This window comes from Bradyrhizobium sp. SZCCHNR1093 (assembly GCF_032381175.1).
Classification (GTDB): Bacteria; Pseudomonadota; Alphaproteobacteria; order Rhizobiales; family Xanthobacteraceae; genus Bradyrhizobium.
On record NZ_JAUHJJ010000005.1, the window covers coordinates 226,907 to 283,095 of the forward strand.

56 protein-coding genes (2 of these 56 running past the window's edge) are annotated in these 56,189 nt (G+C 66.2%); 33 read left to right on the forward strand and 23 right to left on the reverse strand.

Annotated features, from left to right (window positions below):
• The 6 genes from QX070_RS18920 to QX070_RS18945 all read right to left on the reverse strand — a co-directional run.
• Positions 1-143: the 5' portion of a nitric oxide reductase activation protein NorD gene (locus QX070_RS18920; protein WP_315738507.1), read on the reverse strand. It extends 1,741 nt beyond the left edge of the window; the window shows 143 of its 1,884 coding nt (coding positions 1-143); the start codon lies at positions 141-143; the stop codon falls past the left edge of the window.
• A gap of 3 nt (positions 144-146) precedes the next feature.
• Positions 147-956 (reverse strand): CbbQ/NirQ/NorQ/GpvN family protein, encoded by an 810-nt coding sequence (locus QX070_RS18925; RefSeq protein WP_315738508.1) that lies wholly within the window; start codon positions 954-956, stop codon positions 147-149.
• 59 nt (positions 957-1,015) lie between these two features.
• Positions 1,016-2,362, reverse strand: coding sequence for a cbb3-type cytochrome c oxidase subunit I (locus QX070_RS18930; protein WP_315738509.1), 1,347 nt, complete (start codon positions 2,360-2,362; stop codon positions 1,016-1,018).
• 37 nt (positions 2,363-2,399) lie between these two features.
• Complete coding sequence (locus QX070_RS18935) at positions 2,400-2,852, reverse strand: cytochrome c (protein WP_315738510.1); 453 nt, start codon at positions 2,850-2,852, stop codon at positions 2,400-2,402.
• 102 nt (positions 2,853-2,954) lie between these two features.
• Positions 2,955-3,218 (reverse strand): cytochrome C oxidase subunit IV family protein, encoded by a 264-nt coding sequence (locus QX070_RS18940; RefSeq protein ID WP_315738511.1) that lies wholly within the window; start codon positions 3,216-3,218, stop codon positions 2,955-2,957.
• 3 nt (positions 3,219-3,221) lie between these two features.
• Positions 3,222-3,800: a cytochrome c oxidase subunit 3 family protein gene (locus QX070_RS18945; protein WP_315738512.1), complete on the reverse strand. Its 579-nt coding sequence runs from the start codon at positions 3,798-3,800 to the stop codon at positions 3,222-3,224.
• Between the two features lie 119 nt (positions 3,801-3,919).
• On the opposite strand from QX070_RS18945, the gene QX070_RS18950 reads away from it, so the two are divergent.
• Positions 3,920-4,075 (forward strand): hypothetical protein, encoded by a 156-nt coding sequence (locus QX070_RS18950; RefSeq protein WP_315738513.1) that lies wholly within the window; start codon positions 3,920-3,922, stop codon positions 4,073-4,075.
• A 53-nt stretch (positions 4,076-4,128) separates the two neighbouring features.
• The gene (locus tag QX070_RS18955; RefSeq protein ID WP_315738514.1) at positions 4,129-4,317 is read left to right on the forward strand and encodes a hypothetical protein; all 189 of its coding nucleotides are present in this window, start codon (positions 4,129-4,131) and stop codon (positions 4,315-4,317) included.
• A gap of 6 nt (positions 4,318-4,323) precedes the next feature.
• Here the strand turns inward: QX070_RS18955 and QX070_RS18960 are convergent, their stop codons facing one another.
• A complete protein-coding gene (locus QX070_RS18960) occupies positions 4,324-4,569 on the reverse strand; it encodes a hypothetical protein (RefSeq protein WP_315738515.1) in 246 nt (81 codons plus the stop codon).
• Between the two features lie 301 nt (positions 4,570-4,870).
• On the opposite strand from QX070_RS18960, the gene QX070_RS18965 reads away from it, so the two are divergent.
• The 8 genes from QX070_RS18965 (at position 4,871) to QX070_RS19000 (ending at position 12,788) form a co-directional block, all read left to right on the forward strand.
• Complete coding sequence (locus QX070_RS18965) at positions 4,871-6,289, forward strand: M20 family metallopeptidase (protein ID WP_315738516.1); 1,419 nt, start codon at positions 4,871-4,873, stop codon at positions 6,287-6,289.
• Between the two features lie 26 nt (positions 6,290-6,315).
• A complete protein-coding gene (locus QX070_RS18970) occupies positions 6,316-7,881 on the forward strand; it encodes an amidase family protein (protein ID WP_315738517.1) in 1,566 nt (521 codons plus the stop codon).
• Positions 7,882-8,139: 258 nt separating this feature from the next.
• Positions 8,140-8,907, forward strand: a complete 768-nt coding sequence (gene modA, locus QX070_RS18975; RefSeq protein WP_315738518.1) for a molybdate ABC transporter substrate-binding protein — start codon at positions 8,140-8,142, stop codon at positions 8,905-8,907.
• A 12-nt stretch (positions 8,908-8,919) separates the two neighbouring features.
• Complete coding sequence (modB, locus tag QX070_RS18980) at positions 8,920-9,609, forward strand: molybdate ABC transporter permease subunit (protein ID WP_315738519.1); 690 nt, start codon at positions 8,920-8,922, stop codon at positions 9,607-9,609.
• Positions 9,606-10,703: a molybdenum ABC transporter ATP-binding protein gene (gene modC / locus QX070_RS18985; RefSeq protein ID WP_315738520.1), complete on the forward strand. Its 1,098-nt coding sequence runs from the start codon at positions 9,606-9,608 to the stop codon at positions 10,701-10,703. Before modB ends, modC begins: the two co-directional genes overlap by 4 nt.
• Positions 10,704-10,906: 203 nt before the next feature.
• Complete coding sequence (locus QX070_RS18990; RefSeq protein WP_315738521.1) at positions 10,907-11,767, forward strand: xanthine dehydrogenase; 861 nt, start codon at positions 10,907-10,909, stop codon at positions 11,765-11,767.
• Between the two features lie 11 nt (positions 11,768-11,778).
• A complete protein-coding gene (locus QX070_RS18995; protein ID WP_315738522.1) occupies positions 11,779-12,369 on the forward strand; it encodes a DUF2478 domain-containing protein in 591 nt (196 codons plus the stop codon).
• Positions 12,366-12,788, forward strand: coding sequence for a LysR family transcriptional regulator (locus tag QX070_RS19000; protein ID WP_315738523.1), 423 nt, complete (start codon positions 12,366-12,368; stop codon positions 12,786-12,788). Before QX070_RS18995 ends, QX070_RS19000 begins: the two co-directional genes overlap by 4 nt.
• Here the strand turns inward: QX070_RS19000 and QX070_RS19005 are convergent.
• Together QX070_RS19005 and serA are read right to left on the reverse strand one after the other, a co-directional pair.
• A complete protein-coding gene (locus tag QX070_RS19005) occupies positions 12,697-13,176 on the reverse strand; it encodes a TOBE domain-containing protein (RefSeq protein ID WP_315738524.1) in 480 nt (159 codons plus the stop codon). The genes QX070_RS19000 and QX070_RS19005 overlap by 92 nt on opposite strands.
• 21 nt (positions 13,177-13,197) lie before the next feature.
• The gene (serA, locus tag QX070_RS19010; protein ID WP_315738525.1) at positions 13,198-14,445 is read right to left on the reverse strand and encodes a phosphoglycerate dehydrogenase; all 1,248 of its coding nucleotides are present in this window, start codon (positions 14,443-14,445) and stop codon (positions 13,198-13,200) included.
• A gap of 289 nt (positions 14,446-14,734) precedes the next feature.
• Between serA and QX070_RS19015 the strand changes: the two genes are divergently transcribed.
• On the forward strand, positions 14,735-17,389 hold the full coding sequence (locus QX070_RS19015; protein ID WP_315738526.1) for a flavin-containing monooxygenase: 2,655 nt from the start codon (positions 14,735-14,737) through the stop codon (positions 17,387-17,389).
• On the opposite strand, the gene QX070_RS19020 is transcribed toward QX070_RS19015, so the two are convergent.
• The 6 genes from QX070_RS19020 to QX070_RS19045 form a co-directional block, all read right to left on the reverse strand.
• Positions 17,370-17,870, reverse strand: a complete 501-nt coding sequence (locus QX070_RS19020) for a DUF3147 family protein (RefSeq protein WP_315738527.1) — start codon at positions 17,868-17,870, stop codon at positions 17,370-17,372. The two genes, QX070_RS19015 and QX070_RS19020, sit on opposite strands and share 20 nt — an antisense overlap.
• Complete coding sequence (locus tag QX070_RS19025; RefSeq protein WP_315738528.1) at positions 17,870-18,217, reverse strand: DUF3147 family protein; 348 nt, start codon at positions 18,215-18,217, stop codon at positions 17,870-17,872. Before QX070_RS19025 ends, QX070_RS19020 begins: the two co-directional genes overlap by 1 nt.
• Positions 18,214-18,477: a phosphatase PAP2 family protein gene (locus tag QX070_RS19030; RefSeq protein ID WP_315738729.1), complete on the reverse strand. Its 264-nt coding sequence runs from the start codon at positions 18,475-18,477 to the stop codon at positions 18,214-18,216. The genes QX070_RS19025 and QX070_RS19030 overlap by 4 nt, the downstream gene beginning before the upstream one ends.
• Positions 18,366-18,848: a hypothetical protein gene (locus QX070_RS19035; protein ID WP_315738746.1), complete on the reverse strand. Its 483-nt coding sequence runs from the start codon at positions 18,846-18,848 to the stop codon at positions 18,366-18,368. Before QX070_RS19035 ends, QX070_RS19030 begins: the two co-directional genes overlap by 112 nt.
• 95 nt (positions 18,849-18,943) lie before the next feature.
• Positions 18,944-19,585, reverse strand: coding sequence for a 2-dehydro-3-deoxy-6-phosphogalactonate aldolase (locus QX070_RS19040; protein ID WP_315738529.1), 642 nt, complete (start codon positions 19,583-19,585; stop codon positions 18,944-18,946).
• Between the two features lies 1 nt (position 19,586).
• On the reverse strand, positions 19,587-20,519 hold the full coding sequence (locus QX070_RS19045; RefSeq protein ID WP_315738530.1) for a 2-dehydro-3-deoxygalactonokinase: 933 nt from the start codon (positions 20,517-20,519) through the stop codon (positions 19,587-19,589).
• Positions 20,520-20,641: 122 nt separating this feature from the next.
• Here QX070_RS19045 and QX070_RS19050 point away from each other — a divergent pair, with 122 nt between their 5' ends.
• From QX070_RS19050 to QX070_RS19060, 3 genes are all read left to right on the forward strand, one after another.
• Positions 20,642-21,415, forward strand: coding sequence for a DeoR/GlpR family DNA-binding transcription regulator (locus tag QX070_RS19050; protein ID WP_315738531.1), 774 nt, complete (start codon positions 20,642-20,644; stop codon positions 21,413-21,415).
• A gap of 31 nt (positions 21,416-21,446) precedes the next feature.
• A complete protein-coding gene (locus QX070_RS19055) occupies positions 21,447-22,583 on the forward strand; it encodes an MFS transporter (protein WP_315738532.1) in 1,137 nt (378 codons plus the stop codon).
• A gap of 271 nt (positions 22,584-22,854) precedes the next feature.
• Entirely contained in the window at positions 22,855-23,373 is a 519-nt protein-coding gene (locus QX070_RS19060) for a nucleoside deaminase (RefSeq protein WP_409998870.1), read from the forward strand.
• A 52-nt stretch (positions 23,374-23,425) separates the two neighbouring features.
• On the opposite strand, the gene QX070_RS19065 is transcribed toward QX070_RS19060, so the two are convergent.
• Positions 23,426-24,547, reverse strand: coding sequence for a hypothetical protein (locus QX070_RS19065; protein WP_315738533.1), 1,122 nt, complete (start codon positions 24,545-24,547; stop codon positions 23,426-23,428).
• 568 nt (positions 24,548-25,115) lie between these two features.
• Here QX070_RS19065 and QX070_RS19070 point away from each other — a divergent pair.
• From QX070_RS19070 to QX070_RS19110, 9 genes are all read left to right on the forward strand, one after another.
• A complete protein-coding gene (locus QX070_RS19070; protein ID WP_315738534.1) occupies positions 25,116-26,681 on the forward strand; it encodes an ABC transporter ATP-binding protein in 1,566 nt (521 codons plus the stop codon).
• On the forward strand, positions 26,665-27,756 hold the full coding sequence (locus QX070_RS19075; protein ID WP_315738535.1) for an ABC transporter permease: 1,092 nt from the start codon (positions 26,665-26,667) through the stop codon (positions 27,754-27,756). The genes QX070_RS19070 and QX070_RS19075 overlap by 17 nt, the downstream gene beginning before the upstream one ends.
• A complete protein-coding gene (locus tag QX070_RS19080; protein ID WP_315738536.1) occupies positions 27,743-28,660 on the forward strand; it encodes an ABC transporter permease in 918 nt (305 codons plus the stop codon). Before QX070_RS19075 ends, QX070_RS19080 begins: the two co-directional genes overlap by 14 nt.
• Before the next feature lie 81 nt (positions 28,661-28,741).
• Positions 28,742-29,821 carry a BMP family ABC transporter substrate-binding protein gene (locus tag QX070_RS19085; protein ID WP_315738537.1) on the forward strand — a complete coding sequence of 360 codons (1,080 nt, stop codon included), beginning with the start codon at positions 28,742-28,744 and terminating at the stop codon, positions 29,819-29,821.
• Between the two features lie 203 nt (positions 29,822-30,024).
• Positions 30,025-31,626, forward strand: coding sequence for an ABC transporter substrate-binding protein (locus QX070_RS19090; RefSeq protein WP_315738538.1), 1,602 nt, complete (start codon positions 30,025-30,027; stop codon positions 31,624-31,626).
• 92 nt (positions 31,627-31,718) lie between these two features.
• Positions 31,719-32,729 (forward strand): ABC transporter permease subunit, encoded by a 1,011-nt coding sequence (locus QX070_RS19095; RefSeq protein ID WP_315738539.1) that lies wholly within the window; start codon positions 31,719-31,721, stop codon positions 32,727-32,729.
• Positions 32,726-33,637, forward strand: a complete 912-nt coding sequence (locus tag QX070_RS19100; protein WP_315738540.1) for an ABC transporter permease subunit — start codon at positions 32,726-32,728, stop codon at positions 33,635-33,637. The genes QX070_RS19095 and QX070_RS19100 overlap by 4 nt, the downstream gene beginning before the upstream one ends.
• A gap of 27 nt (positions 33,638-33,664) precedes the next feature.
• Positions 33,665-34,699 (forward strand): ABC transporter ATP-binding protein, encoded by a 1,035-nt coding sequence (locus QX070_RS19105; protein ID WP_315738541.1) that lies wholly within the window; start codon positions 33,665-33,667, stop codon positions 34,697-34,699.
• Positions 34,696-35,673, forward strand: a complete 978-nt coding sequence (locus QX070_RS19110; protein WP_315738542.1) for a peptide ABC transporter ATP-binding protein — start codon at positions 34,696-34,698, stop codon at positions 35,671-35,673. The genes QX070_RS19105 and QX070_RS19110 overlap by 4 nt, the downstream gene beginning before the upstream one ends.
• Positions 35,674-35,682: 9 nt before the next feature.
• On the opposite strand, the gene QX070_RS19115 is transcribed toward QX070_RS19110, so the two are convergent.
• On the reverse strand, positions 35,683-37,029 hold the full coding sequence (locus QX070_RS19115; RefSeq protein ID WP_315738543.1) for an 8-oxoguanine deaminase: 1,347 nt from the start codon (positions 37,027-37,029) through the stop codon (positions 35,683-35,685).
• Positions 37,030-37,169: 140 nt separating this feature from the next.
• On the opposite strand from QX070_RS19115, the gene QX070_RS19120 reads away from it, so the two are divergent.
• Positions 37,170-37,997: an FAD binding domain-containing protein gene (locus QX070_RS19120; RefSeq protein WP_315738544.1), complete on the forward strand. Its 828-nt coding sequence runs from the start codon at positions 37,170-37,172 to the stop codon at positions 37,995-37,997.
• Positions 37,994-40,708: a molybdopterin-dependent oxidoreductase gene (locus QX070_RS19125; protein WP_315738545.1), complete on the forward strand. Its 2,715-nt coding sequence runs from the start codon at positions 37,994-37,996 to the stop codon at positions 40,706-40,708. The genes QX070_RS19120 and QX070_RS19125 overlap by 4 nt, the downstream gene beginning before the upstream one ends.
• 116 nt (positions 40,709-40,824) lie before the next feature.
• On the opposite strand, the gene QX070_RS19130 is transcribed toward QX070_RS19125, so the two are convergent.
• On the reverse strand, positions 40,825-41,136 hold the full coding sequence (locus QX070_RS19130; protein ID WP_315738546.1) for a hypothetical protein: 312 nt from the start codon (positions 41,134-41,136) through the stop codon (positions 40,825-40,827).
• Positions 41,137-41,335: 199 nt separating this feature from the next.
• Here QX070_RS19130 and QX070_RS19135 point away from each other — a divergent pair, with 199 nt between their 5' ends.
• From QX070_RS19135 to QX070_RS19145, 3 genes are all read left to right on the forward strand, one after another.
• Complete coding sequence (locus QX070_RS19135; RefSeq protein WP_315738547.1) at positions 41,336-42,520, forward strand: urate hydroxylase PuuD; 1,185 nt, start codon at positions 41,336-41,338, stop codon at positions 42,518-42,520.
• A gap of 520 nt (positions 42,521-43,040) precedes the next feature.
• Positions 43,041-43,340: a hypothetical protein gene (locus QX070_RS19140; protein WP_315738548.1), complete on the forward strand. Its 300-nt coding sequence runs from the start codon at positions 43,041-43,043 to the stop codon at positions 43,338-43,340.
• Positions 43,303-43,626 (forward strand): hypothetical protein, encoded by a 324-nt coding sequence (locus QX070_RS19145; protein ID WP_315738549.1) that lies wholly within the window; start codon positions 43,303-43,305, stop codon positions 43,624-43,626. Before QX070_RS19140 ends, QX070_RS19145 begins: the two co-directional genes overlap by 38 nt.
• 24 nt (positions 43,627-43,650) lie before the next feature.
• Here the strand turns inward: QX070_RS19145 and QX070_RS19150 are convergent, their stop codons facing one another.
• Positions 43,651-44,289 (reverse strand): TetR/AcrR family transcriptional regulator, encoded by a 639-nt coding sequence (locus QX070_RS19150; protein ID WP_315738550.1) that lies wholly within the window; start codon positions 44,287-44,289, stop codon positions 43,651-43,653.
• 317 nt (positions 44,290-44,606) lie between these two features.
• Between QX070_RS19150 and QX070_RS19155 the strand changes: the two genes are divergently transcribed.
• From QX070_RS19155 to QX070_RS19170, 4 genes are all read left to right on the forward strand, one after another.
• Positions 44,607-45,728, forward strand: coding sequence for an efflux RND transporter periplasmic adaptor subunit (locus QX070_RS19155; protein WP_315738551.1), 1,122 nt, complete (start codon positions 44,607-44,609; stop codon positions 45,726-45,728).
• On the forward strand, positions 45,725-46,801 hold the full coding sequence (locus tag QX070_RS19160) for an efflux RND transporter periplasmic adaptor subunit (RefSeq protein WP_315738552.1): 1,077 nt from the start codon (positions 45,725-45,727) through the stop codon (positions 46,799-46,801). Before QX070_RS19155 ends, QX070_RS19160 begins: the two co-directional genes overlap by 4 nt.
• Positions 46,798-49,875, forward strand: a complete 3,078-nt coding sequence (locus QX070_RS19165; RefSeq protein ID WP_315738553.1) for an efflux RND transporter permease subunit — start codon at positions 46,798-46,800, stop codon at positions 49,873-49,875. The genes QX070_RS19160 and QX070_RS19165 overlap by 4 nt, the downstream gene beginning before the upstream one ends.
• A gap of 110 nt (positions 49,876-49,985) precedes the next feature.
• Positions 49,986-51,260: a DUF2130 domain-containing protein gene (locus QX070_RS19170; protein ID WP_315738554.1), complete on the forward strand. Its 1,275-nt coding sequence runs from the start codon at positions 49,986-49,988 to the stop codon at positions 51,258-51,260.
• Between the two features lie 106 nt (positions 51,261-51,366).
• Here QX070_RS19170 and QX070_RS19175 read toward each other — a convergent pair whose 3' ends face one another.
• The 4 genes from QX070_RS19175 to asd all read right to left on the reverse strand — a co-directional run bounded on the left by QX070_RS19175 (position 51,367) and on the right by asd (position 55,318).
• Positions 51,367-52,260: a DUF3313 domain-containing protein gene (locus QX070_RS19175; protein WP_315738555.1), complete on the reverse strand. Its 894-nt coding sequence runs from the start codon at positions 52,258-52,260 to the stop codon at positions 51,367-51,369.
• Between the two features lie 174 nt (positions 52,261-52,434).
• Positions 52,435-53,316 (reverse strand): DMT family transporter, encoded by an 882-nt coding sequence (locus tag QX070_RS19180; protein ID WP_315738556.1) that lies wholly within the window; start codon positions 53,314-53,316, stop codon positions 52,435-52,437.
• Between the two features lie 27 nt (positions 53,317-53,343).
• Entirely contained in the window at positions 53,344-54,327 is a 984-nt protein-coding gene (locus tag QX070_RS19185; protein ID WP_315738557.1) for an NUDIX hydrolase, read from the reverse strand.
• A gap of 115 nt (positions 54,328-54,442) precedes the next feature.
• Positions 54,443-55,318, reverse strand: a complete 876-nt coding sequence (gene asd / locus QX070_RS19190) for an archaetidylserine decarboxylase (protein WP_315738558.1) — start codon at positions 55,316-55,318, stop codon at positions 54,443-54,445.
• A gap of 35 nt (positions 55,319-55,353) precedes the next feature.
• Here asd and QX070_RS19195 point away from each other — a divergent pair, with 35 nt between their 5' ends.
• On the forward strand, positions 55,354-56,189 hold the 5' portion of the coding sequence (locus QX070_RS19195) for an aminotransferase class III-fold pyridoxal phosphate-dependent enzyme (RefSeq protein WP_409998869.1). It continues 829 nt past the right edge of the window; the window shows 836 of its 1,665 coding nt (coding positions 1-836); it begins with the start codon at positions 55,354-55,356; its stop codon lies off the right edge, out of view.

Consider the following 56,189-nt stretch of genomic DNA (forward strand, 5'->3'; position numbering starts at 1 on the left):
GCGCGGAACATCACGGCGATGCGGCCGCTGATCTCGTTCAGCGCGACGGCCTGATCCGGATGGACCGGATAGCTCGAGGTCGTGCCGACCATGCGGTGCCAGGCGCGACCGACGGTCTCCTCCAGTTCGAGAAAGTCGAGCATGGCTCACCCGATCACGGCACGCGCGACCTCGCGCAAAGCGGCCTTGACGTCGGCGTCATCGGTGAGCGGCTCGATCATCGCGGCGAGCACGGCGTCGGCGACGGGCGTGCCAGCCGCAACCAGGGTTGCGCAATAGACCAGGAGCCGCGTGGAGACGCCCTCCTCCAGGTCATGGCCCTGCAGCGCGCGCAGCCGATGCGCGAGCGCCACCAGCGGCCGTACGCGCTCCGGCGGCAGCCCGCTCTCGGCGGCAACCACCGCGATCTCCTCCTCGGCGGGCAGGAAGCCGAATTCGATGGCGATGAAGCGCTGCCGCGTCGATGGCTTGAGCGCCTTGTGCAGCGACTGATAGCCAGGATTGTAGGACACCACGAGCATGAAACCGTCGGGCGCGGTCAGCTCCTCGCCGGTCCGCTCCAAGGGCAGGATCCGGCGGTCGTCGGTGAGGGGATGCAGCACCACGGTCACATCCTTGCGGGCCTCGACCACCTCGTCGAGATAGCAGATGCCGCCCTCGCGCACCGCGCGGGTCAGCGGGCCGTCGGTCCAGACGGTGTCACCGCCCTTGAGCAGATAGCGTCCGGTGAGATCGGCGGCGGTGAGGTCGTCGTGACAGGCCACCGTGTGCAGCGGCAGTTCCAGCCGCGCCGCCATGTGCGCGACGAAGCGGGTCTTGCCGCAGCCGGTCGGGCCCTTCAGGAGCACCGGCAGGCGATGCCGGAACGCATGCTCGAACAGCGCGCATTCATTGCCGGTCGGCGTGTACGAGGGAAACGACGGGGCGGTATCGATCGCGTGCAGCGCGGGCTTCATGATCACTCTCCGAATCGGGGGATGCGGGCGGCGGCATCGAGGCCGCCGCCTGCGGGATTTCACTCCGCCGGCTGCAGCGCGCCGGGGATCACGGGCTCCTTGGCGCGGCCGGGCACCAGCACGGCCCAGACGAACATCAGCGCCGCGATCGCCACGAACACACCGGAGCCGAGCCGCACCCAGTAGAACATCGCGAGCTGGTCCTGGACGTCCATGTAGCTCTGACCAAGCACCCGCTGCAGATGCACCTGGACGACGCCGGCGAAGGTCAGCGCGAAGGTCATCGTCATCATCGCCGTGCACATGATCCAGAAGCTCGCCATCGAGAGCCACTGATTGTAGGGCGCACGCTGGCGCAGTTGCGGCACGGCATAGGCCATTACGGCGAGGTTGAGCATCACATAGGCGCCGAAGAAGGCGAGGTGGCCGTGCGCAGCGGTGACCTGGGTGCCGTGGGTGTAATAGTTCACCGATGACAGCGTGTGCAGGAAGCCCCAGACGCCGGCGCCGAGAAAGGCCATCACCGAGCAGCCGACGGACCACAACAGCGCAGCGCGGTTCGGATGCTTGCGGCCGGCCTTCAAGGTCATCTGCACCGTGAAGATCACCATGGTGAAGAACGGCGCGACCTCGAGGGTGGAGAACAAGGAGCCGATCCACTGCCAGTAGCCGGGGGCGCCGATCCAGTAGAAATGATGGCCGGTGCCGAGGATGCCGGAGAACAGCGCGAGCCCGATGATCACGTAGAGCCACTTCTCGACCACCTCGCGGTCGATGCCGTTGAGCTTGATCATCAGGAAGGCCAGGATAGAGGCCATGATCAGCTCCCAGACCCCCTCGACCCAGAGATGGACGATGTACCACCAATACATCTTGTCGACGGCGAGATTGGCCGGATTGTAGAAGGCGAACAGGAAGAAGATCGCCACGCCCCACAGGCCGAACAGCAGGATGTTGGTTACCGTGGTCTTGCGGCCCTTAAGGGCTGTCATGGTGACGTTGAACAGGAACATCAGGCAAACGACGACGATGCCGACCTTGATGATGAAGGGCTGCTCGAGAAACTCGCGGCCCTCATGGTAGTGGAAGAGATAGCCGACGACGGCAGCCCCCGCCGCGCCGAAGAACATCCAGAACTGGATCTTGGCGAGCAGCGGGCTGTAGAGCTCGGTCTCGGTCTCCTCAGGCAGCAGAAAGTAGGTCGCCCCCATGAAGCCGATCAGCGACCACACGATCAGCGCGTTGGTGTGGATCATGCGGACGATGTTGAAGGGCAGCAGGACCGACAGCGTGTTCGGCAGCACGTAGATGGTGCCGGCGAGCAGGCCGAAAATGACCTGGGCGAGGAAGAGCGTCAGCGCGCCGTAGAAATACAGCATCGCGACCTTCTGGGTCTCATATCTCATCGCGGATCTCTCTCATGACGGGGGGCGGGATGCCGGCTCAGCCGGCCTTGTTCGGCGGCCAGTCCTGACGCTTGATCGTGTCGGCCCATTGCAGGAAGTCGGCGAGGTCGTTGAGCTCCTGGTCGGACAAATTGAACTGCGGCATCTGCCGGCGGCCGGGAGCGCCCGAGGGCTGCGACTGCATCCAGGATTTCAGCATCTCGCGCGCGGCGGCCGGGTCCTGTCTGCCGCCCCAGCGGTCCCAGACATTGCCGACCTCGGGCGCGAAATAGGCGCCCTCGCCGAGCAGGGTATGGCAATTGATGCAGGAGTTCTTCTCCCAGACGTGCTTGCCGCGTGCGACGCCGTCGGACAGCGTCGACGCATTGGTCGAGGTCGTGACCATGTAGTAGTGGCTGTGCGCTGTGAGCCCGAGGAAGATCGCAAAGAAGAAGGCCGAACCGCCGTAAAAGACGTTCCGCGCGGCCGACTTGGTCAGGCGTTCCGCCATGACACGTCCTTTCCGTTTGGTGAAGTTCGATGGTGTGAAAGCAATCTACCGGCAATGCCGAGGGGCTCTTTGTCGGAGCGCAACGAGCGCGGCGATGGCCGATCAGATGAGCGCGCGGATCGCGACCGCGAGCCCGGCAAGCGCAACGAGAGCCGCCAGCCACGTGGTGAGCAGGCCGCGCCACAGCGCGGGCGCATCGCGCAAGCCGAGAAAATCGAGCACGATCACCCTGCCCTTTGCCAATGCGAGCAGCAGTGCGGCCGCATCGACGAGCCATCGGCTCGGCAGCAGCAGCGACGCCGCAAGCGTCGCAATGGCAAGGACCAGCAGTTGAAGCCAGGCCCGATCGAGACGGTCACGGAACATGGCTCAACCGACCAGATAGAGGACCGGAAACATGACGATCCAAACCAGGTCGACCATGTGCCAGAAGGCGGTCCCGGTCTCGACGCCATTGGCGGTGGCGCCGCGGCCGACGACGGCCAGGATGACGATGCCGAGCAGAACATGCAGGAGGTGAAAGCCCGTCAGTAGGAAGTAGAGCGTGAAGAACGGTGATGTCTCCATGCCCGCGCCGGCGGCGATCTCGCCGCCATATTCCGTCAGCTTGACGGCGATGAAAACGGCACCCAGCAACATGGCGAGCCCGAGCCAGCGCCGGGCGCTCCCGGTCGAGGCGTGCCGCGCCGAAGCAGCAGCTCGCGCGGCGGCCCAGCCGCTGGTGACCAGCACGGCCGTGTTCACAGCGGCCAGGCGGCTATCGAGCATCGCCTGCCCGACCGCGAACATGACGGGGTTGAGGGCCCGCGCCACCACGAAACCGCCCAGCAGGAGGCCGAAGGCGACGAGCTCGCTGAGGATCAGCACCCACATCATGGCGTCGCCGGGCAGACCATCCAGCACGCCCCAACGTTCCTCCGGCTCCGGCTCACAAGCGAGCGCCGACATCCCTGCCTCCGAGTTGAACGTCGAGAGGCTAGTCGGACCGTCGGTTGGACTCTTTGTCGGCGCGCAAACAGCGGACCCGCGAGGCACGCTAAGAGCCGGCATCGTCAGGAGCAGATCCCATGACCGAAGCGCAGCTCGGCCTCCTCACCGCGACGCCGATCATCATCGTTTTTGCCGGCGCGCTGTGGCGCATGGGCGTGCTGTCGACCACGGGGACGGTGTCCGCGGTCGCGCTCTCCGTCGCGATCGCCTTGGTCCTGTTCACCACGCAATAACCTCGCCTGGAACCTTTGCCGTCCTCGCACGTCAGATCGTGCGGAGGTGCCGCATGGACGACAAGCGATTCGCAGAGCTGCTCGGAAACGCCGCCATCGGCGTCTGGGGCGACATGCCGCGCGACATCCAGGAGGCGCTGTTCGAGACGGCGATGCGCGGTCACGACGATCTGAGGCACGAGCTCGCCAAGCTGCTTCACGACCGGCATCCGCGTACGCAACATCCGCCGCGTCCAGCTTGAGCGGTCTCAGTCGGGATGATCATCAGCCCGGAACTGTGACGGCTCGTCGTAACCCTTGCGGCTGCTGTAGAACAACAGCACCATCAGCCCAATTCCCACGATGAGCGAAAACACCACGCCGAGCGTGAGCGCGATCCATCCTTCTCGCGGCATCGGATCGCCCGGCAGGGTCAGCCCCTGATAGGCGAAGACGATGGCGGCTGCGAGAATCAGCAGCAATGCGACGGTGATCGCGATCGGTCCTGCACGCATTGGCGATCGTGCTCCTGGCGGCGAGAACCAAGCCCGCCCGCGATCGTTCCTCGGCAATCCCGGTAATGGCGCACGGCGATAGTTCCGAAATGTGAGAACGGGTCGTCGCTTCGCCTGACCTTGCGCTGCCGCAATCACCGCGCTGCATCCAATCGCGGCATCATCTGCTCAAAGGATGACGCGCTCGCCCTCGGCCTGGTGCATGCCGCATGGCTGCTCCCGCCCGGGATCGCTAGGCGCCCGGGAACTTAGCTGATACCTCTATCGGCTTCCCATCGGCAGCAAAGGACAAGGACCGGAGATGGACAACCGCAGCGAGATCTGGCGCGGCGTCGACGCGATCAAGACCCGTTTCATCGAGCTCAGCGACCGGGTGTGGAGCATGCCCGAGGTCTGCTACACTGAGGCCCGCTCGTCCGCCGAACACCTCGCCGAGTTGAAGCACCAGGGTTTTCGCATCACCGAGAAGGTCGCGGGCATCCCGACCGCGCTGATGGGGGAATGGGGCGAAGGCGGCCCGATCATCGCCTTCATGGGCGAATACGACGCCCTGCCCGGCCTCAGCCAGGAGGCCGGCGTTGCGGAGCACCGTCCGGTCGAGACCGGCGGCCATGGCCACGGCTGCGGCCATAATCTCCTGGGCTCGGCGGCGCTGCTCGCGGCCACCGCCGTGAAGGACTGGCTCGCCGCCAACAAGGTTCCCGGTCGCGTGCGCTACTATGGCTGCCCGGCCGAGGAAGGCGGCGCCGCAAAAGCCTTCATGGTGCGCTCGGGCGTGTTCGAGGATGCCGACATCGCGATCACCTGGCATCCGTCGAGCTTCTGGGAAGTGGTGATGACGCCCTCTCTCGCCAACACGCGCGCGGACTTCATCTTCACCGGACGCACCTCGCATGCGGCCGCCTCGCCCCATCTCGGCCGCAGCGCGCTCGACGCGGTCGAGCTGATGAATGTCGGCGTCAACTACATGCGCGAGCACATGCCGAGCGACGCCCGCGTGCACTACGCGCTGCTGGACACCGGCGGCATCGCGCCCAACGTCGTGCAGGCGCATGCACGGGTGCGCTACTCGATCCGTGCCCGAGACCTGCCCGGCATGAACGAGCTGGTCGAGCGTGTGCACAAGATCGCACAAGGTGCGGCGCTGATGACCGAGACCAAGGTGGAGATGAAGATCATCTCCGCGGTCTCCAACATCCTGCCCAACACGCCGCTCGAAGAGGCGCTGTATGGGATCATGGAGGAGCTCGGCCCGCCGCATTTCGACGCGACCGACAAGGATTTCGCCGGACAGATCCAGGCGACCCTGACCGACAAGGACATTGCCTCGGTCTATTACAGCATCGGCTTGGACCCGACCGACAAGCCGCTGGCCGACTTCCTGGTGCCGCTCAATGCCAAGCGCAATCCGCAGATCGGCTCGACCGACGTCGGCGACGTCAGCTGGGTGGTGCCGACGGTGCAGGTGCATGCACCGACGGTAGCGATCGGCACGCCGTTCCACACCTGGCAGGTCGTCGCGCAAGGCAAGACGCCAGCCGCGCACAAGGCCATGGTGCAGGCTGCCAAGGCCATGGCCGGCCTGGGCATCAAGGCGCTCAACGAACCCGCCTTGATTGCAGCTGCCAAGGCCGACCTGAAAAAGCGGACGATGCGCACACCTTATGTCAGCCCGCTGCCTGCCGAAGTGGAGCCTCCGCTGATGATGTCGATCGCCTGAAACATCAACCTTGGGGGGGGAACACAATGGCGAAAACGGCAACAAAGAAGAAGCCGGCGGCGAAGACCGCCAAACCTGCTCCGAAGCGCGCGGCCGTGACCGCCACGGCCAACAAGAAGCCCGTGAAGGCCAAGCCGCAACACAGGCCACAAGCGAAGGCAGCCGCGCCAAGACCGCGGCTGCCGAAAGGACCGGTCTGGCAGTGGTCGGCGGTCGACACGGCAGCTGCGATCCGCGCCGGCGCGGTCTCCTCGGTCGAAGTGACCGAGGCGCATCTCGCGCGCATGCATGAGGTCAATCCGAAGCTCAATGCCGTCGTCGTCGATCTCTCCGAAGACGCCCTGAAGGCTGCGCGTGCGGCCGACAAGGCGCGCGACAAGAGCGGCCTGCTGCATGGCGTGCCGGTCACGATCAAGGAGAACGTCGACTACGAGGGGCGGCCGAATCCCAACGGCGTTCCATCGCAGATGGGGATCATCGCGCCGTCGGACGCCCCGGTCGTGCGCAACCTGAAGCAGGCCGGCGCGATCGTGCTCGGCCTCACCAACACGCCGGAATTCTCGTTCCGCGGCTTCACCGACAACCCGCTGCACGGGCTGACCTTGAACCCGTGGGATCCAGAGATCACCTGCGGCGGCTCGTCGGGCGGCGCCGGAGCCGCGGTCGCGGCGGGCATCGGCACCATCGCGCATGGCAACGACATCGGTGGGTCGCTGCGCTGGCCGGCGCATTGCAATGGCGTCGTGACCATCAAGCCGACGCAGGGCCGCATCCCCGCCTACAACGAGAGCGCTGCTGCCGAGCGGCCGATGCTCGCACATCTCATGTCGTCGCAGGGCCCGCTGGCGCGGAGCGTCGCCGACGTCCGGCTGGCGCTGGAGGTGATGAGCCGGCGCGATCCGCGCGATCCGTGGTGGGTGCCAGCGCCACTGGAAGGCGTGAAGCCCAAGCGGCCGGTCAAGGTCGCGCTCGCCAAGATCCCTGACGACATGGACGTCGATCCGTCCGTGCACGCGGCGCTGCGGCAGGCAGCGGATCATCTGGAGCGGTCGGGCTACCGGGTCAGCGAGGTCGAGGTCCCCGACATCTCCGGCGTCTGGCAAACCTGGTGCGACATCATCACCAACGAGGTGGTGGTGATGCAGGAAGCCAAGATGCTGGCCGTGACGTCGGAGGATTTCCACAAGGCCTGGGGCGGGATGCGCGCCAAGGCCGAGATGCTCGACCTTGCGGGCTGGATGAATGCGACCGCGCAGCGCTCGACGCATATCCGTGCCTGGCAGCTGTTCTTCGAGGACTACCCGATCGTGCTGGCGCCGACCACGGTCAAGCCGACGCCCGGTCCGCGCGACGACACCATCAGCCCCGAGCGTGTGCGCGAGATCTTCTTCAACGAGATCCGCTTCATCTCGGCGATCAACGTGCTCGGCCTGCCCGGCGCCGTCGTGCCGGTCACGGTCCACGACGGCAAGCCCATCGGCGTGCAGCTGATCGCCGGCCGCTATCGCGAGGACCTCGCGCTCGATGCCGCCGCAGCAATCGAGAAGCGTGCAGGAATGCCGGTGCGGCAGCTCTGGGAACGGATGGTTTAGTCCCGCTGCGGCCCGAGGATCGTGGTCCTCGGGCCGTCATGTTTCCGACACTGCCCGGCATCGATTGTCGAAAGTCGAACACTGACGCGCATCGCGTTCGCTCGAGATCGCCTCGGGTTGACGGGAACTGGCCGACCTGTCTATTTTGATGTATACGAATGGATATAGCTCGGCGTCGACACCGGCCCATGCGTCGGAACGGGACTTGCAATTCACCGAAACGAACCCGCCTCGGTGGATATGAACAAGGACAATGCGATGAGATCGACACGCTCCCTCACCGCCGCTCTGTGCGCGGCGGCCATTCTTCTGACCTGCGCGACTGCGTTCGCCGGCAGCGCCAACGTCGCCGTGGCCGCCAACTTCACCGAGCCCGCCAAGGAGATCGCGGCGCTGTTCAAGGCCAAGACCGGGCACGAACTGGTGATGAGCTTCGGCGCGTCCGGACAGTTCTACACCCAGATCAAGGAGAACGCGCCGTTCGCGATCCTGCTCTCCGCCGACGACGAACGGCCGAAGAAGCTGGTCGACGAGGGCCTCGGCGTCGCCGGGAGCCGTTTCACCTACGCCATCGGCAAGCTCGTGCTGTGGAGCAAGGACCCCAACGCGGTGAAAGGCGAGGAAACGCTGAAGGCGAACGCGTTCAACAAGCTGTCGATCGCCAATCCCACCGCGGCGCCCTATGGCGCCGCCGCGGTCGAGACGCTGAAGGCGCTGAAGCTCTATGAGACGATCCAGCCCAAGATCGTCCAGGGCAACACGATCTCGCAGGCGTACCAATTCGTCGACACCGGCAATGCCGAGCTCGGCTTCGTCGCGCTGTCGCAGCTGATGCCGAACGCCGGCGGCTCGCGCTGGCTGGTGCCGCAGAATCTCTACGGCGAGATCCGCCAGGATGCCGTGCTGCTGAAGGCGTCCGCCGGCAACGAGGCCGCCACCGCATTCATGGCCTTCCTCAAGACCCCGGCAGCCCGTGCGGTCATCGAAAAGTTCGGCTATGCTCTGGATCCGAAGTCGGGCACCTGAGCATTAGGATTCATGAACCTCCACGTCTCCGCCGATATCTGGCAACCGATCCGGCTGACGCTCGAACTGGCAGCGCTCGCGACGATCGTCCTGATGATCGTGGGCACGCCGATCGCATGGTGGCTGGCGCGGTCGCGGGCGTGGTGGAAGGAGGCGGTCGCGGCACTGGTGGCGATCCCACTGGTGCTGCCGCCGACCGTTCTCGGATTCTACCTGCTGGTCGTGCTCGGCCCCAGCGGTCCGGGCGGCGCTCTGGCTTCGCTCTGGGGAGCGCGCACGCTGGCCTTCACTTTTCCGGGCCTGGTGATCGGCTCGGTCCTGTTCTCGATGCCGTTCGTCGTCCAGCCGATCCGCAACGCCTTCGAGGCCATGGGCGAAAAACCGCTGGAAGCGGCCGCCACTCTGCGCGCCTCACCCTGGCGCGTGTTCTGGACCATCGCGGTGCCGCTGGCGAGCCCCGGATTTCTCACCGGCGCCATCCTCGGCTTCGCCCATACCGTCGGTGAGTTCGGCGTCGTGCTGATGATCGGCGGCAACATTCCCGGCAAGACCAAGGTGCTCTCGGTTGCGATCTACGACTATGTCGAGACCTCGCAATGGACCGAGGCCTCCGTGCTGGCGCTCGGCATGGTCGTGTTCTCGTTCTGCGTCATTCTGACGATGATGCTGATCGAGAAGAAGATGACGCGCAGCGCGTCATGAGCACGGTCAGGGTCAATTTCCACGGCACGCTCGGTCGCTTCGAGCTGAACGCGCGCTTCGAGGTTCCGGCGCGCGGCGTGACCGCGATCTTCGGTCCGTCCGGTTGCGGCAAGACCGCGGTCATGCGCTGCATTGCCGGCCTCAACCATCTCGCCGGCGGGCTGTGCTCCGTCGCCGGCGAGGTCTGGCAGGACGAAAAGCATTTTCGTCCCGTGCATCAGCGTCCGATCGGCTACGTCTTCCAGGAAGCCAATCTGTTTCCGCACCTCTCGGTCCGCCGCAACCTGATGTACGGCCATCCCGGCTCGAGCAGCGCAGCCGCGATCGGCTTCGACGAGGTCGTCGCGCTGCTCGGCCTTGGACGGCTGCTCGACCGCTCGCCGCGCCACCTGTCCGGCGGCGAGCGGCAGCGCGTCGCGATCGGCCGCGCGCTGCTCAGCCAACCGAAGCTGCTGCTGATGGACGAGCCGCTGTCGGCGCTCGACCAGATGACCAAGGATGAGATCCTGCCGTATCTGGAGCGGCTGCACGCCGCCCTCGACCTGCCGATCCTCTATATCAGCCACGACCTCGCTGAGGTCGAGCGGCTTGCCGATCAGCTGGTGCTGATGCGCAATGGCGCGGTCCTGGCTTCGGGCCCCTTGTCCGTGCTGCAGGCCGACCTGTCGCTGCCGCTCGCGCTGTCGCGCGACGCCGCCGTGAGCCTCGACGCCACCGTCACCGCCCAGGATACGGCCGATGGCATGGCGACACTCGAAGTCCCCGGCGGCCAGTTCCTGCTCCCGGCCGAGCCCCTCACGCCGGGGGCGCGCCGCCGCCTGCGCGTGCTCGCTGACGACGTCAGTCTCGCGCTGGAAACGCCGAGCCGCAGCACCATCGTCAACGTGCTCCGCGCCAGAATACTCGAGATCCGCAGCCAGTCGGACCACCGCGTCACGGCCTTGCTCGGACTCGGCGAGGATGGTCACGGCGCGCGGCTGCTGACGCGTGTCACCCAGCGCTCGTGGAACGAGCTCGGCCTGCGGGCGGGGCTTGCGGTCTATGCCCAGGTCAAGGGTGTCGCGCTCGTCCGCCGCGAAGAGCCTATCGCCTGAATCCAACACCTGGCATTCGGCAACATCGCGCGATGTTGCATACGTGACAATAGCCCCCTCATGTTATATCGTAAACAATACAACTTCGGATGAGACAAAGCGGCAGGCGCTTTGATTTCGTCAATGCAATGAACGAGTTGAGCGGCAGGACATCGTCTGGCCCGGTGCTTGCTACCTGGATCTCGCAACAAGAGGTCATCAGCATGAAAGCCGCCGTCACCCGGCATCCGAACGCGCCCAAGCCGCTTGCGCTGGTGCTGGGCACCAACGAGATCGCCTCCGCCGTCGCGGCCAAGCTCAATCATGCCCGCTTCGCGGTCGTACTATGCCATGACGCCTTCCCGCCGGTGATCCGGCGCGGCATGGCCTTCCATGATGTCCTGTTCGGCGAGACGCGCGACCTCGACGGCGTGATCGGCTCCCGCGCCGAGAGCATCGCCGATGTCGTGCGGATTCACCGTGAGCCAGACCAGGCCGCCGTGACCGGGATGCATCTGACCGACATCATCGCCTTCCGCTATCCGGCCGTCATCGTCGACGCCCGCATGCAAAAGCATCTGATGACGCCGGATCTGCGCGGCGTCGCCGGTATCGCCGTCGGCATCGGGCCGCGTTTCGCGATCGCGCACAATTGCGACGTCGCGATTGAGACTCATCCCCGCGAGACCGGCACGATCTTGGCCCATGGCACGACGCGCAATGCGGACGGCAAGGCACGCGATCTCGGCGGCGCCGGCCGCGAGCGTTTCGTCTATTCGGACCAGGAGGCCGTCTGGCACACCCCGCTCGACATCGGCACCCGGGTCTACAAGGGCCTGCAGCTCGGCTCGCTCGGCGGCACGCCGGTGCTCGCACCGCTCGACGGCGCGCTGCGCGGCATCGCCCGCGACGGCGTACGCGTGCCGGCCAACGTCAAGCTGCTCGAGATCGATCCGCGCGGCCGTCAAGCGGCCTGGACCGGCATGGACGAGCGCGGACAGGCCATCGCGGCGAGCGTCGTCGCGGCCCTTCACCAAATCATGCAAACCGGTCGGAAGGCGGGCCGCGTCTCCGCCAACGTATGAGGAGGACTGCCATGGGTGTCGCTGACGTCGGGACTTGTCAGATCGTGGCGCTGCAGGGCGCAGCGTCCAGCGTGATCCAGGAGATGCTCGGCGATTTCGCCAAGCATCTCTCGGAGAATGGCCTGCGTGTCTCCGGCGTGATCGAGAGCAGCGCCGACAAGGCCAGGCCGTGCAAGGCCATGATGCTGCGCAGCCTCGACGACGGCCGCGTGTTCGCGATCTCTCAGGATCTCGGCCCGGAGTCGCAGGCCTGCAATCTCGACCCGGAGGGCCTCGTGCTCGCCTGCGCCGCCGTGCAGCAGTCGATCTCGCGGGGCACCGACATCGTGATCCTCAGCAAGTTCGGCAAGCAGGAAGCGGCAGGAGGTGGCCTTGCCGATGCCTTCGGCTCCGCCATCGCAGCCGGCCTCCCGGTCATCACGGCGGTCTCACCGGCGATGATGGACGCGTGGACGCGCTTTGCCGGCGCGTTCGCCGAGCACGTTGACGCCGATATCGCGCGCCGGCCGGGCTGGATCGAGGCGCGGTACAGCCGCTGGGTGACATCGCGAGCCACCCGTGACATGGTTGGCTCTCAACGCGAGCGGATCGGAATGGGATGAAGCGCGAAGCTCAGATCGCATTGACCATCAACTTCGGCAATGGCGGCAGCCTGTGCCCGGAGGATCTGCTGCTGATCGATATCATCCGGAGGGAGCGCTCGATCCTCGGCGCCGCGCGCGCGAGCGGCATCTCCTACCGCAAATGCTGGCTGATGGTCGATGCGCTCAACCGCACCTTCGAGACGCCGGTGTTCGAGACTCATCCGGGGCGCCGGGGCGGCGGCGCGGAGATCACGCCGTTCGGCGAGCGGCTGATCGCGCTGTACCGCTCGATGGAGCGGCGCACGCGCACCGCAACGGCTGCCGCACTCGGCGAGCTGCAGAAGGCTACGGATCCCCGCTATCAGAAGCGGGCCAGCGGCGCGGCCGAGGCAGCTCCGAAGGCCGAACCGCGCCGGGTCCGATCGCGACGCTCTTGATCATCGCCCAGGCGGACAGATCCGGCTCCAGCGCCAGCCGCTCGACCGACTCCAGCGTCACCAGCGCATGCAGCCTGGTCGCGCCGAGATCGAAGGTAACGCGTACGTAAGGCGGCTCGAGCGGCAGGATCTGCTCGATCCGGCCCGGCAGCCGGTTGGTGATCGACACGTCCATCGGCCGCGACAGCGCGATCGAGACGTCGCGGGCCTCGATGGTCACCGAGACGCCGGCGTCGATCGCCGCGTCCACCATCGGCACGCGCAACTCGCCATCGGCAAAGAACAGCGTCGACATGCCATATTGCGGATCATGGCGCAGCACGCGCGCGGGAACCGTCGTGCTGAGAACGACGGACGAGGCTGAAGACGATGCAGACTGGCCGGTCATCGCGCAGCAGCCTCCACGGCCTCAAGGCCGGTCGTGATCATACAGCACGCGGACGCGGATCGTGCCTTCCACCGCGCGCAGCTCCGACAGCAGCGCCTCGCCCTCGCCGCCGACCACGTCGGTTTCGAGCACGACATAGCCGACCTCGGGATCGGTCTGAAGATATTGCGCGAGGATGTTGATATTGTGCCGCGCCACCGCCTCGTTGACCTGGCGCAGCACGCCCGGCACGTTGCGGTGGACATGGATGAAGCGCGTGCCGGTCGGGCGTGCCGGCAATTGTACCTGCGGGAAGTTGACGGCGCCGAAGGTCGAACCGACGTCGGAATAGTCGATCAGCTTGCGCGCGACCTCGCCACCAATTCGGTCCTGCGCCTCCTCGGTGGAGCCGCCGACATGCGGGGTCAGGATCACGTTGGGCAGGCCCTGCAGCGGCGAGACGAACGGATCGGCGTTCGATGCCGGCTCCGCCGGGAACACGTCGACCGCGGCGCCGGCGAGCTTGCCCTCGCGCAGCGCGCTGGCCAGCGCTTCGATGTCGACCACGGTGCCGCGCGAATTGTTGATCAGATAGGCCCCGTCCTTCATGTGACGGATCTGGCGCTCGCCGATCATGTTGGCGGTCGCCGGCGTCTCCGGCACGTGCAGCGACACGACGTCGCTCATCGCCAGCAGCTCATCAAGGCTCTCGACCGGCTCGGTGTTGCCGTGGCGGAGCTTGTCGGTGAGATCGAAGAAGATCACCCGCATGCCCATGGCCTCGGCGAGGTTCGACAGCTGCGAGCCGATGTTGCCATAGCCGATGATGCCGAGCGTCTTGCCGCGCACCTCTCGGCTGCCATTGGCCGACTTGTCCCAGCCGCCGGCATGCGCCGACACCGAGCGCGGGAAGATTCGGCGCATCAGCATCACGACTTCGGCGATCGTCAGCTCGGCGACGCTGCGGGTGTTCGAATAGGGCGCATTGAACACGGGGATGCCGAGCCGCTTCGCGGCATCGAGATCGACCTGGTTGGTGCCGACGGAGAAGCAGCCGACCACCATCAGCCGGTCGGCGGCCTGCAGCACGTCGGCGGTGAGATGCGTGCGCGAGCGAATGCCCAGCATGTGCACGCCCGACAGCATACGCTTCAACTCCGCCGAACCGAGCGCCTTCGGCAGCCGTTCGATTTCCGTATAGCCATTGGCCTCGAACATGCGGACGGCCGAGTCGTTCACGCCCTCTAGGAGCAGAACGCGGATCTTTTGCTTGGGCAGCGATAGCGGCATGGGCCTGGCCTGATTCAGTCGTGGATGTGGCGTAGTGTAGCGGTTGTTACAGTCGCGATGCGTTGAAACTTGGTGAATGCGACGCGGCAGGAACGCTTTCTGTCGCTTTCCCAGGGTCTTGTCCACTCCGCACCGGCATTTTGACCGGCGATGCAAAATCAGCGCCTGGCATACCTTCCGCACCGCACGGCCTGCACTGCAACAACCGGAGATCGCTGTTTTGGCTGCTGACAAACCATGCGAGCAGAGCTAGCCTTTCTTCCAATCACAAAATCATCGGGAGGTCAGCATGTCAGACGGGGTTGTCGAGACACGCGCGTCGGAGGTGTCGGCCGGTGAAACGCAGACGGTCGATGTCGCCGTCGTGGGTGCCGGATTTGCGGGGCTTTACCTGCTGCACCGCCTGCGCAAGGCGGGCTTCTCGACCGTGACGCTGGACACCGCAAACGACGTCGGCGGCACCTGGTACTGGAACCGGTATCCCGGCGCGCGCTGCGACATCCAGACCGTCGACTACAGCTACACCTTCGATCCCGAGCTCGAGAAGGCCTGGCAATGGTCGGAGAAATACGCCACCCAGCCGGAGATCCTGCGCTATCTCGGCTTCGTCGCCGACCGCTACGATCTGCGCCGCGACATCCGCTTCGGCACCCGCGTCCTCGGCGCCTCCTGGGATGATGCCAAGGAGCGCTGGCTGCTGACGACCGACAAGGGCCCCGCCGTCTCCTGCCGCCACTACATCATGGCGACCGGCTGCCTGTCGCAGCCGAAGCCGCCGGAAATCGACGGTGTGCACGACTTCAAGGGCGAGATCTACTTCACCAGCCGCTGGCCGCATGACGGCGTCGACCTCCGCGGCAAGCGCGTGGCCGTGATCGGCACCGGCTCCTCCGGCATCCAGTCGATCCCGATCATCGCCGAGCAGGCAGCGCAGCTCACGGTGTTCCAGCGCACGCCGAACTTCGCACTGCCTGCGCACAATGGTCCGCTCCCGGCCGATCGCGCCGCGCAGCTTGCAGAGGATCGCAACGGGCTGCGCCAGCAGGCGCGCTGGTCGATGACCGGCGTGCCGATTCCACCGGCCACCGAGTTCAGCTGGCAGATGAGCGAGGCCGAGCGCCGCGAGCGCTTCGAGAAGCTGTGGGCCTCTGGCGACCTCGTCGGCATGCTGACGCAGCTCTGGGCCGACCAGGGCGTCGACCCCGACGGCAACGCACTGCTCGCCGATCTCATCCGCGAGAAGATCCACGAGATCGTCAAGGATCCCGAGACCGCCGCAGCGCTCACGCCCCATGACCATCCGTTCGGCGCCAAACGCCCCTGCCTCGACACCAACTACTATCAGACGTTCAATCGCCCCAACGTCACGCTGGTCAATCTGCGCCAGGAGCCGATCACATCCATCACCGCTGATGGCATCAAGACCGACAGGCGCAGCTTCGACATCGACGTCATCGTGTTCGCGACCGGCTTCGACGCCATGACCGGTGCGATCCGCGCCGTGCATCCGATCACCGGGCGCGGCGGCAAATCACTTGAGGATGTCTGGGCCAACGGACCGCAAACCTATCTCGGACTCACGGTCGCGGACTTTCCCAATCTGTTTCTGATCACGGGTCCCGGCAGCCCGTCAGTGCTGTCGAACATGGCGGTCTCGATCGAGCAGCATGTCGACTGGGTGGTCGACCGTCTCATCGCCCTTCGCGAGGACGGCTTCACCACCATTGAGCCCACGGAGACCGCGCAGGCCGGCTGGGCGCGCCACATGGCAGACTGCGCGACCGTGACGCTGCATCGGCTCGCCAACACCTGGTACACCGGCGCCAACGTGCCGGGCAAGCCGCAGACGCTGATGCCTTACACCGGCGGCGTCGGCCCCTATCGCGGCATCTGCAACGAGATCGTCAGCCGCGGCATGCTCGGCTTCAAGCTGTCAGGTCCGAACGGCGCGTCCCAATGCAATGACGGCGAGATCGTGCGGCTGCAGCCGGATGTCCGGCTGGTGCTGAACATGCTGGCCGAGATGAACCTGCCGCCGATCGAATCGATGGGCGCGGCCGGCGCCCGTGAATTCGTCGCGCAGTTCAACGCGACGAGGCCGCCTGGACGTCCCGTTGGCGAAGTCAAGGATGGCACATTGCAGGGCGCTGACGGTCCCCTGGCCTACCGGCTCTATCGTCCGGCGACGCCCGGCCCGCATCCGATCGTGGTGTACTTCCATGGCGGCGGCTGGGTCCTCGGCGACGAGCAGTCGGACGATCCGTTCTGCCGCGACATGTGCCGCCGGTCCAACATGATTTTCGTCAGCGTGAACTATCGCCATGCGCCCGAGCACCGCTTCCCGGCGGCGGCTGAGGACGGCTATGCGGCGACGCGCTGGGTGGCCGACCACGCCGCCGAGCTCGGCGGACGCGAGGGACCGGTGCTGGTGGCAGGCTGGAGCGCCGGCGGCAACATCGCGGCGGTCACCTGCCAGCTCGCGCGAGATCGCGGCGGGCCTGATATCGGCGGCCAGCTGCTGCTGTGCCCGGCCACCGACTGCAGCTTCGATCGTCCGTCCTACACGGACAATGCGACCGGCTACTTCCTGACGCGGTCGCTGATCTACTGGTTCTGGGACATCTACTGCTCGCCGGCGGATCGCACCGATCCGCGCGCATCGCCGTTGCGGGGCAAGCTGCAGAGCCTGCCGCCGGCCTACATCGTCACCTGCGAGTTCGATCCGCTGCGCGACGAGGGGATTGCCTATGCGGAAGCCCTCGCCGCCGCGGGCGTGCCGGTCGGACAGCTCAAGGCGCACGGCCACTTCCATTCGTCGTTCATGATGGTCGACGTCGTCATCACCGGCGTCGGCGGCCGCATGCGGATGGCGGAGGCGCTGCAGGCGTTCACCCAGTCTGCAGAAGAAGGCGAATCGCTGGAGATCAACGCCGCCGCGAGCTGACCAGCGGAGGCTGCGGCCGAGCAGTATCGCAACGGCCCGCAGCCTTGCGGGCCGTTGCTGCGACGCGCAGCTTGCGTCGGATCGCCCACGCTGTCACCGAGACGACGAGCCACGCCGTCGCTGCGGCGACGAAGGCGGTCGCGACGCTTAGCTGAACCAGCGTGGAGAATACGGCCGCGAACGCCAGCATGCCGAGGCTGCCGAGCACCGCGCCTACGGTGTCGAGCGCAGCCGCTTCGCGTCCGCGCCGCTCGCCGAAGAATCCCTGTTGGCGCTTGCGCCTGATCTCGTGCGCCTCGATCAGGGTGACGCTGGCGCAGAAGATGGCGGGCAATGCCAGGAAGAGGCCGCCGATCGCAGGACCGAAGGCCTTGGCAATGAGCCCCGCGGCGACTGTCGCGGCGCCGCCCAGCGCGAAGCGGATGACGTATTCGTGCCACTTGCCGTCCTTCAGCGCCGAGGGCGAGATGCGGATCAGCATCACGCGCCTCCGGAGAAGACCGCCTGGAGTCCGAGCGCCGCCACCAGCCAGACGACCGTCGCGAGCAGGCTCGCAGTCAACGCGCGCAGATGCAGCCGCATCAGCAGTTGGCACACGATCATGCTGTAGAGACAGAGCGCGACGGCGCCGAACATCATCGAACGGCTCTGGACCGCCGCGTAGGCGGCGTCATGTGTGACGATCGCAATGCCAAGCGTCGCCAGCGCAACCGAGGGCGCGGCTCCGAACAATCCGGCAAAGCTCTTCGGACGCAGCCCGTCGCCAATCATCGCGAATGCCGAAACGATGACGCCGCCGATCAGGAAGCGGATGATGTATTCGGTCATGTCCGGCTTGCTCCCGGTGGTTCGTAGCCGGTCCACGGGCGCAAGCTGCGCTCGAGGGCAGCGCCGAGCATGAATCCGACAACGACGTCGCTGGCCCAATGCGCAAGCAGCATCACGCGCGTGATGCTGAGCCCGACGGCAGCACTCCTCACCGCAATCCTTGCGCGTGCCGGCAGCGGACCGGCGGCGGAGTAGAGCGCACCCATGTGCAGCGCATGTCCCGAGGGAAAGGCGTCCTGTGCATGGCCGGACGGCGCCACGCCGTGGAGATGGCCGCGCAAGGTGGTGCGATCCGGCCGGTCTGATCGAAGATGGCCTTCAAGGCATGCGGCAGAGCCGAAGCCGCAACCGTGACCAGCAATGCATGAGTGGTCGTCGCGCGAACGCGGCTGCTTTGGCCGCGCGTCACCAGCCAAGCCACCGATGTCAGGGCCAACCACACCTTCTCGTCCGCCCCCCACGCGAGGCCGCGTGCGAGCTTTTGCAGCCACGGTTCCGTGGTTCGTGCAGCTACGTCCGCAATGATGCGGTCCGTCTTGGTCGGCTCGACGTGGATGGCCGTGGCGGAACTTTGCTTGCGAAAGGGCACCGAAATTGCCGGTGTGATCTTCTTCCCGATGGCGCGGATCATGGCACTTGCGAAGGACGAACAATATGTTCACCTACAACGCCGAGCCCTCACAACGGGTTTCGGGAACAGTCACGAAACTGTCACGAGTTACCAGCTCAGCCCTGACCGCGAATAGCCTCGTCATACGCCTCGACCGAGGCTCGAGCTGTCTCCCGCACATCGCTCGCGCTCATGCCCGGCTTGTACAGGCTCGAGCCGAGACCGAAGGCGCACACGCCGACGGCGACGTAGGAGGCGAGCGTCTTGTCCGACACACCGCCGACGGCGCCGACCACGACGCCTTTCGGCAGGACTGCAAGTTGCGCTGCAATCCCCGACGGACCGAGCACCGACGCCGGAAAGTATTTCAGGGCCGAGGCGCCGCAATGCAAAGCCAGAAAGGCCTCGGTCGGCGTGAAGACCCCGGGCATGGTCACCATGTCATAGGCCTGCGCCGTCGCCAGCACTTCGACGTCGACGTTCGGGCTGACCATCAGGCGCCCGCCGGCCTCCGCAACGCGCACGCAATCCGCGGCATTGACGACCGTTCCTGCGCCGATCAGGCAGTCCTTGCCGAACCGAGATGCCAGACGCTCGATCGAGACGAACGGTTCCGGCGAGTTGAGAGGAACCTCGATCAGCTCGAAACCGGCTTCGATCAGGACATCGACGATGGCCTCGGACTCGTCGGGTTTGATACCGCGCAGGATCGCAACGAGCGACCGCTTCACATGCGGCCAGGCGACGGACTGTGTCATTTCAGAAACGCGCTCCCCAGATCTGCCGCGCGGCCTTGAGCAGGCCGCGGCGTGACGCCTGTTCGGCATCGCATTCATTCACGTCGAAACCAGCAGCGGCCAGCGCCTCGCCATAGAGGCGGCCGAGCCGGCCCGCTCCGATCAACCGGAGTGGAAGCTCGGCGCCGAACCGCGCGCGCGCATCGGCGATTTCGCTGCCGATCAGAATCCCGGAGAGCCTTGCAGTTCCATCGGACCGCCGCTCGAAGCCGAGGAGCTGCGCCGCGCGCAGCCGGAACAGCGCGTTCGTCAGTGCCGTCGGCGCGGCCAGCGCCGCCGCGAGGCTCTCGCGGAACGCCGTGTCGTGCTCGACGGTCGAGGCTTCCGGTTCGACGGCATGCATCAGGATGCTATGCTGAGAGACCACCGCGAACAGCTCACCGGTCATGTAGGTGGCGAAGTCGATCACCACGCCGGCATCGATCTGGATCCATTTGCTGTGGGTGCCCGGAATGCAGACGATCCCAGTGAAATCCGGCTCGGTGACTCCGAGCAGCTGGGTTTCCTCGCCGCGCATCACGTCCGGCCGGTCCGCGCGAACCTGCGCCAGTCCCGGCAGAATTCTGACGTCGCGGTCGGCGTCGACACTGATCGCTCCGGCATACAGCGCATCCAGACGGGTGGGCGTGTGCAGATACGGCGCCTCGACCCAGCCTTGCCGCGCGCCGGCCATGCCGCAGATCAGCACCGGAACATCGGCCGGTGCGCCAAGCTTCGCCAGATGATCGCGCAGCACCGGCGCGAAGCCTGATGTCGCGCAATGCAGCATGCCCTCGCCACCACGGCTCTCGGCAAGCTCCGTCCCGTCTCCGGCCATAAGCCAGGCACGGAAACTGGAGGTTCCCCAGTCGACGGCGACAAAGGCCGGCGTTGCTGACGAATAGACGGCGGTCACATCCTGCTCCCGAACACTTCCACATCTGGCAATGGCACGCCGGGCGGGCCACGCAAACAACAAATTGCATCATGCACGATTATGCACGTTGTTATTCTTGTTGATGCATGGTAACAAGCGGCATGTCAGACCTTCCACTGGCGCGCCGCGACCAGATCGCCGGCCGCCTCTCTGCGGGGCAAGCGGTCATCGCGACCGCCCTCGCCGACGAGTTCGGCGTCTCCGAGGATGCGATCCGGCGCGATCTTCGCGCGCTTGCCGCCGAAGGACGCTGCCGCCGCGTGTATGGCGGCGCATTGCCCATCGTCGGCGGCATGGCACCGATGGCGGCGCGTATCGGGCAAGATCGCGAACGCAAGCTGGCGCTCGCCCGGTCGGCCGCCCGCAGCATCGCGCGTGGGGAGTTTCTCTTCCTCGATAGTGGCAGCACCAATCTCGCCCTCGCTGAAGTCCTGCCCGATGATTTCGATCTCACCGTCGCGACCAACGCCATCGACATTGCCGCAACCGTGCTGCATCGGCAGGACCTGCAGTTGATCGTGATCGGCGGCTCCGTTCACCCCGCAGTCGGCGGCTGTGTCGACGCCGACGCCATCATGCAGGTACAGCGCTTGAACATCGACCGCTGCTTCATCGGCGCCTGCGCTGTATCGGCGCAAGGCGGCATCAGCGCGGTTGATCCGACTGACGCAACGTTCAAGCGAACGCTGCTGTCGCTGAGCCGCGTAAGCGTCGCAATGGTCACCAACGAGAAGCTCGAGACCCGAGCCCCCCACCGTATCGCCGGCGCCAAGACGATCAGCCAGCTCACCGTCGAGCATGATGCGCCGGCGGCCCGACTCGCCCTGCTCAGACGGGCGGGAGCTACCATCATGACCGCCACCCCGCCCGGATGACGGCGCCTTCAGAGTTTCAGGAATCTTCCAGATGAGTTCGGATCACCGCGCGGCGCGGCTCGCGACACGCCTGGCTTTTTTCGTCGCCGGCTTCGGCATCGCCTGCTGGGCGCCGCTGGTGCCGTTCGCCAAGCAGCGACTGGGGGTCGACGATGCGACGCTCGGGCTGCTGCTGCTCTCGCTCGGCGTGGGCTCGGTCGCATCGATGTTGGCGGCAGGTCTCCTGAGCGCCCGCTACGGCAGCAAGCCCGTCGTCATCGTCAGCGGCATCGCCTTGAGCATGCTGCTGCCCCCGCTGACGATCGCCTCAACGCCAGCCACGCTCGGGCTTGCGCTGTTCGCCTTTGGCGCGGCGCTCGGCTCGCTCGACGTCGCCGTGAACATCCAGGCGATCGACGTCGAGCGGCTGAGCGAGCGTCCGCTGATGTCCGGCTTCCACGCGCAGTTCAGCATCGGCGGCTTCGCAGGCTCCGGCGTCATGACTGCGCTGCTCGCGTTCGATGTCGCGCCGCTGCTCGGCACGCTCGCCTGCTGTGCGCTCGCCCTGGCCGCGATGACCGTGGCTGCCCCACGACTGATAGCGAGCAAACCGGCGCAATCGGGCCCTCTGCTCGTGCTTCCTCACGGCGCAGTGCTGCTGCTGGCGGCGCTCGCCGCGATCATGTTCCTGGTCGAGGGTGCGATGCTCGATTGGAGCGCGCTGTTGCTTGCCGGGTCGGACCGCCTGCCGGCCGCGCAAGCCGGGCTGGGCTACATCATGTTCTCGATCGCAATGACCGCCGGGCGTCTCGTCGGCGATGCCGTGGTTGCACGGATCGGCGATCGCGCGACGTTGCTGGGGGGCAGCGTCATCGCGATCACCGGCTTCGTCGTGCTGCTCGCGGTTCCCTGGATTGTTGCTGCCATGGCCGGCTTCGCGCTGATCGGCTTGGGTGCATCGAACCTGGTCCCAGTGCTGTTCCGCCGGGCCGGCGCGCAGACAGCGATGCCGGTCGGGCTGGCCGTCGCCGCCGTCACCACCGCCGGCTACTCCGGCGTACTGCTTGGGCCCGCCGGCATCGGCTTCGTCGCCGCGGCCACCAGCCTGCCGGCCGCGTTCTGGATGTTGGCCGCACTGCTCGTCATTGTGCTGCTGAGCGCACCACGCGTCGTAGCTGCGCCAAATTAGGAACGAGCCCGGTGCTTGGCTTTGATACGCATCTCATGCCCCAGCCAAGAGCAGAATCGGACGCGCACCCAATATCGTTACTCTCATTCTCATCATCGTCGGCGCTGCGTAGACGGCAATCCTGGAATCCGCGTTCGCGGCCATCGTAGCCTGCCCGCCTGCCCCGCTTCGTGCGCCGCCCCGCAACGCAGGTTGCAGACATCGCCTCCCTTGCGAAGCTCGTCCGGACGGCTCAGGATCGCCGGACAGACAGCGGAGCAGTCTAGTGGAGATCGATGGCGAGGCCCCTGCGGACGAAGACGGATTTGCCGACACACAGGCGCGCGACGCGCATTTCCTGCGCCACAGCTTCTCTGTCGCCCTCCGCTCGATGTCACACGGCAATCACCCGTTCGCCGCCATTCTCGTCGATGCTGACGGCAGGGTCCTGATCGAAAGTGAAAACGGCTACCTGCCAGCGCGCGATGCCACAGCGCATGCAGAGCGACTGGTCGCGACGCAGGCCTGCACGTCGATTGCCCCTGAGATCAGAGCTGTGGCTACGCTGTATTCGTCGGCAGAGCCGTGCGCGATGTGCGCGGGCGCCATCTACTGGGCCGGCATCGGACGCGTGGTCTACGGCCTCAGCGAGCGGCGGCTACGCGACCTTACCGGCAACCATCCGGAGAACCCGACGCTCGACCTGCCCTGCCGCGAGGTGTTCGCGAGCGGCCAGCGCGCAACCGAGATTGTCGGCCCCTTGTTGGAGGAGGAAGCCGCGGCGCTGCATGAAGGAGCCTGGGACAAATGAAGCAGGCGCCGCGACCGAGCCGCGGCGCCTTCTTCGAGTGCTTCGATCCGTATCAGAACTTCACGGTCACGCCCGAGTAGAGCGACGACTCGGTGCAAGCGCCCGTGGCGACGCGAGTGCCGCCGCCACCGGCGACGGAACAGCCGACCGCGTTGTTGTGGTCGAGGCCGAACTTGTTCTGCCAGTAGCGATAGGCCACCCAGACGTCGATCATGTGGCTCTGCTTCTCACCCCACATCGCCTTCGACGCATCGAAGGTCAGGCGGATCGGCTCGGAGTTGAACTCGACCTTGGTCGGATAGACGCCGTTCGCGACGCTGGCCGGGAGCGGCTCGGTATCGGTGCCCTTCTTGCCGTACCAGCCGGCGCGACCCGAGATCGAGAAGAACTGCATGCTCTCAGGCAGGAAACCGAGATCCATGTAGTAGTTGGTCTCGACCGCCCAGGTTGGCTTGAACGAGGTGTTGCCGTCGGAGATGCAGGGGTTCGACCAGCCGGCGCCGCACTGCGAGAACGAGTTGTGGTTGGCGAACTCCCAGTACATCAAGGGAGCGACGTTGAAGTAGCCCTTGTAAGGCAGGTTGAACGCGAACTGCAGACCGGCGACGACGTCACGCTTGGCCGCGCCGAAGTAGCGGTTCTCGGTATTGGCATCCATGCCCACTTCGAACGAGATGTTCTGCAGCGGCCCCACCGTGAAGGCCTTGGTGTTGAAGATCTGGTTCCAGCCGAAGGTCGAGCGGAACAGGCCGTAGATCTCGGTCGCACCGGCGCAGCTCGCCGGCGTGAACGCGAAGCCCGCGTTGGGCGAGACGATGCCGCCGGTCTGCGTGCAGGGCCCCGCCGGGTCGTTGTGGTCCGACTTGAACAGCGAGATCGTGAAGAAGTTGGTGCCGTAACCCCAGACGTCGAAATGGGTGAACGAATAGACCTGCTTGGCGGTCTTGGCGTTGAACGTGCCGTTGCCGTTGACGCTCCATGCACCAGGCTGGCTGGCATCGAAGATGTAGGAGTAGGTGACGCGATTATCGACGACGAGGAAGAACGGCACCTCGGCCGGAGCCTTCTTCGCGATCGCCTTGGCGGGCAGGTCAGCAGCCCCTGCGACACCGACTGAGCTAAGCGCTACCGCGCCCAGCGCGACGGCCGCCGCGATTGTTTGACGTAACGACATTCAGAACACCCCCAGTTGACAAGCGCCGATTCCCGACTTGCATGCACAGTTGCGCCGTTCGACCGGCTGGAGAAGCCTCAACTTTCTCCAGGACTTGCCCGCAGTTTGATCAAGGTTCCGCCGTATTGCAGCGGCGACGACAGCAGATGCTGGCCTGAACATGGGACGATTGGCCGCGGCCGCGATGCTCCCAAATTCCGATCTTGCCGCTTCACATTGCAGAAGTTTTTCCGAAAGCCCCCGCGTGGCCTTCCGCGCGCTTTCGCGAGCAAGCCTGGGCGCAAGCGCGCCCCTGACGCGTATTGGATGACGCTGCTCATCCAACGTGCAGCTTGCCGCGGCGGATCGATTTCCGGCCAGTGTCTCAAAAGTGCCACAGAGCTTTATCGATCACAGCTGATTGCAGCGTACGCTGCTTGCAACCAAGGGCGCGCTGCATTCGCCGATCGCCGCGCGATGGGCGCTTGGACAAGAGTTGGGCAGAGGATGGCGCTTTTCGCCTCTTACGCGCCGCGGCAAATTAGATCACAATTGAGGCATCTTCGTTCCCCTGCCCACGACGCAGCAAATGCCTGAACCCGCGCCGGCCGATCCGAACCCTACGCCTCCGCTCCTGCAGACGATCGGGTTGACCAAGCGCTATGGCGACTTCCTTGCCAACGACAAGATCGACATCGAGATCCGGCCACGCGAGATTCACGCCTTGCTTGGCGAAAACGGTGCCGGCAAGTCGACGCTGGTGAAGACGATCTACGGACTGGTGCAGCCGAGCGCCGGTGAGTTGCGCTGGCAGGGTGTGCCCATCAAGCTGTCCGGCCCGGCCGAGGCGCGATCTCTCGGCATCGGCATGGTGTTTCAGCATTTCTCCCTGTTCGACAACCTCACCGTGGCTGAGAACGTGGCGCTCGGGCTCGACGGCAAAGAGCCATTCAAGGCCATGTCAGCGCGGCTCGCGGACGTCGCGCGCGACTACGGACTGCCGCTCGATCCGAAGCGCGAGGTCTGGCATTTGTCGGTCGGCGAGCGGCAGCGCATCGAGATCGTGCGGGCGCTGATGCAGAGTCCGAAATTCCTCATCCTGGACGAGCCCACCGCCGTGTTGACGCCGCAGGAGGCCGACCAGCTGTTCGTCGTGCTGGAGCGACTGAAAGCAGAAGGCCGCGCCATCCTCTACATCAGCCACAAGCTCGAGGAGGTGAAGCGGCTGTGCGACACCGCCACCATCCTGCGCAGCGGCAGGAAGGTCGCGACCTGCAATCCGAAGCTGGAGACGGCTGCCTCGCTGGCCCGCATGATGGTGGGAACCGAGATCAAGCAAGTGAAGCCGCCGGCCGAGCGACGCACCACCGTGCCGCGCCTGGTCGTCAATGATCTCACCCTCGCCCCCAGCGAGCTGCATGGCGTGGGCCTCAAGAACATTTCCTTCGAGCTGAAGGGCGGCGAGATCCTCGGCATCGCCGGTGTCGCCGGCAACGGCCAGGACGAGCTGTTTGCTGCGCTGTCCGGCGAACGCCTCGTCAAAGAGCCCGGCACGATCATCATCGAGGGCCTCGCCTGCGGCAATCTCTCGATCAGCCAGCGCCGCAAGATGGGAGCCGCCTTCGTGCCGGAGGAGCGGCTGGGGCACGGCACCGCCCCGCGGATGAAGCTATCGGAGAATGCGCTGCTGACGGGACACGCGGCCAGCGACATGGTCCGGCACGGCTTCATCAACGCGGCAGCGACGCTGCGGACCGTCGATCGCACCACCGAGACATTCGATGTCCGCAAGGCGAAGCGCGATCCGGAAGCGGCGAGCCTGTCCGGCGGCAATCTGCAGAAGTTCGTCGTCGGACGCGAGATCCTGCGCACGCCGGCGGTGCTGGTCGTCAACCAGCCGACCTGGGGCGTCGACGCCGGCGCCGCCGCGATCATCCGCCAGGCGCTGATCGATCTCGCCAGCGCGGGCGCTGCCGTCCTCGTGACCAGCCAGGACCTCGACGAACTCATCGAGATCGCCGACCGCATCGCCGTGATGTTTCACGGGCAGCTTTCGAAGGCGCTGCCACGCGCGGAGGCGACGCGCGAAAAGCTCGGCCTGTTGATGGGCGGCGCCAGCATCGAGAAGGAGGCCGCGCATGCAGCTCGTGCTTGAGAAGCGCGCCGAGCGCTCGCGCATCATTGCGCTGGTTTCGCCACTGATCGCGATCGGGCTGACGCTCGTCACCATGAGCGTGCTGTTCGCCGTGCTCGGTAAGAACCCGATCACTGCGCTCGGCGTCTACTTCATCGCGCCGCTCACCGACGGGTATTCGCTGCAGGAGATCGCGGTGAAGGCCACGCCGCTGGTGATGATCGCGATCGGCCTGTCGCTGTGCTACCTCGCCAACGCCTGGAACATCGGTGCCGAGGGCCAGTTCCTGATCGGGGCCGTAGCCGGCAGCTGGATCGCGGTGAAGACGCAGGGCACCGAGGCGGGACACTGGGTGCTGCCGGCGATGCTGGTCGCAGGTGCCGCGGCCGGCGCCCTCTATGCGCTGATCCCGGCGCTGTGTCGCGTCAAGTTCGGCGCCAGCGAGATCCTCACCAGCCTGATGCTGGTCTACGTCGCCGATCTCCTGCTCGACTATCTCGTCCGTGGTCCGTGGCGTGATCCGGCCGGCTTCAACTTCCCGACCACGGCGGAGTTCGATCCGGTGGCGACCGTGCCGGTGCTGATCGAAGGCGGACGCCTGCATCTTGGAAGCATCATCACGCTGCTCGTCGTTGTGGCCGCCTTCGTGCTGCTCGACCGGACCATCAAGGGGTTCGAGATCCGCGTCGTCGGCGTGGCGCCGCGCGCCGCCCGCTTTGGCGGCTTCAACGCCAATCAACTGGTCCTGCTGACCTTCGCGATTTCCGGCGCGCTCGCCGGCCTCGCCGGCATCATCGAGGTGGCCGGACCGATCGGACATCTGCAGCCCGGCATCTCGCCCGGCTATGGCTTCACCGCGATCATCGTTGCCTTCCTCGGCAGGCTCAATCCGGTTGGAATATTCATTGCAGGGCTTTTCCTCGCGTTGACGTTCATTGGCGGCGAGCAGGCCCAGATCACGATGAAGATTCCACTCGATGTCACCAAGGTGTTCCAGGGCATCCTGCTGTTCTACGTGCTCGCCTGCGATTCGCTCATCCTCTACCGTTTCAAGCTCGTCTTGGCCGCGCGGCAGGTGCAAAGTGGTGCTGGTTGAAGCAATCATCCTGTCGGTGCTCGCCGCATCGACGCCGCTGCTGCTGGCGGCCACCGGTGAGCTGGTCACCGAGCGCTCGGGTGTCCTCAATCTCGGCGTCGAGGGCATGATGATCGTCGGCGCGGCCTGCGGCTTCGGTGGGGCCTGGCTGTCCGGCTCGATCATCGTCGGCGCGCTGTGCGGCATCGTCGCCGGCATGCTGATGTCGTTGATCTTCGCGTTCATGACCCTTGGCCTCGCCGTGAACCAGGTGGCGACGGGCCTCGCGCTGACCATCCTCGGCATCGGTCTGTCCGGCCTGATCGGCGCGCGCTTCGTCGGCGAGCGCATCAGCACCGCGCCGCACCTCTCCATCCCCGGCCTCAGCGACATCCCGCTGGTCGGCCGTATCGTGTTCGGCGAGGACGCGTTCGTCTATCTGTCGCTCGCCTTGATCATCGCCGTCTGGTGGTTCCTGTACCGCACCCGTGCCGGCCTGGTGCTGCGCGCCTGCGGCGACAACCATGTCTCCGCCCACGCGCTCGGCTATCCCGTGCTGCGCATCCGTTTGCTCGCGGTGTTGTTCGGCGGCGGCTGCGCCGGGCTTGCCGGCGCCTATCTGCCGCTCGCCTACACGCCGTTCTTCATTCCTGGAATGACCGCGGGGCGCGGCTGGATCGCGCTGGCGCTGGTCGTGTTCGCATCCTGGCGGCCGGGCCGCCTCGTCATCGGCGCCTATCTGTTCGGTGCGGTGACGATCCTGCAGCTGCATGCGCAAGGCGCCGGCGTCGGCATCCCCTCGCAGTTCATGTCGGCGCTGCCGTACCTCGCCACCGTGATCGTCCTGGTGCTGCTGTCGCGCGCCCGCACCGGCGGCTCCACCGCGCCGGCGGCGCTGGGGACGGTGTTCGTGCCGGATCGCTGAAGCAATCATCCGGAGCGCCAGCGATGGGGCGCGACGCTCTGGCTCACGAGGTATCCCCCCGACTGTTTGGAGATATTGACGATGATGAAAAGGCTTCTGGGGGCTGCCGCCGCGTTGGTGCTGGCGGGAAGCATCGCCGGCGTGGCGCACGCCGCCGACAAGCTGAAGATCGGCTTCATCTACCTCGGGCCGATCGGCGACCTCGGCTGGACCTATCAGCATGAGCTCGCGCGCCAGGCGCTAGTGAAGGAGCTCGGTGACAAGATCGAGACGACCTATCTCGAGAATGTGCCGGAAGGCCCCGACTCCGAGCGCGCCATCGAGCAGTTGGTCCGCGCCGGCAACAAGCTGATCTTCACGACCTCGTTCGGCTACATGGATCCGACCCTGAAGGTCGCCAAGAAATATCCCAACGTGCATTTCGAGCACGCCACTGGCTACAAGCGCGACAAGAACATGTCGACCTATTCGGCGCGCTGGTATCAGGGCCGCTACATTCAGGGCATCATCGCCGGCAAGATATCGAAGGCCGGCGTGCTCGGCTATATCGGCTCGTTCCCGATCCCGGAGGTTATCTCTGGCATCAACGCCACGATCATCGGCGCGCAGACGGTCAACCCGAACATCAAGGTCAAGATCATCTGGGCCAACACCTGGTTCGACCCGGGCAAGGAAGCCGACGCCGCCAAGGCGCTGATCGACCAGGGCGCCGACATCATCATGCAGCACACCGACAGCCCGGCCGCGATGCAGATCGCAGCCGAGCGCGGCAAGCTCGCCTTCGGCCAGGACTCCGAGATGATCAAGTTCGGCCCCAAGGCGCAGCTCACCTCGATCCTCGACACCTGGGGCCCCTACTACATCGCGCGCGTCAAGGCCGAGCTCGACGGCACCTGGAAGTCGGAGGACACCTGGGGCGGCCTCGATTCCAAGATCTTCGAGATGGCGCCCTACACCAACATGCCCGATGACGTGAAGAAGCTGGCGGAGGAGACCCAGGCGGCGATCACCGCCGGCAAGCTGCACCCGTTCAAGTGCCCCGTGCTCGGCCAGGACGGCAAGGAGATCGAGTGCAAGGGCGGCGACCATCTCGCCGACGGCCAGATCCTCGGCATGAACTTCTACGTCAAGGGCGTCGACGACAAGGTGCCGGGCAAGTAATCAAGCTGGAGCTGCCGATCACCCTGCAGCTCTGCTGCGGCAGGGTGATCGGTACTCACATTTGAGTTGGACCTTTTGTTGCGACGGATGATGAGGTAGATCGTTACCCGAATGCATCGTGTGGTACGGCCGCATCGTCTGGGTCGAGTCCAACGATGCTCCACCTTGCGATGCCTTGACAGCCGTAACCGGGAGTTCCAACTGTGAACAGATCTATCCTGCTCGTTGCCGTCTGCACGTCGGCGCTACTGACGACTCCAGCCGCTTTCGCCAAGACCCTGGTTTTCTGCTCGGAAGGCAGCCCGGAGAACTTCTATCCCGGTGTCAACACAACTGGGACATCGTTCGATGGCAATGAGCCAATCTACAACCGCATCGTCGAGTTCGAGCGCGGCAGCACGCAAGTCGTGCCAGGCCTCGCCGAAACATGGACGATCTCGCCCGACGGCACCACCTACACGTTCAACCTCCGCAAGGGCGTGAAGTGGCATTCGACCTCCAAGTCGTTCAAGCCGACACGCGACTTCAATGCCGACGACATTCTGTTCTCGATCGAGCGGCAATGGAAGGAGGATAATCCCTATTTCAAGGTGACGAGCCCGAACCATTCGTATTTCGGCGACATGGCGATGCCGAAACTTTTGAAGTCGGTCGAGAAGATCGACGATTATACGATCAAGGTGACCCTCAATCAGCCGGAAGCCCCTTTCCTCGCGGATCTCGCGATGCCGTTCGCCGCGATCCAGTCGAAGGAATATGCCGACGCGATGCTGAAGGCCGGCACGCCCGAGAAGATCGACCAGGATCCGATCGGCACTGGTCCATTCTACCTCGTACAGTATCAAAAGGACGCCGTGATCCGGTACAAGGCGTTTCCCCAATATTGGGGCGGCAAGGCCAAGATCGACGACCTCGTCTATGCGATCACGCCGGATGCATCCGTTCGCTGGGCCAAGCTGCAGAAGGGCGAATGCGACGTGATGCCCTATCCGAACCCGGCCGATATCGATACGATCAGGAAGGACCCGAACGTCACCGTGCTGGAGCAGCCGGGCCTCAACGTCGGCTATCTCGCCTTCAACACGCAGAAGAAGCCGTTCGATGACGTGCGCGTGCGTAAAGCGCTCAGCATGGCGATCAACAAGCAGGCGATCATCGACGCGGTCTATTTGTCGACCGGCATCGCGGCAAAGAACCCGATCCCGCCGTCGATGTGGTCCTACAACGACGCCGTCAAGGACGATCCCTATGACCCCGACGCGGCCAAGAAGCTTCTCGCCGATGCCGGATTCCCGAACGGCCTGGAGACCGATCTGTGGGCCATGCCGGTGCAGCGTCCCTACAATCCGAATGCCAAGCGCATCGCCGAGCTGATGCAGGCCGATCTCGCCAAGATCGGCGTCAAGGCCGAGATCAAGTCATTCGAATGGGGCGAATACCGCAAGCGGCTGCAGGCCGGCGAGCACCAGATGGGCATGTACGGCTGGACCGGCGACAATGGCGATCCCGATAACTTCCTGCACACCTTGCTGGGCTGCGCCTCGGCACAATCGGCATCGGGGTCGAACATCGCAAAGTTCTGCTACAAGCCGTTCGACGAACTGGTCGTGAAGGCCAAGACCGTCAGCGACCAGGCCGAGCGTGCCAAGCACTACGAACAGGCCCAGGTGGTCTTCAAGGAGCAGGCACCGTGGTTCACGATCGCGCATGCGGTGCAGTTGAAGCCTGTCAGCAAACGCGTGATCGACTTCAAGCTATCGCCGTTCGGACGCCACAGCTTCTATGGCGTCGACGTCAAGGATTAGCGGACCTCAGGGCGAAGCAGCTTTCGCTGCTTCGCCGCTTCCGCTTCGCTGCCCTCCCGAAGACCTTCCGGGGAAAGTTGACAGAGCTCTGCATGTTGCGGTTCGTCTTTACCCGGCTCAGCCTCGTGGTCCCGACCTTCATCGGCATCACGTTGCTCGTGTTCGTGCTGATCCGCCTGATCCCCGGCGACCCTATCGAGACGATGGCGGGCGAACGCGGCATCGATCCGGCCCGCCTCGCGCAATTGCGCAAGGACTACGGTTTCGATCAGCCCGTGCTGGTGCAGTATGGTCTCTATCTGTCGCGGCTGGCGCACGGAGATTTCGGCCGCTCGATCGTCACCCATGAGCCGGTGATTGCCGAATTCCAGACCTTGTTCCCCGCGACGGTCGAACTGTCGGTCTGCGCGATCCTGTTTGCGCTGTGCGTGGGGCTGCCGGCCGGCATCATCGCCGCGGTCAGGCGCAATTCGATCTTCGACCACGGCGTGATGGGGATCTCGCTCACCGGCTATTCGATGCCGATTTTCTGGTGGGGACTGCTGCTGATCCTGCTGTTTTCGGTGCAGCTCGGATGGACGCCGGTGTCGGGCCGGATCGCGGTGCAGTATTTCATCGAGCCGGTGACCGGCTTCCTGCTGATCGATACGCTCCTGGCCGGTGATGTCGGCGCGTTTCGTTCGGCCCTGTCGCATCTCGTCCTGCCGACGATCGTGCTCGGCACGGTACCGCTCGCGGTGATCGCCCGCATGACGCGATCGGCCATGCTGGAGGTCCTCGGCGAGGACTACATCCGCACCGCCCGCGCCAAGGGGCTGCCGCCGTTCCGCGTGATCGCGATTCACGCCTTGCGCAATGCGCTGATCCCGGTGGTGACGGTGATCGGGTTGCAGGTCGGCGTACTGTTCACCGGCGCCATCCTTACCGAAACCATCTTTTCCTGGCCGGGCGTGGGCAAATGGCTGATCGAGGGCATCAACCGCCGCGACTATCCGGTGCTGCAGGGCGGCACGCTGCTGATCGGCGCGATCGTCATGACCGTCAATCTGCTGGTTGATATCGCCTATGGGCTGATCAATCCCCGCATCCGGTACACGCGATGAGCGCCGAGAACCTCCCAACCCGCATCGTTGTCGCGCAAGCGGACGCGCCACCGTCTCCATTGCTGGAGTTCTGGCAAGACTTCCGGAAAAATGCCGGGGCCGTCGCGGGCCTGGTCGTCATCGCGGTCCTGATCCTGCTCGCGCTGTCGGCCGATGTCGTCGCGCCGCATTCGCCTGTGCTCACCAACAATGCGGCGTTCCTGAAGCCTCCGTTCTGGCAACAGGGTGGATCGCTGTCCTATCCGCTCGGCACCGACGCGATCGGGCGCGATATTCTGTCCCGTCTCATCCACGGCGCGCGGCTGTCGCTTCTGATCGGCATCGCGGTGGTGACGTTGTCGGTGATATCGGGCACGATTCTCGGCCTGATCGCCGGTTTTTTCCGCGGCGTGACCGAGGTCGCGATCATGCGGCTGATGGACATCACGTTGACGCTGCCGAGCCTTCTGCTCGCGATCGTCATCGTCGCGATCCTCGGGCCGGGCCTGATGAATGCGATGCTGGCGGTCGCGATCGTGCTGCTGCCGCACTACGTGCGGATCGCGCGTGCCGCCGTGATCAGCGAGGTCTCGAAGGACTACGTCATCGCGGCCAAGGTCGCGGGCGCCGGCCGGCTCCGCCTGATGTTCAAAGAAGTGCTGCCGAACTGCGCGGCGCCGCTGATCGTGCAGGCGACGCTCGGAATTTCCACCGCGATCCTTGACGCCGCCGCGCTCGGCTTTCTCGGTCTCGGCGCGCAACCGCCCTTGCCCGAATGGGGAACCATGCTGGCGGACGCGCGCGAATTCGTGCTGCGGGCCTGGTGGGTCGTCACGCTGCCGGGCCTGGCAATCCTGCTGACCGTGCTGGCCTTCAACCTGCTCGGTGACGGGCTGCGCGACGCGCTTGATCCCAAGCTCAAACGATAATCTGCGCAAGAGAGTGAAGGCGATCCGATGCCGCTTCTCGAGATCGAAAATCTGTCGGTCGCATTTCCATCGCGGAACGGGATGGTCCGTGCCGTGGATGGCGTCAGCATCGCGCTCGACAAAGGCGAGGTGCTGGGCATCGTCGGCGAGTCCGGATCCGGCAAGAGCGTCGGCATGCTGGCCCTGATGGGACTGGTGCCCTACCCCGGCCAAGTCCAGGCCGACAAAATGTTGTTCGAGGGACGGGATCTGCAGACCCTGTCCGACCGCGAGCGGCGCGCCCTCACCGGCAAGGACGTCGCGATGATCTTCCAGGAGCCGACGACGTCGCTCAACCCGTCGTTCACGATCGGCTATCAGCTGGCCGAGACGCTGCGCATTCACGAGGGGATGAACCGCAAGGCCGCGCGGCGGCGGGTGATCGAGTTGCTGGAGCAGGTCGGCATTCCCGCCGCCGAGAGCCGGCTCTCGTCCTATCCGCACCAGCTCTCGGGCGGCATGAACCAGCGCATCATGATCGCGATGGCGATCGCCTGCAATCCGAAGCTCCTGATTGCCGACGAGCCGACGACGGCGCTCGATGTCACCATCCAGGCCCAGATCCTGGATCTGCTGCTGTCGCTGCAGCGCGACCGCGGCATGGCGCTGATCCTCATCACCCACAACATGGGCGTAGTCTCGGACACGACCGAGCGCGTCGCGGTGATGTATGCGGGACAGATCATGGAGCAGCGCCCGACCTCGAGCCTGTTCGCCTCGCCCCAGCATCCCTACACGGCCGCCTTGCTGGCGGCGCGCCCGGAAGCGAGCGACGGGGGACGGCTCGCCACCATCCCTGGCGTGGTGCCCGGAGCTTACGACCGGCCGCCCGGGTGCCTGTTCAGCCCGCGTTGCATCTATGCGACGCCGCTGACCGATGCGGTGCGTCCCGAGTTGCGTCCCTGGAGCGATGGCCTGGTGCGTTGTCATTACCCGCTCGGCGATCCCACGCGCGAAGAGCGAATCGAGGCCGACCGGCATGGCGCCGGTGCGCCGAGCCAGGCCCACGAGGCCCTGTCATGACGGCGCTCGTCACCGCGGACGGTCTCAAGCGCAGCTACGAGGTCAAGCAGGGCCTGTTCCGCGCCCCGGCGCATCTGCAGGCGGTCGGCGGCGTGTCCTTTGCCATTGAGGCCGGCAAGACGCTGGCGGTCGTCGGCGAATCCGGTTGCGGCAAATCAACTCTCGCGCGACTCGTCACGCTCATCGAGAAGCCGAACGCCGGCACACTCATGCTCGACGGCCTCGACGCCGTCGATCCTCCGGCCGGCGCCGCGAGGACCTTGCGGCGTACCGTGCAGATCGTGTTTCAAAATCCATATGGCTCGCTCAACCCGCGCAAGCGCGTCGGCGCCATCCTCGAGGAGCCGCTGGTCATCAACACCGACCTCACCAAGCAGGAGCGGCGCGCGCAGGCGCTCGACATGATGGCGAAGGTCGGGCTGCGTCCGGAGCATCATGGCCGCTATCCGCACATGTTCTCCGGCGGCCAGCGGCAGCGCATCGCGATCGCGCGCGCCCTGATGTTGCGGCCGAAGCTCTTGGTCGCCGACGAGCCGGTCTCCGCGCTCGACATGTCGGTGCAGGCCCAGGTGCTCAACCTGCTGGCCGATCTGCAGCGTGAGCTGGGGCTCGCTTATCTCTTCATCTCGCACGACCTCGGTGTTGTCAGGCACATCGCCGACGACGTGCTGATCATGTATCTGGGACTGGTCATGGAGCACGGACCGAAGGAGCGCATTTTCGCGCGGCCACTTCATCCCTATGCGCAGGCCCTGGTCGACGCCACGCCGGGCCTTGGCCGCAAACGTCAGCGGATCGTGCCCAAGGGCGAGTTGCCGTCGCCGCTGGACCCACCGGCCGGCTGCGTGTTTTCGACCCGCTGTCCCTACGTGACGGATCTCTGCCGCGCGCAGCGCCCGCCGCTGCGCCCGCTCGACGGCCGCCTCGTCGCCTGCCATTACGCAGAGCGCTTCCTGGACCCACAGCCGGCCTGACAATCGTCTTCACCCCGCCTGCATCTGACCTGCCGCCGCGCTGTGGCGCCGGATCAGCCGGGTGACATCGAGCCCCGGAATGGCGCCGTCGATCACGGTCCAGCGGCCGCCGACCATCACGCGATCGGCGCGATGCGCGCCGCACAGCACCAGCGCCGCGATCGGATCCCCTGAACCCGAGAAGCGCAGCTCGTCGAGCTTGAACAGTGCGAGGTCGGCGGCCTTGCCGACCGCAATCTCGCCGAGCTCAGGCCGGCCGACGCAGGCGGCCGAGCCCTTCGTCGCCCAGCGCAGCGCATCCTTGTGGCTGATCCGGCTAACGCCGTAGCGCGCCCGCTGCAGCAGGAAAGCGGAGCGCACCTCCTGCATCAGGTTGGAGCCGTCGTTCGACGCCGAGCCGTCGACGCCGAGGCCGATCCCGACGCCCGCCTCCTCCATCTCGCACACCGGGCAGCAGCCGGAGGCGAGCAACTGGTTCGAGCAGGCGCAGTGCGTGATCGTCGTCCTCGCCTTGCCGAGCCGCTTCATCTCCTCGGCATTGAAGAAGATGCCGTGCGCAAGCCAGGTGCGCGGACCAAGCCAACCCTGCTCTTCGAGATAGTCCAGCGGACGACAGCCGAACATCGCCTCGCAGAAGCGGTTCTCATCCTCGGTCTCGGCGAGATGCGTGTGCAGCCGCACGTCGAGCTTGTCGGCGAGCGCAGCCGTCTTCTGCATCAGCGATCCCGTCACCGAGAACGGCGAGCACGGCGCCAGCGCGATCTGCACCATCGCATCCGGCCCGCGCTCGTGATAGGTGGCGACCACGCGCTCACTGTCGGCAAGGATCGTGTCCTCGTCCTGCACCACGCTGTCCGGCGGCAGCCCGCCGTCGCGCTCGGACAAGTTCATCGAGCCGCGGGTCAATAGCACCCGAATGCCGAGCCGCTTCGCCACCGCGACCTCGATGCCAACTGCATCTTCGAGCCCGGCGGGGAAGACGTAGTGATGATCTGTCGTGGTCGTACAACCCGACAGCATCAGTTCGGCCATCGCGACCGTGACCGCTGCATCCAGTGCCTCCGGCGTCAGCTTCGCCCAGACCGGATAGAGCGCCTTCAGCCAGGGGAACAGCTCGCGGTCCATCGCGGCCGGCAGCGCGCGCGTCAGCGTCTGGTAGAAGTGATGATGGGTATTGATCAGCCCGGGGATCACGACATGCGCGCTGGCATCATAGGTCGCCGCACCAGCGGTGGCCGGCTCGGCACCGGCAGGCACCAGCTCGACGATGCGGCCGTCCTTGACGACGACACCGCGCGCAGCATCCTCGGCGAGAATGGCGAGCGGGTCCTTGATCCAGATCGGCGTCGTGCTCATGGCTGCCTCGTCTCGTTGATTGGGCGTTTGCGTGTGCCGGTAACTTGCAAGCGGAAGGCCAGCGTCATCCTATTGCCAGTTGGCGCTGGTCTTGCAAGGATTCCACCCGCGATAGGCTGCGCCCACGAGCTGGCATCACCATGGATCTGAACACCATCACGGAGGTCGTGCGCCCGAGAACGCGGGCCGAGCTGCCCAGCTGGCAGGCAGGCGATGCCTGGCTGGCCGGCGGCACGTGGCTGTTCTCCGAACCGCAGGCGCAGCTGTCGCGGCTGATCGATCTCAGCGAGCTCGCCTGGCCGCCACTCACCATCAGCGATCAGGGCCTGTGCATCGCCGCGACCTGCAGCGTCGCCGCGCTGGACGCGCTGCCCTGCCCGGCCGACTGGATCGCAGCGCCCCTGATCGATCAATGCTGCCGCGCGTTCCTCGCTTCCTTCAAGATCTGGAAGACGGCGACCGTCGGCGGCAATCTCTGCATGTCGCTGCCGGCCGGGCCGATGATCTCGCTGCTCGCCGCGCTCGAGGGCGTCTGCACGATCTGGAGGAGCGACGGCAGCGAGCAGCGCATAGAGGTCACCGACTTCGTCACCGGCAACAACAGCAACGTGCTCGCGCCTGGAGACCTGTTGCGCCAGATCGACATTCCGCTGCCCGCGCTCAAGCGCCGCACCGCCTTCCGCCAGATCGCACTCACTCCGGTCGGACGCTCCGGCGCGCTGCTGATCGGAACCTCGGGCCGCAACGGCGACCTGCTGCTCACCGTAACCGGATCGACCGTCAAGCCGCTGCAGCTGCGCTTTGCCAGCATGCCCGACGCAACCTTGCTGCGCGCGAGCATCTTCGGCGACATCCCCGATACGTCGTATCATGATGATGTTCATGGCAAGCCCGCCTGGCGCAAGGCAATGACCCTGCGCCTCGCCGAGGAGATTCGCGCCGAGCTCGCTGGCGGCGCGCTGTCATGAGCGTGATCGTCGATGGCAAGGAAGTCGATGCTGCCCCGCGCCCCGGACAGTGCCTGCGGACCTTTCTGCGCGACGCCGGCCATTTCGGCGTCAAGAAGGGCTGCGACGCCGGTGATTGCGGCGCCTGCACCGTGCTGCTCGATGGCGAGCCGGTGCACAGCTGCCTGATCCCCGCCTTTCGCGCCGAGGGCAAGGCGGTCACGACTGTCGAAGGTCTCGCCGCCGATGACGGCCTGCATCCGATGCAGCAGGCCTTCCTCGATGCGCAGGCGTTCCAATGCGGCTTCTGCACCGCCGGCATGATCGTCACCTGCGCCTCGCTGAACCAGGCGCAGAAGAAGGATCTCGGCGCGGCGCTGAAGGGCAATCTGTGCCGCTGCACCGGCTATCGCGCCATCGAGGACGCGCTGCTCGGCCTCACCCATGTCGAGGATGTCACGGCCGGCGAAGCCTTCGGACGCAGCCTGCCGGCCCCCGCCGGCCCCGACGTCGTGCGCGGCCGGGCACGCTACACCTTCGACACGACGGTCGAAGGCCTGCTGCACGTCAAGCTCGCGCGCTCCCCGCACGCGCATGCGCGCATCGTCGGCATCGACAAGAGGGCTGCGCTGGCGGTGCCCGGCGTGCATGCAGTGCTGACGCATGAGGATGCGCCGGCGACGCTGTTCTCCACCGCGCGCCATGAGCAGGCCTGGATGGATCCGGCCGACACCCGCGTGCTCGACGACGTCGTCCGCTTCATCGGCCAGAAGGTCGCCGCCGTGGTCGCCGACAGCGAGGCCGCCGCTGAGGAAGGTTGCCGACGACTCGTCGTCGACTACGAGATCCTGCCTGCCGTGGTCGATCCCGAAGCCGCGATCGCGCCCGGCGCGCCCGTCATTCACGCCGGCCGCACAGCTGCGCATCGCATCGCGGACGTCAGCCGCAACATCGTCGCCGAGACCCACGGCGAGCTTGGCAACGTCGCCGCCGCGCTCGCGTCTGCCGCCGCGACCTATGAAGGCACCTTCACCACGCAGCGGGTGCAGCACGCCGCCCTGGAAACGCACGGCGGTCTCGCCTGGCTCGACGACCACGGCGTGCTCACCGTCCGTTCCAGCACGCAAGTGCCGTTCCTGACACGGCGGGCGCTGTGCGAAATCTTCGACCTGCCTTCCGACCAAGTCCGCGTGTTCTGCGAGCGCGTCGGCGGCGGCTTCGGCGGCAAACAGGAGATGTTCGTCGAGGATATCCTCGCGCTCGCCGCGCTGAAGACCAACCGTCCCGTCAAGCTCGAATTCACCCGAGAGGAGCAGTTCATCGCGACCTCGACGCGACATCCGATGCGTGTCACGATCAAAGCGGGCGCCGACAGCGACGGCAAGCTGACCGCGCTGCAGCTCGATGTAGTCTCCAACACCGGCGCTTACGGCAATCACGCCGGGCCCGTGCTGTTCCATGCCTGCGGCGAGTCGATCTCGGTCTACAATTGTCCCAACAAGAAGGTCGACGCGATCGCCGTCTACACCAACACGGTGCCGGCCGGCGCCTATCGCGGCTACGGCCTGCCGCAAACCACCTTCGCGGTCGAAGCCGCAATCGACGAGCTCGCGCGGCAGCTCGGCATCGACGCTGTCGAGATGCGACGCCGCAATATCGTCAGGCCCGGCGATCCCATGCTGGCGCCGCCGGCATCGGAGCACAGCGACGTGCTGTACGGCTCCTACGGGCTCGACCAGTGCCTCGATCTGGTCGAGCGCGCGATGGCCGAGACGACGCCGACGCCGGAGCTGTCGGCCGAGTGGCTGACGGGCGATGGCATCGCGCTGACGATGATCGATACGGTGCCGCCTGACGGCCACTTCGCCGACGCCGCCATCAGCCTGCGCGACGACGGCGGCTTCGTGCTCACCGTCGGCACCGCCGAGTTCGGCAATGGCACCAGCACCGTGCATCGCCAGATCGCGGCGACCGTGCTCGGCACCACGCCCGACCGCATCACCCTCGAGCAGTCCGACACCGCCCATGGCGGCCACGACACCGGCGCCTACGGCTCGACCGGCACGTTCGTGGCCGGCCGCGCCACGCAGGCCGCGGCGGAGGCGCTCGCCGAGACGCTCAAGCGCTTCGCCGCCGATCATTGGAACCTGGATCCGGACGGCTGCCGGATCGCTGACAATGCGATCAGTTGCGGCGCTCGGCGCCTGTCCTTTTCCGAGATTGCCAAGCTCAGCGGATCGCCGCTCACGGCAAGCGGCAACTCGCAGGGCACGCCGCGCTCGGTCGCGTTCAACGTCCAGGGCTTTCGCGTCGCCGTGAACAAGCACACCGGCGAGGTCAAGATCCTCAAGAGCGTGCAGGCCGCGGATGCTGGCCGCGTCGCCAATCCGATGCAGTGCCGCGGCCAGATCGAGGGCGGCGTCGCGCAGTCGCTCGGTGCTGCGCTCTACGAGGAGATCGTGATCGACGAGACGGGCCGCGTGATCAATCCGCGCTTCCGCGACTACCATGTGCCGTCCTATGCCGACGTCCCGCGCACCGAAGTGCTGTTTGCCGACACCAGCGATACGATCGGCCCATTGGGGGCGAAGTCGATGAGCGAGAGCCCCTACAATCCGGTCGCCGCCGCGCTCGGCAACGCGCTGCGCGCCGCCACCGGCATCCGCTTCACCGCCGTGCCGTTCAAGCCGGACCGGCTGTTTCCGCAGTTGCAGGAGACATTCGGCGAATGAGCCAATGATGGCGACGATCCGGGGACGGGCATGAGCGAGACATTTCGTCCGGTCGACGAGCGTCCGGCGGCCACCAGCTCCTCTGCGCAGCACGTCCGGGGTGGGAGATGGCTGCGCTAGGGCTTCGACCGGCGATCGTAGGACCAGCCGAACAGGCCGCTTCGCTCGGTCTCGGGCTCCGGCTCGGCTGCCGGAGCAGATTGCGTCGGCTGCGCGGCCGCCTGTGGCGCGGCAGGCGCGACCGGCTTTGGAATGATCTCGCACTTCATCGAATAGACCAGCTTGCCGTCCTCGGTGCGCCCGATCGGCGCGCAGGCATCGGCGCGCCTGGCGGCTGCCGGCTTCGGCGCGGGCGCTGTCTGCGCCAAGGCGGATTGCACCAAGGCGGGCTGCGCCATCACCAGAATGATCAGGACCGGTCTCTTCATCGCGTCCGCCATGCGTCGTTACCGGATGCATTGAACGCAATCGCGCGGCCGAAGTCCACCAGATCAAGCGCGCATGAAGGCCTGTCTCCTGTGCACGGCCTGCCAAAGCGATGCGCTGGAAATCACACGGGATCGATGCAACAGATGGGGCGCAGGCGGCCGTCCTTCGGCGCGTGCTGCACAAGGAGATGAGCGCACGATGTGGGCCTCGATCATATCGGAATGGCTGAGCCTGATCTTCCGCTGGCTGCACGTGGTCGCGGCGGTGGCGTGGATCGGGAGTTCGTTCTACTTCATCGCGCTCGATCTCAGCCTGAAGCCGCGTGAGGGCCTGCCGACGGGCGTGATGGGCGAAGCCTGGCAGGTCCATGGCGGCGGCTTCTACCACATCGTCAAATATCTGGTGGCGCCGGCGCAGATGCCGCGCGAGCTGACCTGGTTCAAATGGGAGGCCTACACCACCTGGCTGTCCGGCTTCGTGCTGATGATCGTGGTGTATTATCTCAACGCCGACCTGTTCCTGGTCGACAAGTCGATCCTCGATCTCACGCCCGTTCAGGCCGGCCTGTTCAGCTTCGGCTCGCTGGCGCTGGCGTGGCTGCTGTACGAGGGCGCCTGCCGCAGCGGCCTTGCCAGGCACGAGCTGCCGTTCGCGATCGGCGGCTACATCTTCCTCGTCGCGCTCACCTACGCCTTCACCCACGTGCTGAGCGGCCGCGGCGCCTTCAACCAGATCGGCGCGATCATCGGCACCATCATGGTCGCCAACGTGTTCGCGGTGATCATCCCCAACCAGAAGAAGATCGTTGCCGCGTTGATCGCAGGTCAGGCCCCGGACCCCAGGCTCGGCAAGACCGGCAAGGAGCGATCGGTCCACAACAACTATCTGACCCTGCCGGTCGTGGTGCTGATGATCAGCAATCACTATCCGCTGCTGTTCGGCACCCGCTACAATTGGGCGATCGTCGCCATCGTGCTTGCGCTCGGGCCGGTGATCCGCCACTTCTTCAACGCGCGTCACAAGGGTCATCCGTCGCCATGGTGGGTGTGGGGCGTTGCGGCCGCGGGCATGATCGGCATCCTGCTGTTGTCCGCGGCGGGCCCTCGCGACGCCAAGACGACGATGAGCGCGCCGCCAACATTCGCGCAGGTCGAGGAGATCGTGACCTCCCGCTGCAGCATGTGCCACGCCGCCGAGCCCGTATGGGACGGCATCGTCGCAGCCCCCAAGGGCGTGCGGCTCGACACCGCCGACAACATCCGGCGCAATGCACGGCTGATCGTGCGCAACGCCGCGTGGTCGAGCGCCATGCCGCCCGGCAACATCACCGAGATCACCGGCGAGGAGCGCGCCGTGCTCGCGGCGTGGGCGGGCGCGCAATAGCCGCTCACCTTCACTGTCCTCTTCACCTGTCAAACAGCTCGTTCGCCGAGCCCACGCACCCGCGCGAGCTCATGCGCCCTGGCAACGGTTCGACTTTCAATCATCGCGGTTCTCTAGGAGAAGACGTGCCACGGCGCTCCCGCGGCGCGATCGGCCCGGGTTGCGTATATCGTTCGCCCTCACGGGCGCGGGGCATGTTCTCGGCGCGCAACAAGCACTCGACCCATCGTTCCGGCATTCGCCGACAACGCAGCCGTCGGCTCGGTCATTGCGCGACGGCGTGCTTGCAGATGCTCGCTTCGGTTCCCCACGACGCATGCGTGAAGCCGACGCTGGGACAACCGGATTTTCACAACGCGCAGTTGAGCTGATATCCGAGCAACGACGATTGAGTTGGAGCGCATCCGATTGTCGTCATGACCTTGCGGCAAAATTTACCACCCATTGGGACGCGGCTTGGCTGCAGAAAACATGGCGCTAGAGTGGCGCCCACAATCAGCTATCAGCGAAACGCTCCATCATGTCGATCTCCGTCAAAGGCCGGCTGGCCATTGTCGCGCTCATCGCGCTTGCCTGCTTCGCAAGCTCGGTGCTGAAGCTCTATCTAGGGCTGCTGTGCATCTCGCTGCTCGTGAGCTTTGCCGTGGTCGGCGTCGTGGCCCGGCTGGTCGAAGGGATCGCCAGCAGACGCAATCGGAGCGGCGAGCACCGGCTGGCCCATCGCCGCGATCGCCCTGCTCTCGTCGAGGGCCCGCAGCCGCTGTCGATGACGACGATGGATCATGTCGACACGCCATCGCCAGCGGGGCCCGTGCGATGAGCGGGATGCATACGGCCGCGCCTGCCTCGTCGTTCCGTCTGATCTGCAGCATCGTCGGCGGCACCGAACGACCCTCGCGGTCGTCGATCATCCGTCTCGCGATCGAGCGCTGAAGGACTGGCATTATCGGACACCGGAGACTGGCAAATGGTGCTACGAGTTCGACCGCTGGAACGGCGAGGACCAGATCATCCTCTCGGCCAAGCCGATCGAGGACACAGCGACGCCGCGCTCGGTGGCGATCCATCGGAAAAGGAGCGAGTGGCCGTTCAGGTCGCCGCACTGATCGCGTCGATACGGCGTCTGTACCTCACCCCTTCGGCCGCTTCCGCTTCGCCTCCAGCGCCGTGAGATAGGTTGCCATCATCTCCGGCAGCGCGGCGACCACGACGTCGCGACTGCGCGGATCCTGCTCGCGCGTGAACAGCAGGGTACCGAGCACGACGGCATCGAGCGTGGTGGCCGCCTGTTGGCCCAGTTCATCGCCGAGCCTGGCACGCATGACGCGGTCGATGAGGGCCCTGAACTCGGCATGCATGGTCTGATCGTGCAGATCCAGCGTCGCCAGCGCATCTGGATGGCGAACGAAGTAGCGAATCGCCCAGCCTATCAACTGCTCGATGACCTGCGGCGGCGACATCGCTGTCCATTCCGCATCGCTTCGCTGCAGCACGCGATCGAACGCCGGCTGCAGCTCGGCATCGTGACGCTCGGCGAGCGCATCGAGCATCTGATCCTTGTCACGGAAGAAGTGATAGACCGAGCCGATCGACGCGCCGGCGCGCTGGGCTGCGGCGTGCATGCCGACGGCGCCGATCCCGGCCTCGGCGATGATGGCGGCCGCCGCGTCGAGCAACTGCTCGCGGCGCTCACGGCCGCGCGCCTGGCGGGGCGCACGAGCCGCAGTGCGCGCGGGGTCATTCAGGTCGGTCGCAGCTTTCCGTCGCACGTTCGCGTCATGCCTTCGTTCATCGCGGCGGCAGCGATGCCGATGTCCCCAACGGGAGCGCCCGGCAAGCCGCATAGGGGTAATTGGAAACCGCCACGAGAATGTTACTAGACGATATATTCTAGATTTGATTGTCTAATTCACGCACTGTCAAGAGGATGGTGTTCAACTCTCGCGTGAACCTGCTTCCTTGCAACGGCGGGCGGCTGAGCGAATTCTGCGGGCTGCTTGCGACCGACTAGGCGCTTCTGATCCGGCGCGCATGCGCGGCGGGACAGGGACGACCGTCACCACCCAACCGAGCCGAAGATACGACCATGTCTCCATTCGCAGGATTCCCCTTCCTTCGGACGTCGGGCTCACGCCTGCTGGCCGTGACCGGCTGTGCTGCCATTGGCCTGCTGCTGGCCGGCTGCGAGCAGAAGACGGCCGCAACGGCGCCGCCATCCCGGCTGGTGCGGACCGAGGTGGTCAAGCTGTCGGAGCGGCGACAATCGATCACGCTGACCGGCGACGTCCAGGCGCGCGTGCTCGCGGACCTGTCGTTCCGGGTCAGTGGCCGCGTCACCGAGCGGCTGGTCGAGGTCGGCGCGCACGTCAAGGCCGGCCAGTTGCTGGCCAAGATCGACCCGGCCGAGCAGCAGGCCGATCTCGATTCCGCGGAGGCCGCCGTGACGGCTGCGGAGTCGCAGGTCAAGGTCGCGACCTCCAACTTCAACCGGCAGCAGACCTTGTTGTCGAGCGGCTTCACGACACGGGCGACCTTCGACCAGGCCCAGGAGACGCTGCGCACGGCGGAGGGTTCGCTGGAGTCCGCCAAGGCGCAGCTGGGCACGGCCAAGGACGCCCTGACCTATACCGAGCTGCGCGCCGATGCCGACGGCACCATCACCGCGCGCAACATCGAGGTCGGCCAGGTTGCCCAGGCCGCGCAGTCGGTGTTCACGCTGGCCCATGACGGCGCCCGCGACGCCGTGATTGACGTCTACGAGGCCGCGCTGTCGCTCAAGTTCGACGACAGCAAGGTGGCGCTTTCGCTGCTGTCGGATCCCTCGGTCACCGCCAAGGGCACGGTGCGCGAGGTCTCGCCGACCATCGATCCGAAGTCCGGCACGGTCCGCGTCAAGATCGCGATCGAGACTCCGCCACCTGAGATGACCCTCGGCAGCGCCGTCAGCGCCACCGGCTTCATCAAGCCGGAGCAGCGCATCGTGCTGCCATGGAGCGCGCTGACGGCCGCAGGCAAGACGCCGGCGGTCTGGCTGGTCAATGCCGCCGACAAGTCCGTGTCGCTGAAGCGGATCACGATCGAGGATTACGAGACCGGCGCGATCGTCGTCTCGGCCGGATTGAAGCCCGGCGATCGCGTCGTGACCGATGGCGGCAAGCTGCTCAGCGTCGGACAACAGATCACATTCAACGAGGAGAAGCGGTCGTGATGACGCCGATGCGTTGTGTTCTTCCGCTCGGCGCGCTCGCCCTGCTCGCCGGCTGCAACCAAAAGGCCGCCGCTCCCGAGCCGGTCCGGCCAGTGCTGTCGATGAAGATTGAGCCGCAGGCGGCCAACGGCTCGGCCGTCACCGGCACGATCGAGCCGCGCTACAAGGCCGATCTCAGTTTCCGCGTGCTCGGACGGCTGATCGCACGGCCCGTCTATGTCGGCGACATGGTCAAGCAGGACCAGGTCGTCGCGGCGATCGATCCCGCCGCGCTCGAGCTCGCCGTGCGTGCCTCGGCCGCCGAGGTCTCGCGCAGCCAGGCGCAACTGACCAATGCGACCGGCACCGAAGGCCGGCAGCGCACCTTGCTGGAAACCGACGCTACCACCAAGGCGACCTTGGAGAGCGCGGAGCAGTCGCGTGCAGCCGCCCAGGCCTCCGTCGTCAAGGCGCAGTCCAACCTCGCCAAGGCGCGCGAGCAGCTCGGCTACGCGCAGCTCAAGGCTGATTTCGCCGGCATCGTCACCGCGGTCGGCGCGGAAGTCGGACAGGTCGTCTCGCCGGGCGTGAGCGTCGTCACCGTCGCGCGGCCCGACGTCCGCGAAGCCGTCATCGATGTCGGCGACGACATCGCCGGCGGCCTGCAGGCCGGCACGCCGTTCACCGTGCGGCTCCAGGTCGATCCCGGCGTCAGCGCGGCAGGCAAGGTCCGCGAGATCGCGCCGCGCGCCGATGCCACGACGCGCACGCGCCGCATCCGCATCACGCTCGACAACCCGCCGGAGATCATGCGCCTCGGCACCACCGTGACCGCCACGCTGGACACCGAGCAGAAGACCGTCATCCGGCTGCCGCGCTCGGCCGTGCTGGAGCAGAACGACAAGAGCTTCGTCTGGCTGATCGATGCGGCCAGTAAGACCGTCAAGCGACAGGAAATCACGATCGCCAGGAACGAGGACGGCAGCGTCCGCGTCACCGGCGGCCTCGACGCCGGACAGCGCGTCGTCACCGCCGGCGTGCACAGTCTCAAGGATGGCCAGTCCGTCCGCATCGATCAGGAATCTCAGCCGTGAAGTCCTTCAACCTCTCCGACTGGGCGCTCGAGCACCGCTCGCTCGTCTGGTATTTCATGATCGCGTTCATGGCCGCGGGTCTCTACTCCTACCTGCATCTCGGCCGTGAGGAGGATCCGTCATTCACCATCAAGACGATGCTGATCCAGGCCAAGTGGCCCGGCGCCTCCGCCGAGGAGATGACACGCCAGGTCACCGACCGCATCGAGAAGAAGCTCGAGGAGCTGCCGGCGCTCGACTATACCAAGAGCTTGACCGTGCCCGGCCAGACTACCGTGTTCGTCAACCTGCGCGACACGACCAAGGCGCGCGATGTCGTTCCGACCTGGCTGCAGGTGCGCAACCTGATCAACGACATCAAGGGCGACTTTCCGTCCGGCGTGATCGGGCCGGGATTCAACGACCGCTTCGGCGACGTGTTCGGCAACATCTACGCCTTCACCAGCGACGGGCTGAGCCAGCGCCAGCTCCGTGACCGCGTCGAAGAGGTCCGCGCCAAGGTGCTGACCGTGCCCAATGTCGGCCGCGTCGACATCGTCGGCGCGCAGAACGAGGTGATCTATCTCGAATTCTCGCCACGCAAGGTGGCCGCGCTCGGTATCGACCAGCGCACCATCCTGACCGCGCTGCAGGCGCAGAACGCGGTGTCGCCGTCCGGCGTGCTGCAGGCCGGCCCCGAGCGCGTCGCCGTGCGCGTCTCCGGCCAGTTCACCTCCGAGGAAAGCCTCAAGGCGATCAACCTGCGCATCAACGACCGCTTCTTTCCGCTCACCGACGTCGCCACCATCACCCGCGGCTATGAGGACCCGCCGACGTCGCTGTTCCGCTTCAACGGCCAGCCGGCGATCGGGCTTGCCATCGGCATGAAGGCGGGCGCCAACCTGCTCGACTTCGGCGAGGCGCTGAAGGAGGAGATGGCGAAGGTCGTGGCCGACCTGCCGGTCGGCGTCGGCGTGCATCTCGTCTCGGACCAGCCCAAGATCGTCGAGGAAGCCGTCGGCGGCTTCACCAAGGCACTGTACGAAGCCGTCATCATCGTGCTGGCGATCAGCTTCGTCAGCCTCGGCGTGCGCGCGGGCCTCGTCGTCGCGATCTCGATCCCGCTGGTGCTCGCGATCACCTTCCTGTTCATGAACTACACGGGCATATCCCTGCAGCGCATCTCGCTGGGCGCGCTGATCATTGCGCTCGGCCTCCTGGTCGACGACGCCATGATCGCGGTCGAGATGATGGTGGCGAGGCTCGAAGTGGGCGACAGCCTGCGCAAGGCAGCGACCTATGTCTACACCTCGACCGCGTTCCCGATGCTGACGGGAACGCTGGTCACGGTCGCCGGCTTCATTCCGATCGGCCTCAACAACAGCGCCGCCGGCGAGTTCACCTTCACGCTGTTCGTCGTGATCGCGGTGTCGCTGGTCGTGTCGTGGATCGTCGCCGTGCTGTTCACGCCGCTGCTCGGCGTCTCCATTCTGCCCGCGACCTTGCCGAGTCATCATGCCGAAGGCGGCCGGCTGACGCGGATCTTCCGCGCCATGCTCAATGCCTGCATGCGGCACCGCTGGATCACGATCATCGCCACGGTGCTGATCTTCGGCCTCTCCGTGTTCGGCATGCGCTTCGTGCAGCAGCAGTTCTTCCCCTCCTCCGACCGCAATGAGCTCGTCATCGACTTCAACCTGCCGCAGAACTCCTCGATCGCCGAGACCAATGCGCAGATGGCGCAGTTCGAGCAGGAGGCGCTGAAGGGCGATCCCGACATCGACCATTGGTCGACCTATGTCGGCTCCGGCGCGCAGCGCTTCGTGCTGTCGTTCGACGTGCAGCCGGCCGACGTGTCGTTCGGCCAGATCATCATCGTCACCAAGAGCCTCGAGGCGCGCGACCGTGCCCGCGCCAAGCTGCAGGCCTATCTGACCAAGACGTTCCCCGGCACCGACGCCTATGTGCATCTGCTCGACATCGGCCCGCCGGTCGGCCGCCCGGTGCAGTATCGCGTCAGCGGGCCCGATGTGGCCAAGGTGCGCGAGATCGCGCAGGAATTGGCCGGCGTCCTGCGCGGCAACAGCCATCTCGGGGCCGTCATCTTCGACTGGATGGAGCCGGCGCGCGTCGTGAAAGTCGACGTGCTGCAGGACAAGGCGCGCCAGCTCGGCGTCACCTCGGAGGACATCGCCAACGCGCTGAACGGCGTGCTCGACGGCACCTCGATCACCCAGGTGCGCGACGACATCTATCTGATCGACGTTCGCGGCCGCGCCCAGGCCAAGGAACGACAGTCGCTGGAGACGCTGCGCGATCTGCAGCTGTCCGGATCGAACGGCCAGTCGATCCCGCTCGCGGCGCTGGCGACCCTGCGCTACCAGATCGAGCAGCCGGAGATCTGGCGCCGCTCGCGGCAGCCGACGCTGACCCTGAAGGCCAGCGTGATCGATCAGGTGCAGCCCAACACAGTCGTCGATCAGCTCAAGCCGGCGATCGCGGCCTTCGACGCCAAGCTTCCGGCCGGCTACAAGGTCGTCACCGGCGGCAGCGTCGAGGAGAGCGCCAAGAGCCAGGCGCCGATCATCGCGGTCGTCCCGATCATGCTGTTCACGATGGCCACCATCCTGATGCTGCAGTTGCAGAGCTTCCAGCGTCTGTTCCTGGTGTTCGCGGTGGCGCCGCTGGCCCTGATCGGCGTCGTCGCGGCGCTGCTGCCGAGCGGCGCGCCGCTCGGCTTCGTCGCCATCCTCGGCGTGCTCGCGCTGATCGGCATCCTGATCAGAAACTCGGTAATCCTGATCGTGCAGATCGAGCATCTGCGCGAAGAAGGACGGCCGCCGTGGGAGGCCGTGATGGAGGCGACCGAGCACCGCATGCGGCCGATCATGCTGACGGCGGCCGCAGCCTCGCTGGCGCTGATCCCGATCGCGCGCGAGGTGTTCTGGGGCCCGATGGCCTATGCGATGATGGGCGGCATCATCGTCGGCACAGTGCTGACCTTGCTGTTCCTGCCGGCGCTCTACGTCGCCTGGTTCCGCATCAAGGCGCCGGACAACACCGCGGCTCCGGAGGCCACGCCGCACGGCGCGTAAGACGCCGAATGGCGGGGAATCGCAGATAATTGCATGGGATAAGCCGTCCGCGTGGGTTAAACGCCACGCGGCGGCCGGTTAGATTCGGCCTTCATGGAAGGATGCGAATCATGACCGATCCTCAGATCGTCTGCCCCTCCTGCCGCACCGAGATCAAGCTGACCGAGCAGCTCGCAGCGCCCTTGATCGCGGAGACGCGCCGGCAGTTCGAAAAGCAGCTGCAGGCGAAGGAAGCCGATTTCGGCCGCCGCGAGGCGCAGCTCAAGGCGGCGCAGGAGCAGATCGCGCAGGCCAAGGCCGCGATCGATCAGCAGGTCGCTGTCAAGCTGAAGGCCGAGCGCGCCGCGATCGCGCAAGCCGAGGCGGCGAAGGCGCGCCAGGCCGTTGCGGACGAAATGGGCAACCGCGACCGCCAGCTCGCCGAGCTGCATGAGGCCATCGTCAGCAAGGACGCCAAGCTCGCCGACGCCCAGAAGGCGCAGGCCGAGATGATGCGCAAGCAGCGCGAGCTCGACGAGGCCCGCCGCGAACTCGATCTCACCATCGAGACCAAGGTGCAGGAGAGTCTCGTCGCCGTGCGCGACAAGGCGCGGCTCGAGGCCGAGGAAGGACTGAAGGCGAAGGTCGCCGAGAAGGAAACCCAGATCGCCGGCATGCAGCGCCAGATCGAGGAGCTCCGCCGCAAGGCCGAGCAGGGCTCGCAGCAGCTGCAGGGCGAGGCGCTCGAGATCGAGCTAGAGTCACAACTGCGCGCGCGCTTCCCCCGCGACCTGGTCGAGCCGGTGCCGAAGGGCGAGTTCGGCGGCGACGTGATCCATCGGGTCGTGGCCCCCAGCGGCCAGGTCTGCGGGGCGATCCTGTGGGAATCCAAGCGCACCAAGAACTGGAGCGATGGCTGGCTGGTGAAGCTGCGCGACGACCTGCGCGCCGCCAAGGCCGACATCGCGCTGATCGTCTCGAGCGCGCTGCCCAAGGGGGTCGACGGCTTCGACCTGATCGACGGCGTCTGGGTCGCCGAGCCGCGCTTCGCGCTGCCACTGTCGCTGGCACTGCGGCAGTCGCTGATCGACGTCGCCTGCAGCAAGCTCGCGCAGGAGGGCCAGCAGACCAAGATGGAGATGGTCTACGCCTATCTCACGGGCCCCCGCTTCCGCCACCGCATCGACGCCATCGTCGAGCGCTTCACCGAGATGCAATCGGACCTCGACCGCGAGCGCAAGACGATGATGCGGCTCTGGGCCAAGCGCGAGGAGCAACTGCGCGGCGTGCTGGATTCGACGGCGGGACTGTATGGCGACCTGCAGGGCATCGCCGGCCGGGCGATGCAGGAGATCGAGAGCCTCGACGTGCTGCTGATCGAGGGCAAGAGCGAGGCGGCGGAGTAGCGCGCGCCGGCCGCGCCGATCCGAGGTGTGCCAGCACCGCACCGCGCCTATGCTTTCCTACGCGGCCGCGTCTCGCATTCCCATGGCATGCGGATGCAGATGGCCGCTACTGCTTCGCCATCTGTGTGCTCGCCTGCGCGTCCCTTTGCACAGCACCCTTGTCGACCCATTCCGGCGGTGCGCCCAGACGGTTGGCGACCATGCCGATGACTCCAGGATCCCTGCCGAACGCCTCACATGCCGCATTCTTCGGCTTGCCGCCGAGCGCCGCGCCGATCCGTTCGATCGACGGCAGCTTCGGCACCTTGCCGAACGGGGTCTCGCCGGTCACCAGCATCTGGCCGAAATCGGCGCTGAACGAACCTGCCAAATCGTAGGCATCGCCGGCCTGCGACAGCACCGGCGAGTTGGTGAACGAATTGGCGCCGCGCGCCCATACCATTGCGGCCTGCTGCCGGCCCTTGCGGTCGAGCGCCTCAGCCTCGATCGTGAGACTGCCGAGCCCGATCGGCAGCCGCGGCACCGGAACGGGAACGCCGAGCGCGCCCGGCACGGCCGACACGACCTTGGAGGCCCCGGCGGCAACCGGATCGGTCGGCGTCGCCTGGGTGATGAAGGTGCGCGTCGTCAAATCGGCCCTCTGATTGGGCGCCACGACCGTGAAGCGTTCGCTCAGGTTGAGACACAGCGCGCGGTCGACGGCGTTGGCGACGAGCTGCCGCTGCTGGTCCGTCAGCACCGCGCCGGCCTGGCCCGAGAAGGTTGTCGGCATGATACGCACGGTCTGCGCCGCGAGCACATTGTCCTTGTCGACGTTGAGCAGCGACTTGGCGAGCACGCCGTTCGATTCCGCCAGCGACTGATAGGATGCGAGCGCGCCGCTCTGCGTCATCGGCGCGGTGGCGCAGCCCGACAGGCCGAGGGCCGCGCACAGCATCGCCAGGCGGATGGTGGCCGGGGTGCATGATCTCACGAAAGCCGCGACGTCGATTTCGACCATGCCCGGACCGCCTCACGCCGACCAATCTGCGCGCCCCTCGCGAGCGGCGCCATGTTTCTCCTAGGAAAATCCGGACAGCGTGGGGCGGAAGCATGGAGAGATGTTACGCAACGCCACCAACCAAGGAGAGAGTGCGGCAAGCGCGTCCGCGGTCCGCCACCTGCGCCGGCGGACTCAAAATCCGCTGGTGATGGCGACGACGCCCGACACGGCCAGGACGGCGCCCAGCCAGGCGGCCGGCGCGGGCCTGAGCCCGGTGCTCCACCACAGCAGCGGCAGGATCATGACAGGGGTCGTCGACGACAGGCTGGAGACGATCCCGACGGGCCGGCTGGTCAGCGCAAACAAGACGAGTGTCATGCCGACGCCCATCCCGAGCACACCGCTCAGCGCGGACCGCATGACGACCGATCGATCCACTGCGAACGAGCTGCGGAAACGCGGCATGACGGACAAGGCGACCAAAGCAGCCAATCCGATCGCAGCGCGAATTGACGTGGCCAATGCCGGATCCAGACCCGCGGCCATCACAGGACGCGCCATCAGGACAGCGGCCGCCGCGAACAGCGCGGCCGCCAGACCGAACAACAAACCTGCTCCGACCGAGCCGTGCGCTTCCTGAGCGACCGCGACAGGCTGTCGAAAGACGATCGCGACCCACACGCCGCTCACGATACACCCCACGCCCGTCATCTTGATCGTGGACAGCGTCTCACCGAGCAGGAGATAGCCGAGCACGGCCGCGAATGCGGCCCAGCTGGCGTAGACGACGGCGGTCAGGCGCGGCCCCAGCCGGGCCAGCGCCGCATAGAAACAGGAATCCGCGACGACGACGCCGAGCAGGCTCGATGCTGCCAGCATCAGCAGCTGATCACCGGACGGCGCGGCCCAGTGGCCTCGCAGCGTCACCAAGGCCAGCATGCTCAAGAGCGCCGCCGCAAGGCGGATCGCGTTGAACCTGACGGGACCGAGTTGGCGGACGGCCGACGGCGCGATGATGTTGCTGACGGCGATGCTGAAAGCGGCCGCCAGCGCGGCCAGATCGTGAAGCATCATCGGCGGCACGCCGGTCGGCCGAACACCTCACGCGGCACGGCCAAGCCAGGCGCGCATCTTCTGGGCCAAGGTGAGGCGCGGCTCTCCCGCCGATGTCCCGTTGCCGACCGGATCATCGGCAGCTTCGCGATCCGCATCGGAAGGCTGCGGCTCGGAGATGCCCGTCTCTCGTGTCGGCACGGCGCCGGCTGCGCCGCCACGCGTCGCCGGACGGTCCGGAACAAGCGATTTGATCGCGGCCACGACAGCTTCCACCCGCTCGACATCCTCGGGCACGCGCTCCGCCTCGGCGGGCTGCGGCGCGATCGTCGCGCCGACCTCGGACAGCACCTCCGTCTCCGACCGGTCCGGCCGAGCCTCCGGCGCCGCCGCTGCCGGCGTTGGTGCGATCTCCGGCGCGGGCGCGTCGTGCTCGGCTGCGGTGACGACGGCGATCTCTGCAGGCGGCGCAGGCGGCTCGCTGACGCGGCTGCGGCGCTTCTTCGCCACGGCAGACTTTTCGGCGACGGCGGCCTTCTCCGCCACGATCTTTTCAGCTGCCGCCGGGGTCTTTTCCACCGTTCTGGCCACCTCCGGCGCCGGCTTCGCCCTGGTCTTGCGGATCAGTCCGGCCAGCGCGTAGGGCCCGACCATCTCCAGGAACGTCCTTTCATGATCGCGCGACAGCCGCGCGACCGCGGCATCGAGCAGCAGCCAGTCGACGGCGCGGACGTCGTCCATCAGCGGCTGCGACGGCTCGTCGGCCGCTTCCATGCGCCAGTAATGCACGACCTTGGAACGCGTGCCGGTGTCGACGACCAACGTGCCGAGGAACTCGTGCACGGTGACCTTGTGGCCGGTTTCCTCCAGCACCTCGCGCTTGGCAGCGTCGCGCGGCGTCTCGCCGTCGTCGAGCTTGCCCTTGGGCAGCACCCATTCGTCGCGCTTGCGCAGGCGCACGACCGCGATGCGCGGCGGCTGTTCCCGCCGCAGCACGATGCCACCTGCCGCCATGATCGGCGCTCTCGCCATCGCCTCTCCCGAGCCGCAACGACCGCAACTCCCGCGGTCCGATTCGCCAGTTGAACGCTCCGATATAGGACTGCGCAACGACGAAATCGAGATTCCGCAAGCGTGGACCTGACATTCATCCGGCGGCGACGCGCCTGCGCCACAGTGGCTGTCCGGCGCGGATGCGGGCGCCTTCCGTCACATTGGGGCAGAACGTGAAGTCGCCGGGCGCGAGCAGGATGATCGTCGAGCCATGCTCGAACCAGCCGAGCTCGTCGCCCTTGCGCACATTGTTGTTACAGGTGTAGGCGAGCGGCCGCTCGGTCTGCGCGTTCAATACGCGGTCCAGCGCATGCAGGCGGATGCTCGCCACCAGGATCGCGGCGACCGGCACGATCGTGAGCGGCTCGCCGGAAGCGAGATGGGTGCGGATCACCGCGCGCTCGTTCTTGCAGAACAGCCGCTCGACCCGCTTCAGCGCGATCGGATTGACGTTCCAGACGTCGCCATGGATCAGGCTGACATGCTCGATCGTCATGTCGGCCGGCGCGTGGAAGCGGTGATACATGCTCGAGGTGAGGCGCAAGGTGACGAAGCAGCCGTTGCGATGGGTCTCGACCACGGCGGGATCGGCGACCAGATCACGCAGCGAATAAGGCGCGCCCTTGATCTGATAGAGTTCGCCGTCCTTGATCAGGCCGTGGGCGCCGATGATGCCGTCGGACGGGCTGGTGACCATGGCGGGATCGGGATCGAACGGCCGCAGGCCCGGCTTCAGCTCGCGCGTGAAGCAGGCGTGCAGGCTCTTGAAGCGGCTCTCCTTGGCCTCGGAGAGATCGAGGTCGGAGAACAGCTTCCACAGCGCGATCGAGGCGTCGCGGACGAGCGGAGTCTCGATCTTGGAGAACCAGCCCATGAAGCGGGTCAGCGCGGCGCGCGGCACGCGGTTGGTGAGCAGGAAGTTGAGGTCTTCCTGTTGGGTGACGGAGGCGATCAGGCTTTTGACTGTCATGAATCTGTCAGCAGGAGGGGTTAGCGCTGGTGGACATGATGGAAAACTCGATTCCTTATGTATCGCTCGCCGTTGGCGCTGCCGTGACGGCCGCCGTCGCCCCGAAGGTCAAGGCCCGCATCGAATTGTCGCGCGCCAAGCACCGCTCGCTGGCCGGCCATTCCAAGATGTCGCGCCGGATCTCGAAGCTGATCCCGCGCTATGAGTTCGACATCGACGACTTCTTCCGCTCCGACGGCGCTCCGCCGGATGTCGCGACCCGGCGGCAGGATGGCTTCTTCCGGCTCGGCACGCTGTTCCAGGAGAAGTTCGCCAAGAGCCGCGCGCTGACGGCGGAAGCCGCGAGCCGCATCTCCGATCTGCAGTTCACGCAGTCCTACCGCGTGCCGTTCCAGTACAGCCGGCTGGTCAAGGAGCAGCTCGGCGCCGGCTCGTTCATGCAGGCCTCCTCCGGCGTGACCCTGACCGATCTCGACGGCAACCGGTTCTACGATCTCACCGGCTCCTACGGAGTCAACATCTTCGGCTACGACTTCTACAAGGAGTGCATCGCGGCCGCCGAGCGGCGGGCGAGCGCGCTCGGCCCGGTGCTCGGGCTCTATCATCCGGTCGTCGCGGACAACGTGAAGCGCCTGACCGAGCTGTCCGGCATGGATGAGGTCTCGTTCCACATGTCCGGCACCGAGGCGGTGATGCAAGCCGTGCGGCTCGCCCGCTACCACACCGGCCGCAGCCATCTGGTGCGCTTCGCCGGCGCCTACCACGGCTGGTGGGGCGACGTGCAGCCCGGCGTCGGCAATCCGATCGCGCCGCACGAGACCTACACCTTGGCCGAGATGTCCGAGCGCACCCTGCACGTCCTGCGCACGCG

Excerpts from the sequence above, each read along its gene's own strand:
- QX070_RS18925 (WP_315738508.1), bottom strand. The coding sequence starts at position 956 with ATGAAGCCCGCGCTGCACGCGATCGATACCGCCCCGTCGTTTCCCTCG.
- QX070_RS18930 (WP_315738509.1), bottom strand. The coding sequence starts at position 2,362 with ATGAGATATGAGACCCAGAAGGTCGCGATGCTGTATTTCTACGGCGCG.
- QX070_RS18935 (WP_315738510.1), bottom strand. The coding sequence starts at position 2,852 with ATGGCGGAACGCCTGACCAAGTCGGCCGCGCGGAACGTCTTTTACGGC.
- QX070_RS18940 (WP_315738511.1), bottom strand. The coding sequence starts at position 3,218 with ATGTTCCGTGACCGTCTCGATCGGGCCTGGCTTCAACTGCTGGTCCTT.
- QX070_RS18945 (WP_315738512.1), bottom strand. The coding sequence starts at position 3,800 with ATGTCGGCGCTCGCTTGTGAGCCGGAGCCGGAGGAACGTTGGGGCGTG.
- QX070_RS18950 (WP_315738513.1), top strand. The coding sequence starts at position 3,920 with ATGACCGAAGCGCAGCTCGGCCTCCTCACCGCGACGCCGATCATCATC.
- QX070_RS18955 (WP_315738514.1), top strand. The coding sequence starts at position 4,129 with ATGGACGACAAGCGATTCGCAGAGCTGCTCGGAAACGCCGCCATCGGC.
- QX070_RS18960 (WP_315738515.1), bottom strand. The coding sequence starts at position 4,569 with ATGCGTGCAGGACCGATCGCGATCACCGTCGCATTGCTGCTGATTCTC.
- QX070_RS18965 (WP_315738516.1), top strand. The coding sequence starts at position 4,871 with ATGGACAACCGCAGCGAGATCTGGCGCGGCGTCGACGCGATCAAGACC.
- QX070_RS18970 (WP_315738517.1), top strand. The coding sequence starts at position 6,316 with ATGGCGAAAACGGCAACAAAGAAGAAGCCGGCGGCGAAGACCGCCAAA.
- modA (WP_315738518.1), top strand. The coding sequence starts at position 8,140 with ATGAGATCGACACGCTCCCTCACCGCCGCTCTGTGCGCGGCGGCCATT.
- modB (WP_315738519.1), top strand. The coding sequence starts at position 8,920 with ATGAACCTCCACGTCTCCGCCGATATCTGGCAACCGATCCGGCTGACG.
- modC (WP_315738520.1), top strand. The coding sequence starts at position 9,606 with ATGAGCACGGTCAGGGTCAATTTCCACGGCACGCTCGGTCGCTTCGAG.
- QX070_RS18990 (WP_315738521.1), top strand. The coding sequence starts at position 10,907 with ATGAAAGCCGCCGTCACCCGGCATCCGAACGCGCCCAAGCCGCTTGCG.
- QX070_RS18995 (WP_315738522.1), top strand. The coding sequence starts at position 11,779 with ATGGGTGTCGCTGACGTCGGGACTTGTCAGATCGTGGCGCTGCAGGGC.
- QX070_RS19000 (WP_315738523.1), top strand. The coding sequence starts at position 12,366 with ATGAAGCGCGAAGCTCAGATCGCATTGACCATCAACTTCGGCAATGGC.
- QX070_RS19005 (WP_315738524.1), bottom strand. The coding sequence starts at position 13,176 with ATGACCGGCCAGTCTGCATCGTCTTCAGCCTCGTCCGTCGTTCTCAGC.
- serA (WP_315738525.1), bottom strand. The coding sequence starts at position 14,445 with ATGCCGCTATCGCTGCCCAAGCAAAAGATCCGCGTTCTGCTCCTAGAG.
- QX070_RS19015 (WP_315738526.1), top strand. The coding sequence starts at position 14,735 with ATGTCAGACGGGGTTGTCGAGACACGCGCGTCGGAGGTGTCGGCCGGT.
- QX070_RS19020 (WP_315738527.1), bottom strand. The coding sequence starts at position 17,870 with ATGCTGATCCGCATCTCGCCCTCGGCGCTGAAGGACGGCAAGTGGCAC.
- QX070_RS19025 (WP_315738528.1), bottom strand. The coding sequence starts at position 18,217 with ATGACCGAATACATCATCCGCTTCCTGATCGGCGGCGTCATCGTTTCG.
- QX070_RS19035 (WP_315738746.1), bottom strand. The coding sequence starts at position 18,848 with ATGATCCGCGCCATCGGGAAGAAGATCACACCGGCAATTTCGGTGCCC.
- QX070_RS19040 (WP_315738529.1), bottom strand. The coding sequence starts at position 19,585 with ATGACACAGTCCGTCGCCTGGCCGCATGTGAAGCGGTCGCTCGTTGCG.
- QX070_RS19050 (WP_315738531.1), top strand. The coding sequence starts at position 20,642 with ATGTCAGACCTTCCACTGGCGCGCCGCGACCAGATCGCCGGCCGCCTC.
- QX070_RS19055 (WP_315738532.1), top strand. The coding sequence starts at position 21,447 with ATGAGTTCGGATCACCGCGCGGCGCGGCTCGCGACACGCCTGGCTTTT.
- QX070_RS19065 (WP_315738533.1), bottom strand. The coding sequence starts at position 24,547 with ATGTCGTTACGTCAAACAATCGCGGCGGCCGTCGCGCTGGGCGCGGTA.
- QX070_RS19070 (WP_315738534.1), top strand. The coding sequence starts at position 25,116 with ATGCCTGAACCCGCGCCGGCCGATCCGAACCCTACGCCTCCGCTCCTG.
- QX070_RS19075 (WP_315738535.1), top strand. The coding sequence starts at position 26,665 with ATGCAGCTCGTGCTTGAGAAGCGCGCCGAGCGCTCGCGCATCATTGCG.
- QX070_RS19085 (WP_315738537.1), top strand. The coding sequence starts at position 28,742 with ATGATGAAAAGGCTTCTGGGGGCTGCCGCCGCGTTGGTGCTGGCGGGA.
- QX070_RS19095 (WP_315738539.1), top strand. The coding sequence starts at position 31,719 with ATGTTGCGGTTCGTCTTTACCCGGCTCAGCCTCGTGGTCCCGACCTTC.
- QX070_RS19100 (WP_315738540.1), top strand. The coding sequence starts at position 32,726 with ATGAGCGCCGAGAACCTCCCAACCCGCATCGTTGTCGCGCAAGCGGAC.
- QX070_RS19105 (WP_315738541.1), top strand. The coding sequence starts at position 33,665 with ATGCCGCTTCTCGAGATCGAAAATCTGTCGGTCGCATTTCCATCGCGG.
- QX070_RS19110 (WP_315738542.1), top strand. The coding sequence starts at position 34,696 with ATGACGGCGCTCGTCACCGCGGACGGTCTCAAGCGCAGCTACGAGGTC.
- QX070_RS19115 (WP_315738543.1), bottom strand. The coding sequence starts at position 37,029 with ATGAGCACGACGCCGATCTGGATCAAGGACCCGCTCGCCATTCTCGCC.
- QX070_RS19120 (WP_315738544.1), top strand. The coding sequence starts at position 37,170 with ATGGATCTGAACACCATCACGGAGGTCGTGCGCCCGAGAACGCGGGCC.
- QX070_RS19125 (WP_315738545.1), top strand. The coding sequence starts at position 37,994 with ATGAGCGTGATCGTCGATGGCAAGGAAGTCGATGCTGCCCCGCGCCCC.
- QX070_RS19130 (WP_315738546.1), bottom strand. The coding sequence starts at position 41,136 with ATGAAGAGACCGGTCCTGATCATTCTGGTGATGGCGCAGCCCGCCTTG.
- QX070_RS19135 (WP_315738547.1), top strand. The coding sequence starts at position 41,336 with ATGTGGGCCTCGATCATATCGGAATGGCTGAGCCTGATCTTCCGCTGG.
- QX070_RS19140 (WP_315738548.1), top strand. The coding sequence starts at position 43,041 with ATGTCGATCTCCGTCAAAGGCCGGCTGGCCATTGTCGCGCTCATCGCG.
- QX070_RS19145 (WP_315738549.1), top strand. The coding sequence starts at position 43,303 with ATGTCGACACGCCATCGCCAGCGGGGCCCGTGCGATGAGCGGGATGCA.
- QX070_RS19155 (WP_315738551.1), top strand. The coding sequence starts at position 44,607 with ATGTCTCCATTCGCAGGATTCCCCTTCCTTCGGACGTCGGGCTCACGC.
- QX070_RS19170 (WP_315738554.1), top strand. The coding sequence starts at position 49,986 with ATGACCGATCCTCAGATCGTCTGCCCCTCCTGCCGCACCGAGATCAAG.
- QX070_RS19175 (WP_315738555.1), bottom strand. The coding sequence starts at position 52,260 with ATGGTCGAAATCGACGTCGCGGCTTTCGTGAGATCATGCACCCCGGCC.
- QX070_RS19180 (WP_315738556.1), bottom strand. The coding sequence starts at position 53,316 with ATGATGCTTCACGATCTGGCCGCGCTGGCGGCCGCTTTCAGCATCGCC.
- QX070_RS19185 (WP_315738557.1), bottom strand. The coding sequence starts at position 54,327 with ATGGCGAGAGCGCCGATCATGGCGGCAGGTGGCATCGTGCTGCGGCGG.
- asd (WP_315738558.1), bottom strand. The coding sequence starts at position 55,318 with ATGACAGTCAAAAGCCTGATCGCCTCCGTCACCCAACAGGAAGACCTC.